At 58.3% G+C, this 55,783-nt stretch carries 53 protein-coding genes, 2 tRNA genes and 6 pseudogenes (1 of these 61 running past the window's edge); 34 read left to right on the top strand and 27 right to left on the bottom strand.

The window, feature by feature from the left end; genetic code table 11:
* Both BT199_RS01850 and lldD read right to left on the bottom strand, forming a co-directional pair.
* Positions 1–159 carry the start of a GGDEF domain-containing protein gene (locus BT199_RS01850; protein ID WP_014719251.1) on the bottom strand. The gene continues 768 nt to the left of window position 1, outside the view, so the window shows 159 of its 927 coding nt (coding positions 1–159); the start codon lies at positions 157–159; the stop codon falls past the left edge of the window.
* Positions 160–572: 413 nt separating this feature from the next.
* Positions 573–1,703, bottom strand: coding sequence for an FMN-dependent L-lactate dehydrogenase LldD (gene lldD / locus BT199_RS01855; RefSeq protein ID WP_014719250.1), 1,131 nt, complete (start codon positions 1,701–1,703; stop codon positions 573–575).
* Between the two features lie 100 nt (positions 1,704–1,803).
* Between lldD and BT199_RS01860 the strand changes: the two genes are divergently transcribed.
* The 3 genes and pseudogenes from BT199_RS01860 to BT199_RS27625 form a co-directional block, all read left to right on the top strand.
* Positions 1,804–2,727, top strand: a complete 924-nt coding sequence (locus BT199_RS01860) for a LysR family transcriptional regulator (protein ID WP_072433743.1) — start codon at positions 1,804–1,806, stop codon at positions 2,725–2,727.
* 33 nt (positions 2,728–2,760) lie between these two features.
* Positions 2,761–2,836, top strand: a tRNA-Asn gene (locus BT199_RS01865).
* Between the two features lie 89 nt (positions 2,837–2,925).
* A pseudogene (locus BT199_RS27625) lies at positions 2,926–3,084 on the top strand (transposase domain-containing protein); the annotation flags it as partial.
* Here BT199_RS27625 and BT199_RS01870 read toward each other — a convergent pair.
* Entirely contained in the window at positions 3,015–4,025 is a 1,011-nt protein-coding gene (locus BT199_RS01870) for a zinc-dependent alcohol dehydrogenase family protein (protein ID WP_072433744.1), read from the bottom strand. The pseudogene BT199_RS27625 and the gene BT199_RS01870 overlap by 70 nt on opposite strands.
* A 183-nt stretch (positions 4,026–4,208) precedes the next feature.
* On the opposite strand from BT199_RS01870, the gene BT199_RS01875 reads away from it, so the two are divergent.
* Positions 4,209–5,108, top strand: coding sequence for a LysR family transcriptional regulator (locus BT199_RS01875; RefSeq protein WP_072434105.1), 900 nt, complete (start codon positions 4,209–4,211; stop codon positions 5,106–5,108).
* A 193-nt stretch (positions 5,109–5,301) separates the two neighbouring features.
* Here the strand turns inward: BT199_RS01875 and BT199_RS01880 are convergent, their stop codons facing one another.
* Together BT199_RS01880 and BT199_RS01885 are read right to left on the bottom strand one after the other, a co-directional pair.
* Positions 5,302–5,976: a MarC family NAAT transporter gene (locus BT199_RS01880; protein WP_072433745.1), complete on the bottom strand. Its 675-nt coding sequence runs from the start codon at positions 5,974–5,976 to the stop codon at positions 5,302–5,304.
* A gap of 93 nt (positions 5,977–6,069) precedes the next feature.
* Positions 6,070–6,975: a LysR family transcriptional regulator gene (locus tag BT199_RS01885; protein ID WP_069868682.1), complete on the bottom strand. Its 906-nt coding sequence runs from the start codon at positions 6,973–6,975 to the stop codon at positions 6,070–6,072.
* A gap of 92 nt (positions 6,976–7,067) precedes the next feature.
* Here BT199_RS01885 and BT199_RS01890 point away from each other — a divergent pair, with 92 nt between their 5' ends.
* From BT199_RS01890 to BT199_RS01905, 4 genes are all read left to right on the top strand, one after another.
* Positions 7,068–9,404 carry a membrane-bound PQQ-dependent dehydrogenase, glucose/quinate/shikimate family gene (locus BT199_RS01890; RefSeq protein ID WP_034136059.1) on the top strand — a complete coding sequence of 779 codons (2,337 nt, stop codon included), beginning with the start codon at positions 7,068–7,070 and terminating at the stop codon, positions 9,402–9,404.
* Positions 9,405–9,443: 39 nt separating this feature from the next.
* Positions 9,444–11,081 (top strand): MFS transporter, encoded by a 1,638-nt coding sequence (locus tag BT199_RS01895; RefSeq protein ID WP_072433746.1) that lies wholly within the window; start codon positions 9,444–9,446, stop codon positions 11,079–11,081.
* The gene (locus tag BT199_RS01900) at positions 11,074–12,168 is read left to right on the top strand and encodes an HlyD family secretion protein (protein WP_038450971.1); all 1,095 of its coding nucleotides are present in this window, start codon (positions 11,074–11,076) and stop codon (positions 12,166–12,168) included. Before BT199_RS01895 ends, BT199_RS01900 begins: the two co-directional genes overlap by 8 nt.
* Positions 12,169–12,209: 41 nt before the next feature.
* Positions 12,210–12,286: transfer RNA gene (locus BT199_RS01905), tRNA-Asn, on the top strand.
* A 163-nt stretch (positions 12,287–12,449) separates the two neighbouring features.
* Here the strand turns inward: BT199_RS01905 and BT199_RS01910 are convergent.
* The 5 genes and pseudogenes from BT199_RS01910 to BT199_RS27160 form a co-directional block, all read right to left on the bottom strand.
* Positions 12,450–13,346: a ribonuclease H1 domain-containing protein gene (locus tag BT199_RS01910; RefSeq protein WP_032903718.1), complete on the bottom strand. Its 897-nt coding sequence runs from the start codon at positions 13,344–13,346 to the stop codon at positions 12,450–12,452.
* A gap of 236 nt (positions 13,347–13,582) precedes the next feature.
* Positions 13,583–13,933: pseudogene (locus BT199_RS01915) on the bottom strand (conjugative transfer ATPase); the annotation flags it as partial.
* A 93-nt stretch (positions 13,934–14,026) separates the two neighbouring features.
* Positions 14,027–14,596 (bottom strand): type 1 glutamine amidotransferase family protein, encoded by a 570-nt coding sequence (locus BT199_RS01920; RefSeq protein ID WP_032903716.1) that lies wholly within the window; start codon positions 14,594–14,596, stop codon positions 14,027–14,029.
* Positions 14,597–14,898: 302 nt separating this feature from the next.
* Positions 14,899–15,246, bottom strand: coding sequence for a hypothetical protein (locus tag BT199_RS01925; RefSeq protein WP_072433747.1), 348 nt, complete (start codon positions 15,244–15,246; stop codon positions 14,899–14,901).
* Complete coding sequence (locus BT199_RS27160) at positions 15,227–15,400, bottom strand: hypothetical protein (RefSeq protein WP_175556187.1); 174 nt, start codon at positions 15,398–15,400, stop codon at positions 15,227–15,229. The genes BT199_RS01925 and BT199_RS27160 overlap by 20 nt, the downstream gene beginning before the upstream one ends.
* 137 nt (positions 15,401–15,537) lie before the next feature.
* On the opposite strand from BT199_RS27160, the gene BT199_RS01930 reads away from it, so the two are divergent.
* Entirely contained in the window at positions 15,538–16,212 is a 675-nt protein-coding gene (locus BT199_RS01930) for a response regulator transcription factor (RefSeq protein WP_019817535.1), read from the top strand.
* Complete coding sequence (locus tag BT199_RS01935; protein ID WP_014719226.1) at positions 16,205–17,515, top strand: sensor histidine kinase; 1,311 nt, start codon at positions 16,205–16,207, stop codon at positions 17,513–17,515. The genes BT199_RS01930 and BT199_RS01935 overlap by 8 nt, the downstream gene beginning before the upstream one ends.
* A 125-nt stretch (positions 17,516–17,640) precedes the next feature.
* On the opposite strand, the gene BT199_RS01940 is transcribed toward BT199_RS01935, so the two are convergent.
* The 3 genes from BT199_RS01940 to BT199_RS01945 all read right to left on the bottom strand — a co-directional run bounded on the left by BT199_RS01940 (position 17,641) and on the right by BT199_RS01945 (position 20,457).
* Complete coding sequence (locus tag BT199_RS01940; protein ID WP_072433748.1) at positions 17,641–19,503, bottom strand: DUF3857 domain-containing transglutaminase family protein; 1,863 nt, start codon at positions 19,501–19,503, stop codon at positions 17,641–17,643.
* A gap of 287 nt (positions 19,504–19,790) precedes the next feature.
* Positions 19,791–19,973: a hypothetical protein gene (locus BT199_RS26665; RefSeq protein WP_139271590.1), complete on the bottom strand. Its 183-nt coding sequence runs from the start codon at positions 19,971–19,973 to the stop codon at positions 19,791–19,793.
* A gap of 43 nt (positions 19,974–20,016) precedes the next feature.
* Positions 20,017–20,457 (bottom strand): hotdog fold domain-containing protein, encoded by a 441-nt coding sequence (locus tag BT199_RS01945; RefSeq protein ID WP_072433749.1) that lies wholly within the window; start codon positions 20,455–20,457, stop codon positions 20,017–20,019.
* Between the two features lie 134 nt (positions 20,458–20,591).
* On the opposite strand from BT199_RS01945, the gene BT199_RS01950 reads away from it, so the two are divergent.
* The 5 genes from BT199_RS01950 to BT199_RS01970 all read left to right on the top strand — a co-directional run bounded on the left by BT199_RS01950 (position 20,592) and on the right by BT199_RS01970 (position 25,487).
* Positions 20,592–21,209: a TetR/AcrR family transcriptional regulator gene (locus BT199_RS01950; protein ID WP_014719222.1), complete on the top strand. Its 618-nt coding sequence runs from the start codon at positions 20,592–20,594 to the stop codon at positions 21,207–21,209.
* Between the two features lie 906 nt (positions 21,210–22,115).
* Positions 22,116–23,327: a YeeE/YedE family protein gene (locus tag BT199_RS01955; protein WP_019817537.1), complete on the top strand. Its 1,212-nt coding sequence runs from the start codon at positions 22,116–22,118 to the stop codon at positions 23,325–23,327.
* On the top strand, positions 23,317–23,853 hold the full coding sequence (locus tag BT199_RS01960) for a GNAT family N-acetyltransferase (RefSeq protein ID WP_072433750.1): 537 nt from the start codon (positions 23,317–23,319) through the stop codon (positions 23,851–23,853). The genes BT199_RS01955 and BT199_RS01960 overlap by 11 nt, the downstream gene beginning before the upstream one ends.
* A gap of 91 nt (positions 23,854–23,944) precedes the next feature.
* Positions 23,945–24,487 (top strand): cysteine hydrolase family protein, encoded by a 543-nt coding sequence (locus tag BT199_RS01965; RefSeq protein ID WP_019817539.1) that lies wholly within the window; start codon positions 23,945–23,947, stop codon positions 24,485–24,487.
* Between the two features lie 4 nt (positions 24,488–24,491).
* On the top strand, positions 24,492–25,487 hold the full coding sequence (locus BT199_RS01970) for a GlxA family transcriptional regulator (RefSeq protein ID WP_072433751.1): 996 nt from the start codon (positions 24,492–24,494) through the stop codon (positions 25,485–25,487).
* Here the strand turns inward: BT199_RS01970 and BT199_RS01975 are convergent.
* The 3 genes from BT199_RS01975 to BT199_RS01985 form a co-directional block, all read right to left on the bottom strand.
* Entirely contained in the window at positions 25,459–25,629 is a 171-nt protein-coding gene (locus BT199_RS01975; protein ID WP_014719217.1) for a DUF2986 domain-containing protein, read from the bottom strand. The genes BT199_RS01970 and BT199_RS01975 overlap by 29 nt on opposite strands.
* A gap of 43 nt (positions 25,630–25,672) precedes the next feature.
* A complete protein-coding gene (locus tag BT199_RS01980) occupies positions 25,673–26,698 on the bottom strand; it encodes an alpha/beta hydrolase family protein (RefSeq protein ID WP_072433752.1) in 1,026 nt (341 codons plus the stop codon).
* 94 nt (positions 26,699–26,792) lie between these two features.
* Positions 26,793–27,623, bottom strand: a complete 831-nt coding sequence (locus tag BT199_RS01985; RefSeq protein ID WP_019817542.1) for an alpha/beta fold hydrolase — start codon at positions 27,621–27,623, stop codon at positions 26,793–26,795.
* A gap of 177 nt (positions 27,624–27,800) precedes the next feature.
* On the opposite strand from BT199_RS01985, the gene BT199_RS01990 reads away from it, so the two are divergent.
* The gene (locus BT199_RS01990; RefSeq protein ID WP_014719214.1) at positions 27,801–28,259 is read left to right on the top strand and encodes a MerR family transcriptional regulator; all 459 of its coding nucleotides are present in this window, start codon (positions 27,801–27,803) and stop codon (positions 28,257–28,259) included.
* 14 nt (positions 28,260–28,273) lie between these two features.
* Here the strand turns inward: BT199_RS01990 and BT199_RS01995 are convergent, their stop codons facing one another.
* The 3 genes from BT199_RS01995 to BT199_RS02005 all read right to left on the bottom strand — a co-directional run bounded on the left by BT199_RS01995 (position 28,274) and on the right by BT199_RS02005 (position 30,587).
* The gene (locus BT199_RS01995; RefSeq protein WP_019817544.1) at positions 28,274–29,200 is read right to left on the bottom strand and encodes an acetoacetate decarboxylase family protein; all 927 of its coding nucleotides are present in this window, start codon (positions 29,198–29,200) and stop codon (positions 28,274–28,276) included.
* 119 nt (positions 29,201–29,319) lie between these two features.
* Positions 29,320–30,060 (bottom strand): type 1 glutamine amidotransferase domain-containing protein, encoded by a 741-nt coding sequence (locus BT199_RS02000; protein WP_019817545.1) that lies wholly within the window; start codon positions 30,058–30,060, stop codon positions 29,320–29,322.
* A 191-nt stretch (positions 30,061–30,251) separates the two neighbouring features.
* Complete coding sequence (locus BT199_RS02005; RefSeq protein ID WP_019817546.1) at positions 30,252–30,587, bottom strand: DUF6124 family protein; 336 nt, start codon at positions 30,585–30,587, stop codon at positions 30,252–30,254.
* A 627-nt stretch (positions 30,588–31,214) separates the two neighbouring features.
* Here BT199_RS02005 and BT199_RS02010 point away from each other — a divergent pair.
* The 4 genes and pseudogenes from BT199_RS02010 to BT199_RS02030 all read left to right on the top strand — a co-directional run.
* The gene (locus tag BT199_RS02010) at positions 31,215–31,517 is read left to right on the top strand and encodes a type II toxin-antitoxin system RelE/ParE family toxin (protein ID WP_054896297.1); all 303 of its coding nucleotides are present in this window, start codon (positions 31,215–31,217) and stop codon (positions 31,515–31,517) included.
* 1 nt (position 31,518) lies between these two features.
* Positions 31,519–31,893 carry an addiction module antidote protein gene (locus BT199_RS02015; RefSeq protein ID WP_054896296.1) on the top strand — a complete coding sequence of 125 codons (375 nt, stop codon included), beginning with the start codon at positions 31,519–31,521 and terminating at the stop codon, positions 31,891–31,893.
* Positions 31,894–32,212: 319 nt separating this feature from the next.
* Positions 32,213–32,848 (top strand): lytic polysaccharide monooxygenase auxiliary activity family 9 protein, encoded by a 636-nt coding sequence (locus BT199_RS02025; RefSeq protein ID WP_072433754.1) that lies wholly within the window; start codon positions 32,213–32,215, stop codon positions 32,846–32,848.
* A gap of 40 nt (positions 32,849–32,888) precedes the next feature.
* A pseudogene (locus tag BT199_RS02030) lies at positions 32,889–33,890 on the top strand (chitinase); the annotation flags it as partial.
* A 196-nt stretch (positions 33,891–34,086) separates the two neighbouring features.
* Here the strand turns inward: BT199_RS02030 and gudD are convergent.
* Both gudD and BT199_RS02040 read right to left on the bottom strand, forming a co-directional pair.
* The gene (gene gudD / locus BT199_RS02035) at positions 34,087–35,412 is read right to left on the bottom strand and encodes a glucarate dehydratase (protein WP_072433756.1); all 1,326 of its coding nucleotides are present in this window, start codon (positions 35,410–35,412) and stop codon (positions 34,087–34,089) included.
* A gap of 19 nt (positions 35,413–35,431) precedes the next feature.
* Positions 35,432–36,781: an MFS transporter gene (locus BT199_RS02040; RefSeq protein ID WP_019817553.1), complete on the bottom strand. Its 1,350-nt coding sequence runs from the start codon at positions 36,779–36,781 to the stop codon at positions 35,432–35,434.
* 336 nt (positions 36,782–37,117) lie between these two features.
* Between BT199_RS02040 and BT199_RS02045 the strand changes: the two genes are divergently transcribed.
* The 7 genes from BT199_RS02045 to BT199_RS02075 all read left to right on the top strand — a co-directional run bounded on the left by BT199_RS02045 (position 37,118) and on the right by BT199_RS02075 (position 44,858).
* Positions 37,118–37,831, top strand: a complete 714-nt coding sequence (locus tag BT199_RS02045) for a FadR/GntR family transcriptional regulator (protein ID WP_072433757.1) — start codon at positions 37,118–37,120, stop codon at positions 37,829–37,831.
* A 10-nt stretch (positions 37,832–37,841) separates the two neighbouring features.
* Positions 37,842–38,537, top strand: coding sequence for a tRNA (adenine(22)-N(1))-methyltransferase (locus BT199_RS02050; protein WP_072433758.1), 696 nt, complete (start codon positions 37,842–37,844; stop codon positions 38,535–38,537).
* Between the two features lie 217 nt (positions 38,538–38,754).
* Positions 38,755–39,381: a glutathione S-transferase family protein gene (locus tag BT199_RS02055; protein ID WP_072433759.1), complete on the top strand. Its 627-nt coding sequence runs from the start codon at positions 38,755–38,757 to the stop codon at positions 39,379–39,381.
* Positions 39,382–39,623: 242 nt separating this feature from the next.
* The gene (locus tag BT199_RS02060; protein WP_072433760.1) at positions 39,624–41,354 is read left to right on the top strand and encodes an OPT family oligopeptide transporter; all 1,731 of its coding nucleotides are present in this window, start codon (positions 39,624–39,626) and stop codon (positions 41,352–41,354) included.
* A 110-nt stretch (positions 41,355–41,464) separates the two neighbouring features.
* On the top strand, positions 41,465–42,205 hold the full coding sequence (locus BT199_RS02065; RefSeq protein ID WP_014719200.1) for a BPL-N domain-containing protein: 741 nt from the start codon (positions 41,465–41,467) through the stop codon (positions 42,203–42,205).
* Positions 42,206–42,343: 138 nt separating this feature from the next.
* Entirely contained in the window at positions 42,344–43,750 is a 1,407-nt protein-coding gene (locus BT199_RS02070) for an amino acid permease (RefSeq protein WP_014719199.1), read from the top strand.
* A 22-nt stretch (positions 43,751–43,772) separates the two neighbouring features.
* Positions 43,773–44,858 carry a choline metabolism transcriptional regulator GbdR gene (locus BT199_RS02075; RefSeq protein ID WP_032904108.1) on the top strand — a complete coding sequence of 362 codons (1,086 nt, stop codon included), beginning with the start codon at positions 43,773–43,775 and terminating at the stop codon, positions 44,856–44,858.
* A 72-nt stretch (positions 44,859–44,930) separates the two neighbouring features.
* On the opposite strand, the gene BT199_RS02080 is transcribed toward BT199_RS02075, so the two are convergent.
* A complete protein-coding gene (locus tag BT199_RS02080; RefSeq protein ID WP_072433761.1) occupies positions 44,931–45,311 on the bottom strand; it encodes a cupin domain-containing protein in 381 nt (126 codons plus the stop codon).
* 343 nt (positions 45,312–45,654) lie between these two features.
* Here BT199_RS02080 and BT199_RS02085 point away from each other — a divergent pair, with 343 nt between their 5' ends.
* Complete coding sequence (locus tag BT199_RS02085) at positions 45,655–48,384, top strand: Ice nucleation protein (RefSeq protein ID WP_072433762.1); 2,730 nt, start codon at positions 45,655–45,657, stop codon at positions 48,382–48,384.
* 280 nt (positions 48,385–48,664) lie between these two features.
* Positions 48,665–49,381, top strand: coding sequence for a class I SAM-dependent methyltransferase (locus BT199_RS02090; RefSeq protein ID WP_032904106.1), 717 nt, complete (start codon positions 48,665–48,667; stop codon positions 49,379–49,381).
* A 25-nt stretch (positions 49,382–49,406) separates the two neighbouring features.
* Here the strand turns inward: BT199_RS02090 and BT199_RS02095 are convergent, their stop codons facing one another.
* From BT199_RS02095 to BT199_RS02115, 3 genes are all read right to left on the bottom strand, one after another.
* Entirely contained in the window at positions 49,407–49,772 is a 366-nt protein-coding gene (locus tag BT199_RS02095; protein WP_072433763.1) for a hypothetical protein, read from the bottom strand.
* 810 nt (positions 49,773–50,582) lie between these two features.
* Positions 50,583–50,825 carry a hypothetical protein gene (locus BT199_RS02110; RefSeq protein WP_057700787.1) on the bottom strand — a complete coding sequence of 81 codons (243 nt, stop codon included), beginning with the start codon at positions 50,823–50,825 and terminating at the stop codon, positions 50,583–50,585.
* Between the two features lie 28 nt (positions 50,826–50,853).
* Entirely contained in the window at positions 50,854–51,393 is a 540-nt protein-coding gene (locus BT199_RS02115; protein ID WP_072433765.1) for a GNAT family N-acetyltransferase, read from the bottom strand.
* 160 nt (positions 51,394–51,553) lie between these two features.
* Here BT199_RS02115 and BT199_RS02120 point away from each other — a divergent pair, with 160 nt between their 5' ends.
* Positions 51,554–51,787 (top strand): hypothetical protein, encoded by a 234-nt coding sequence (locus BT199_RS02120; RefSeq protein WP_003192651.1) that lies wholly within the window; start codon positions 51,554–51,556, stop codon positions 51,785–51,787.
* A 6-nt stretch (positions 51,788–51,793) separates the two neighbouring features.
* Here the strand turns inward: BT199_RS02120 and BT199_RS02125 are convergent, their stop codons facing one another.
* Positions 51,794–52,288 (bottom strand): GNAT family N-acetyltransferase, encoded by a 495-nt coding sequence (locus BT199_RS02125; protein WP_072433766.1) that lies wholly within the window; start codon positions 52,286–52,288, stop codon positions 51,794–51,796.
* A gap of 119 nt (positions 52,289–52,407) precedes the next feature.
* On the opposite strand from BT199_RS02125, the gene BT199_RS02130 reads away from it, so the two are divergent.
* Entirely contained in the window at positions 52,408–52,923 is a 516-nt protein-coding gene (locus tag BT199_RS02130) for a GNAT family N-acetyltransferase (protein WP_072433767.1), read from the top strand.
* 120 nt (positions 52,924–53,043) lie between these two features.
* Here BT199_RS02130 and BT199_RS27340 read toward each other — a convergent pair.
* A pseudogene (locus BT199_RS27340) lies at positions 53,044–53,136 on the bottom strand (VOC family protein); the annotation flags it as partial.
* 307 nt (positions 53,137–53,443) lie between these two features.
* On the opposite strand from BT199_RS27340, the gene BT199_RS02140 reads away from it, so the two are divergent.
* From BT199_RS02140 to BT199_RS27635, 3 genes and pseudogenes are all read left to right on the top strand, one after another.
* Positions 53,444–54,328 (top strand): hypothetical protein, encoded by an 885-nt coding sequence (locus BT199_RS02140; RefSeq protein ID WP_072433768.1) that lies wholly within the window; start codon positions 53,444–53,446, stop codon positions 54,326–54,328.
* A 75-nt stretch (positions 54,329–54,403) separates the two neighbouring features.
* Positions 54,404–55,135, top strand: a pseudogene (locus tag BT199_RS27630) (PAS domain-containing protein); the annotation flags it as partial.
* A gap of 186 nt (positions 55,136–55,321) precedes the next feature.
* Positions 55,322–55,687, top strand: a pseudogene (locus tag BT199_RS27635) (methyl-accepting chemotaxis protein); the annotation flags it as partial.
* Positions 55,688–55,783 lie beyond the last annotated feature (96 nt).

Genomic DNA, 55,783 nt, shown 5'->3' on the forward strand with positions numbered 1-55,783 from the left:
CTCCGGCTCCAGGCTGGTCTGCAACTGCTGGTTCAGTTGCTGGCGAAGTTCGGCAAGGGTGGCGGGGCGACGTGGGCGTAAGGATGGCTGGCCAAATCCCAGGCGTTGCAATTTGGCACTGTCAAAGTCAATTGCGTTGGTCTGGGTGGGGGTTTTCATAAGCGGGTGGCCTCTAAGCACTGGGCTGTCTTACAGGCGGGATGAGAGTGGCGAGTGCCAAGCGTCTTACTGATCCTTCAGTTCCGTAAAACATTGGAAACAGTTTAAACCGCTTTTCTTTGGGTTATAACCCCGGGGCACTGCCGCACGTCTTGTCATCGCCGAACCTGCTTGAACAGTACTGGAGCGAGATTCATGCCAAGTGTATTTGGTTGGTAAAAATCCTTATAAATCAATTAACTAATTTTTAAGTAAGAAAAGTCTGTTAAAGCATGGCGCCAGTTATTTGGCTGATTGGGGCCGGCATTACTGCCGGCCCGGTTAACCTTACTATTTCGGTGGGGCGAGTTGTTTGTCGCAAATAAACAACGCTTCGGTTATCCGCACACAACGTACACCATCCCTCATCACTACTAGACCAAGGTGGTACGGTCGATCTGCGCGATGGAGGTGACCCCGGTCAGGGTCATGGCCACGCGCATTTCCTTGGCGAAGATGTCCAGCAGGTTCTCTACCCCATGCTGGCCCTCGGCGGCCAGCGCATAGGCGGTGGCACGCCCTAGCAGGCACGCCTTGGCACCCAGGGCTAGCATGCGCACCACGTCGAGCCCGGAGCGAATGCCCGAGTCCACCAGCACGGTCAGGTCATCGCCTACCGCTTCGGCAATCGGCGGCAACGCCTTGGCCGTGGAGAGCACCCCGTCGAGCTGGCGGCCGCCATGGTTGGAGACCACGATGCCGTCGGCCCCGAAACTCACCGCGTCCTTGGCGTCCTGCGGGTCGAGGATGCCCTTGATGATCATCGGGCCTTTCCAGAACTCGCGGATCCATTCCAGGTCTTTCCAACTGATCGACGGGTCGAAGTTGTTGGCCAGCCAGCCAATGTAGTCCTCCAGGTGGGTGGGTTTGCCCAGGTATTTGGAGATATTGCCCAAGTCGTGGGGGCGGCCCATCAAGCCCACATCGAAGGCCCATTGCGGCTTGGTCACTGCCTGCAACATGCGCCGCTGCGCCGCGTAGGGGCCGGACATGCCGGAGTGAGCGTCACGGTAGCGTGCGCCCGGTGTCGGCATGTCAACGGTGAACACCAGCGTTGTCACCCCGGCGGCCTGCGCCCGCTCCAGGGCGTTGCGCATGAAGCCGCGATCCTTGAGCACATACAGCTGGAACCAGATCGACTGCGGGCTTTGCGAGGCCACTTCCTCAATCGAACACACCGACACTGTCGACAGGCAAAAAGGGATGTTTTTGTTGGCCGCCGCCTTGGCTGCTTGCACTTCACCGCGTCGCGCATACATGCCGGTCAGCCCGACGGGGCTGAGGATGACCGGCATCGCCAGTTCCGTGCCGAACAAATGGGTGCTCAGGCTCAGGTTGTCGACATTGCGCAGGATGCGTTGGCGCAGGCTGATCTCGGCCAGGTCCGAACTGTTGGCGCGCAGCGTGTGCTCGGCGTAGGCGCCGCCGTCGATGTAATCGAACAGAAAGCGCGGCAACTTGCGCTTGGCCGCAGCGCGGTAGTCGGAAGCGGACGAGATGATCATCGACGGTGTCTCCACAGGGCAAAGTGCTACACCCTAAGCAAAGTTATGCCATGATGAAAACAACTTTTATCACTGCCATTCAGTCGTTACAGGAATACTGATGAACCTACGAACACTGCGTGCGTTTGTCGAAGTGGTGCGCCAGGGTGGGTTCTCCCAGGCGGCCGAAGTGGTTGCCCTGACCCAGTCCACCGTCAGCAAAGCGGTCAAGACCCTTGAGGACGAATTAGGCATGCCGCTGCTCAATCGCCTTGGCCACAAGAACGAACTCACCGCCGCCGGCGAAATTGCCTACCGCCGCGCCTTGGTAATGCTCGCCGAACGCACCGACCTGATGGCTGAAATCAACGACCTGCGCGGTCTCAAGCGCGGCGTGCTGCGCATCGGTCTGCCGCCGGTAGGGTGCGGCGTGCTGTTCGCGGCCATGTTTGCCACTTACCGCAGCCGCTACCCGGGCATCGACATCGAACTGACCGAATACGGCAGTAAAAGGCTGCGCGAATGCCTGGAAGCGGGGGAGGTTGACCTCGCCGCCTTGCTGCTACCGGTTGATGAAGGCTTCGACTACCAACCGGTGCGCAACGAGCCATTGATCGCCGTGTTGCCCATGGGCCACCCATTGGCCCGGCGCAAGCGCATCGACTTCACCGACCTGGCCGACTCGCCGTTCATCCTGTTCGAAGCCGGCTTTGCCCTCAACGCCAAGATCCTCAGCGCCTGCGAACGTAAAGGCGTGACACCCAAAGTCACCGCTCGCAGTGGGCAAATAGACTTTATCGTCGACCTGGTCACCGCCGGGCTGGGCGTCGCCTTCCTGCCCCGGATGCTGGCGCACAAACACCAACACCCCGGCATCGCCTTGATCCCCCTGGACGAGCCCCACACCGATTGGCACATCGCCCTGGCCTGGCGCGCCAGCGCCCACCTGCCACCGGCAGCGCGGGCCTGGTTGGAACTGGCCAGGGAACCGTCGTATTCAAGCGAACAGGGGGGGAATTTGCGGAAAATTTCTGAGGGCGCTTGACTTCTTCTTTTTAATCAGTAACATACGGCGCATTCCGCGATAGCTCAGTTGGTAGAGCAAATGACTGTTAATCATTGGGTCCCTGGTTCGAGTCCAGGTCGTGGAGCCAGATAGAGAAAAGCCTGCAGAGATGCAGGCTTTTTTTTGCCTTGAATTTGACCCGGCAATCCAGACGCTTAGCGCGCTTCGTATGGCGCCATCAGCGGGCATGATCCGCATGCTTATTTGAAGGCCGTGCTCACGCGCCTGCCGTTGCAGCGGGCGAGTGAGATTGAAGCGGCTTGGTCCTACGCGATTTTGATTACTACCTTACCAAAGGCGCCTCTGGCCAGATGTTCGTACGCTTCGCGTGCTTGATCAAATGGATACACGTGGTCGATTACCGGGCGAATCTTGTGCTCGTTCAAGAATTCGTTCATTCGGTCAAATGACGAGCGTGGAGCAACGGCTATGCCGCGAATCGTTGTTTGCCGGAAAATCATAGGCATCAGGTTCAAGGCGGAGGTCTGGCCTGTCAGAAAGCCGATCTGTGCAATACGTCCACCTGCCTTTGTCGCAGCAATCGATTGGTTGATGCCGTCCCCGCCCGCCACATCCAGCAGCAGATCCACTCCCTTGCCGTCAGTGAGCTTCAGAACTTCCTCTGCCCACTCAGGGGTGGTGCGATAATTCACACCCGCAACCGCGCCCAGTTTTTTTACAGCTTCCAGATTGCCATCACGGCTGGAGGTGACGATAACCTTGGCTCCCAAAGCGGTAGCAATTTGTGCTGCAAAAACAGAAACACCTCCAGAACCCTGAACCAAAACGGTTTGGCCGGCCTCTATCTGGCCATAGTCGACGAGCGCATACCACGCCGTCAGAGCAGCAATTGGAAGGGTCGCTGCTTCCTCATCAGACATATTGTCGGGGGCACGTACTGCGCTGTCTTCATGGATGATCATGTATTGCGCCAGACCACCAGGCAATGGCGAGCCGAAGCAGTAGTTGGGTTCATCTGGCCCAGGCATGCCGTCCAACCAACGGGAGTAGAGGTGTGAGTTGACCCGATCTCCGATAGCAAAGCGGCTGACACCTTCACCTACTGCCACGACAGTTCCCGCCGCATCGCTGACGGGGATCAGCGGCTTGGGCACCCTGTGAGGTTCATAGATGCCGTCAACGATGGCCTTGTCCCGGAAATTGAGTGATACAGCGCCTACTTTAACCAGCAGCTCACCCGCTCGGGGCACGGGGGTTTCCGTTTCGCCCTGCACGAGATTATCCAAGCCGAAATCTTTTAGAAGCCACGCTTTCATTTTCTGTCTCCAACAATTTTGAATGTGCAGGGGAGCAAAGCTCCTCCTTTACGCTGAGGACATTGTTAAGGTTTCGCGGCCCTGGATAAATGTGCAGAAAGCAACAGGATTGTTATCCTGATAAGCAACAATCATCCAGTTAACTCGCTTCCCGAGAAGAGACTTATGGAGCTTCTACAGTCGATGCAAGTATTCGCCAAGCTAGCGGAGTTGGGGAGCTTCACCAAAGTCGCTGAGGCAATGCAGGCCGGGCGACCGCACGTCACACGCACCATTCAGGATCTGGAAGCCTCGCTGGGTGTCCGTCTGTTCCAGCGCACTACGCGTAAAGTAAAACTGACTGCTGAGGGAGAGCGGTTTTACGAACGGGTCAAAGAGATTTTGGCAACCATCGCAGAAACCACTTCCATGTTTGACCGTAGTGGATCGACGTTGCGAGGGCGGCTTCGAATTGACATCCCGACTGCATTTTCCCAGCACAGCTTCATGGAAAACCTTAAGAGGTTTACCGAGGCATTTCCCGAAATAGAGCTTGTGCTAGGCGTGTCCGACCGTACGGTAGATCTCGTAGCCGAGGGCATCGACTGTGTATTGCGAATGGGTGAACTTCCGGATTCAAGCATGGTGGCTAGAGAAATTGGCACCGCCACCATGGTGACCTGTGCGTCTGCAGGTTATCTCCAAGCCTGCGGTGCACCCATAACCCTACAAGATCTAGTAGACCACCAATGTGTCAGCTTCCTTTCCGGTCAAAATAACAGACCGCTGCCTTGGCACTTCTCGGTAGACGGCGAAGATCGTCCACATACGCCTCGGCGTGGAATCACCGTGAATGAGTCGAATGCCTACGTTCAATGCGGTGTTGCAGGCTTCGGCATTGTTCAAGCGCCTGGAATCGCCGTTGAGACATTCCTCGCAAGCGGAGAACTGATCGAAGTGCTCAAGGCATTTCGTCCAAAGCCTCGCCTGGTTTCCGTGCTTTATCCAAGCAGAACGCATCTTGCGCCTCAGGTCGAGGCATTTGTGGATTGGCTGAAGGAACATTTTCCGGTGCTACACCCCAGCTGGTTCACAGCGCACTAACCATTGTTTTGTAGTGGGACTAGTCGTAACTGGCCAATGTTGATTTTGTCCAAGTCTGGCCTCCTAGCTTCCTGAGGGCGGCAAGGCGTCAGTTCTCCATAGGCGTAGGAACACCCATTCACCTGGTGCTAGCGAATGTGGCCGCGGAAGTATCAACGGCCTTTAATAATTCACTATTATAAAAAGCTATGATTCAGTGCATAGGTGTATACGCTAACTCAAAACCACCATTGATAACGAACTGAACGCCCATACAAACCAGTAGAAAACCAACGACGCGGGAAATTGCATCGATTCCTGACTCACCAAGCACTTTCATGATTCGCCCCGAACATCGTAAAGCTATCCAGAAAATAAGCGCAGTAATGATGAATACGGTTGCGGCTGCAAGGTGAATGACGAGTGGCAGGGTCTGGTAGGTCGACTGCAGGGTAGAGGCGGAGCTGATAAGCAACGCTATCGTGCCGGGGCCTGCTGCACCAGGAAGAGCTAAAGGTACAAATGACAGATCGCGGAAATGTGGGGTTGATTTCTCTTTCTCTGAAAGGAAATCTTTCTGAACCTCTGTTTCGTCAGGTGTCGTTGCTGGAAAAAGCATGGCGAAACCGATGTAGGTAACGATCAGGCCTCCGGCTATTCTCAAGCCGGGGACAGATATTCCGAATACCTGCATTACCAGGCTGCCTCCGTAGAAGCTGACAAACATAATCAGAGCTACATATAAGCTTGCCTTCAGGATTTGCCGGTTACGCTCTACTGTAGGCAGCTTTCCTCCAAGGCCTAGTAAAAGGGAGATGCTAGTTAGAGGATTGGCCATAGGAAGCAGGGCCAATAGTCCAATAAGAACATGATGAAAGTAATTGCCCATAGTGTTTTTACTCGGTTATGCAACGAATAGGAGGCTATAAGATTATTAAGGTCGTACGTCATCTGCCCTAACGAACCGATATCAAGTCAGGACTCAATCGGGGAAGTATTTTTTTGCCTCTTCCGTGGTATAGCGCAGAAAGATCTGCACCGCCTGCGGAATCAAGCGCCGTGACAGTAAAAAAGCATACAGCGACATGTTCTGGAGGGTATAGCCAGGTAAAACACGTACCAGTTTTCCGCTCTCTACGGCCTCATTGGCGCTGGGCAAATTGAACTGCGCGATGCCAAGTCCGCGCAGAGTAAGATCCATGCGCGCATCGTTCGGTGTGGCAAGCAGGATGGCTTGCACCGGCATCAGGTGTTTATGTCCTTGGGGGTCGATCAGCTCCCACTCGGGTTCTCCCTGACGTCCAAGGCAGGGCCATTGCAGGAGATCGTCCGGTACACGGGGAGGTTTCCTGCCGGCCAGTAACAGGGGAGAAGCGAATAACCCTTGTGGCATTGAACAGATTGGCCGAGCAACCAGCGACTTGTTAATCACTTCGGCGCGGCGATGACTGAAGTAGACATCCACTGGCTCTTCAATGGGGTTTGGCACGCGTGTGCTGGCCTCCACTTCAAAATGAATTTCGTGCTGTTCTTCCAGCATTCGAGCGATAGCCGGGTTGATAAACCAGTGCACAACCTCGGGCGATCCGACGACCCGGATACGTCCTCTAATTTTTCCATCATCCGACTTGATCGCGCTTTCAACCTCCTGAAGGCCTTCGAACAAGGGCGCGATTTCGCTATAGAGCCGCTCGCCCGGGTCCGTCAATCGCATAGAGGGCATCCGATTGAACAAGCGCAGACCCAGATGCTCCTCCAGCCGGGTCACGGCGCGACTGATGCTTGAAGTGTTCTGCCCAAGCCGTTCAGCCGCACGGCTGAAGTTCAATGTTTGCGCGGCAACGAGGAAGGTGTGGTATTCGCTCCACATGGCGTTGCTTTTATGCAATGTATAGTTGCTCCATATGGCATGGCTAAAATTAATAGGCTAACACTATCATCACCAAGTCTGAGAGCCATTTAGCGTATAGGAGTTCAACTGTGACCTCGATAAATCGTATTTTTGCCAGCCTAGTTGCCTTGATGGGGCTGGGGCTATTGTTAGGTGGAGCTTACCTCTTAACCCTTGGCGGATCGTTTTATTACGTGCTGGCCGGATGGGCTTATCTGAGCGCTGGCGTCATGCTTTGGCGTAGGCAAGTTTGTGGAGTATGGCTGCTGGTAGCGGTTGCCGTGCTGAGTGTTCCATGGGCGCTCTGGGAGTCAGGCACGTTCTATTGGGCGCTGTTTCCACGCCTGCTCGTACCGGCAGCGTTGGCGAGCATCGGCTTGCTCCTGTTATCCACTTGGTCGCCTGCGGACTCCCGGCGTCGGATACGCGGCCTGGGTGTACTAGCGCTATTAGGGACGGCTGTGTTCTTTGGGTTTGCCTTTACTCCACATGGTGTCGTCTCTCCTGTCTCGGGCACACCTTTTACTGCAGCAGCCACAAACACCACGCCTTCAAATTGGTCCGCATATGGCCGAACCACTGCGGGTACGCGCTACGCGCCCTTTACGCAGATCAACCGTGACAACGTTCAGGACCTGAAAGTGGCCTGGACGTATCGTACCGGCGCGAAGATCCAGTTGGACAAGGGCGCCGTGGATTCGAACACCCCATTGCAAATTGAAGATACGTTGTTCACTTGCACACCCGATGATCGCATTGCTGCCATCGATGCAGATACGGGGGTAGAACGTTGGAAATTCGATACCCATAGTGCATCTCCTATCTGGAACCGTTGCCGCGGCCTGGGTTACTACAAGCTCAAGGAGGCGCCGGCTGATGGCGTCTGTGCGGAACGAATCGTCAATTCCACCATCGATGCGCGCCTGATAGAACTAGATGCCAAGACCGGCAAGCAGTGCCCAGGTTTTGGCAGCGACGGCGTCGTCGACCTGAAGCAGGGCATGGGCGACGTTAAGCCTGGGTTCTACTTTCAGACTTCCGCGCCGCTGGTGGCGCGCGACTACATTATTATCAGTGGCTGGGTAGTTGATAACTACAGTCGCGGTGAGCCGTCAGGCGTGATCCGCGCCTTTGATGCCCGCACCGGCGCACTGGCATGGGCGTGGGACCTGGGCAACCCGGACATAACCGGTTTGCCACCGGCGGGGCAGACCTACACGCCCGGCACGCCCAACATGTGGACCGCCGCTGCCTATGACGACCAGTTGGGTCTTATCTATGCGCCGCTGGGAAATGCCACGCCGGACTTTTTCGGCATGGAGCGACCACCACACTCGGATGAATACAACTCTTCCCTTGTCGCCCTCGATATCATGACGGGCCGCCCGAAATGGAAATTCCAGACCGTCCATCACGACATCTGGGACTACGACTTGCCTTCTCAACCCGCGCTGGTCGATTTGCCTGACGGCCAAGGCGGAACCATCCCCGGGGTATTGCAAACCACCAAGCGTGGCCAGCTTTTCCTGCTAAATCGCGCCACCGGAGAGCCGATTGCGGACGTCGTCGAAAAGCCCGTGCCTACGGCCGGTGCGGTACCTGAAGAAAAGCTTTCGCCTACACAGCCTTATTCGGTAGGGATGCCGACTATCGGTGCCGAACACCTCACCGAGAAGAAGATGTGGGGGGCAACCATGTTCGACCAACTCATGTGCCGCATCATGTTCAAGCAACTGCGCTACGAGGGCGACTTCACGCCGATCGGTCTGACCAAGGCGCTGGATCAGCCCGGCAATATCGGAGGATTCAACTGGGGTAGCGTCTCCTACGACCCCGTTAATCATCTGGCTTATATGAACGATATCCGGGTGCCGAACATCTTTTGGCTGATGCCTCGTGATGAATTCAATACTTGGACAAAAACCCACCAGATCGAGGTGAGCGGACATGGGCCGTCACCGCAGTTGAAAACACCTTACGGTCAAGCCATTTATATCTGGATGTCATCCCTAGGGGTTCCGTGCAACCAGCCACCCTATGGGACCGTCACGGCGGTCGATCTGAATACGCACAAGGTGGCCTGGCAAGTGCCGGCTGGCACCACAGAGCAATTGGGGCCACTGGGTATCGCATCACACCTGCCCATGCCCATGGGCATGCCAACTTATGCAGGAACGATGACCACGGCAGGCGGCCTCGTATTCTTTGCCGGTTATCAGGACTACTACATCCGGGCATACGACGGGCAAAGTGGCAAACTCGTCTGGGAACATGAATTACCGGTCGGCGCCAGCGCCACGCCGATCTCCTACGTCTCGCCGACGACGGGCAAACAGTACGTTGTCATTTCCGTAGGCGGGGCAGCGCATTCTCCCGACACCGGTGACTATGTAATGGCCTTCAGCCTTCCGACATCCCAACCGTGAAGCGTCTGCAGCGACAGCAAAAGAAGGCGTTACCTGTACATGGCCAGCGCTGAATACGTGTTCAAAGCTGACGAGAAACCGGCGATGGCGGGCAGTCCTTATAAGCCCAGGCTGTCGCCGGCCAGGCGTGGCATATATTTTGTCGTAGGCTTATTCCTCGGGACCTGCACGACGCTGTGCAACGGCCTGGTGGCGAGCAATCTAGGCGTAATCTCTGGCTCTATTGGCGAGTACACGGCTCAGGTCTCGTGGTTGGTGGCAGTTTTTTTGGCGATCAATGCCAGCGCCAACCTGACCTTGGTCAAGGCCCGGATGCAGTTCGGAATCCCTTTGGTCACGGCAAGCATTGTCGGTACCTACATCGCTGCCTGTGTGCTGCAGTTACTGTGGCCCACTTTGACAGCTGCGGTCATTGCCACGGCGATCAACGGCTTGATGTGCGCGACGTTGATCGCCTTGAGTACCTATTATCTGATGCAGGCCATAGCCCCATCGGCCCAGCCGATGGCCCTGATTATCAGCGTAGGGCTTACCCAGATAGGATCGCCGGTGGCGCGCATGATTCCCGTGGAATTTCTCGCCTCGGAACATTGGCTGGGGCTGCACTTGTTGAATCTAGGCATTGGTATAGCGGTGTTGGGTGTGACGTTGGCGGTGCCTTTGCCACGCAGTGATAGGGCCAGCGTGTTTGCTGCCTCGGACGCAGTCGTGATTGTATTGCTGGTTTCATCCTTCCTGCTGTTTGCCGGTGTGCTTGGCCTCGGCCGGAGCTATTGGTGGACCGACGCGCCCTTTCTCGGCTGGATGCTGGTGGCGGCTATCTCGTTGCTGGTGACGGTGGTGTTCATTGAACGACGTCGGCGTCAGCCGCTGTTGCAATTGGAATGGCTGGGCAGTTTCGACTTGATGCGTTTTGTTGCGATTGCGCTGCTGGTTCGGCTATCGCTGGCCGAGCAGACTTTCGGCTCGGTAGGTTTGCTATCAATGGGCGGGCTCAATAACGATCAGTTGCGTGTCCTGTTTGCGTGCGTACTGGTGTCGATGCTGATGGGGATCGTCGTCGCTTGCCTGACGTTGTCGCCCAAACGTATCCCCTGGCAGGTCATGGTCGCGGCGTTGTTTATCGCAACGGGAGCGTATCTGGACTCGCAATCCACCAGCCTCACGCGTGCGCCGCAACTGTACCTGAGCCAGTGTTTGATTGGGTTCGGTGCGACGCTGTTCATCGGGCCTGCCTTGATCTTTGGCTTTCTCAAACTGTTCGCGAAGGGACCTCAGTACATGATCACGCTCGTGGTCCTGTACGGGGCGAGCCAGAGTATCGGCAGCCTGGCAGGGTCGGCTGTAATGGGCAGCTACGAGTTCATCAGAACCCAGTCCCATATCGCTAGCCTGGCGGACAGTGCGCCGATCACCAATCCCCTTGTCGTAGCGCGCCTCGGCATTGGCGAGGCGTTGCTTTCGAGTCATATAGCCGACCCGGAACAGCGCCAGAAACAGAGCAGCAAGCTGCTAGGACAAGCGTTGCAGCAACAGGCTAGCGTACTGGCATTCAATGACGTCTTTCGCATCGTGTCAGTGCTGGCTTTTGGCACCGCGATGTATGTGTTTTATCTGCAGATGTCGGCTTTTTTCCTCTCGCGCATCCGTCGCGAGCCTGAGAACGTAAATGACTGATTCCATGACTGTTCCATCGGATGTTGAACACACTGCTTTTCATTGGTCGCCCCCGCCCCGGGGCCGTTTGCAAGGCATCATCATGGTGCTGGCTGCGATTGGCGTTATTACGATCGTCCTGTACATCTGGAAGTTGCCGCCTTTTGACGCAGGTCTGCAACAGACAGATAACGCCTATGTGAGGGGGCGAACCACGGTGATTGCCCCTCAGGTCAGCGGCTATATCGTCCAGGTGGCCGGGCAAGATTTCGCGCAGGTCAAGCGAGGCGAGGTCCTTGTGCGTATTGACGATGAGGTCTATCAGGCGCAGGTAGATGAGGCGACGGCCAATCTTGGCGTCGCCAATGCCGACCTCTCCAACAACCAGCAGGCGCACGCTGCTCGCATGGCGGGCATCGAGAGTCATGTTGCAGCTATGGCCGGTGCGCAGGCGCGCTTATTGCGTGCCCGCGCTGACATGCAGCGCGCAAACGCGTTGGTCATGGATGGCGCCATTTCTACGCGCGAGCGCGACCAGGCACGAGCCGATTTCAGTCAAGCCCAGGCCGAGGTACAGCAGGCGGGTGCGCAAGAGTCGATTGCTCGGGAGGAGTTGCGTACCGTGGATGTCGGCCGTGAAGGTCTGGAAGCCCAGGTGCGGGTGGCACAGGCAAAACTGCGTGCGGCTCAGATTGATCTTAATCACACGGTCATCCAGGCGCCGGAGGATGGCGTGCTCGGAGAAGTGGGCGTGCGGTTGGGCCAATTCGTGACCCACGGCACACAATTGATGTCGGTAGTGCCCGCTGATCACTGGATAGTCGCGAACTACAAGGAGGCGCAGACTAAGGCTATTGCGCCCGGCCAGATCGCGACGCTCAGGATTGATGCGTTAGGAGGGGCGACGCTAACGGGGCATGTCGAGCGGCTCTCACCAGCGACGGGCTCGGAATTCGCGGTGCTCAAGCCGGACAATGCAACGGGCAATTTCGTCAAGGTACCGCAGCGTATCGGGGTGCGCATATCTGTTGATCCGGACCAGCCTTTCGAGTCCTCGCTGCGCCCGGGCATGTCGGTTGAGGTCGATGTCGATACGCGTCATCGGTGAGGAGGCGGGTAGGGGGCTATCAGCATTCAGTTGCCGTTGAGCCCTCTGGAGCGTATGGGCAGGTAGCAAATGACTGTTAATCATTGGGTCCCTGGTTCGAGTCCAGGTCGTGGAGCCAGATAGAGAAAAGCCTGCAGAAATGCAGGCTTTTTTACAAAGTGTTTCAACTGCCTCTCCTTTTGAACTAAATTAGTCGCTCTGTTGCAGTGCTACTGCGCAAGCCAGATGAGCTCCCGTGAACCAAGAAGGTAGCGCGTCACATGGGTATTAGTGGCACGCTTTTAATCTCCACGGATTCGGTCTATCGCTGCCGTATAGTCGAAATCGACAGTGATGCCATCGATGACCGCATGCAGTCGTCGATGCGGATGACCAGGTACAACCCAGAACTCGCTCGCAGGACCGCTCTGCTTTGTTGTACCCCATATCAAGCTGAGTTTTTCGATCGCTACAGGGTGCGCGACTCGGCCGAATGGTTCTCCCGAAAGGTAGCGGCGTAACTTGGTCTTGAGCTCAAATCGAGAGGGATAGTGATGGCGGCCTAGGTTAATAGGACCGTCTCCTATTATTTTATCCATGGGTGTCTGGGGCGCGCTATGGAGCTCCTGGATCTCACGGTGTTCTCTTAAGCGATTCCAGACGGTGTACCCCCTCTCGACATAATGTTTGATCCACTTAGTCTCGGCTTCTAGCGCCGCCATTTTAGAGTCACAAAACTCAATAGCCTTGAATGCAGGTACTTGGCCCTTTGCCAGAATTTGCGCGATTTTCGCTGCGGCTCGTTTTGTTTTTTCATGTGCGGTTCTTAGGTGGGCTTGCTGACGACGAGCAAAATTTCCGGTCTCGCCAACATAAAATGGCTCCTCAGTCTCAGGGTCCACGATTGCGTAAACGATGATTCGTTTCGGACTGGTGCCGTCTAGCGCTTTTTGAAAGGGTACGTCGCTCGATGCAGCTCCTAAGATTTCAGAGTTAAAGTGGTAGATGGGAGAGTGGCAGGAGTGTGGATTGCGTGTGTTCTGCCGGTACCATTCTTCTGCGAGCTCAAGTGATCTGAAGGCTCGATGATCAGCGCCCGGAAAGTGATCGATAGCAAGGCGGGCACCGCCTTCCCACTTGTTGAAAATGCCCGTCTGGCGGCCATGCACCACTGCGTAAAAACGAGGTTTTTTTGCCATGAGGAGCAACCTTCTTCAGTCTTCTTCCCTGTTTTACGTATAGCTATTCGTCCATCCATTGCCCTTGGACGAAATAGATGCTGTCCGGTAAAGGCGGATCAGCACGATCGACGATACGATGGCGAGCCTTGCCCCTGCAATTGATACTTCCCATGAGCCGGAATTATGAGATTTGGCTGGACGATAATGTTTAATGCCTCGCTCCTGAAGTTCTAGGTCTGCTACTGAACTCCACCTTAAAAGAGCATGCCGCGCCTGTGGTGAATGGCTCTAGCCACTGCCATAGCGGCGTCCAGCTCGCTCATTCCATGCACATTCATCAGTCTGAATCGCTAAGCTTTCTCTTCTGGCCCAGTCATCGCCATCGCCAGGTAAAGGCTCGGCGGTACCGCCCGAAACAGCACCTCCGTGGACTTCGACAGAATAACCCCCTCCGTGAGTTTCCCTGACTCCTTACGAGCTGAAAGCATCAGCGCTTTTTGAGCATCATTGAGTTCGCGGAACCGGGCGATTTTGTTGACCTCGTCAGGCGGCATGTCCAGACATATCCACCACTCAATCATGTTCAGCAACGGTTCTGCCGCTTTGAGTATTGGAGGGGCGGTTCAACGGTGACGCGCGCTACGGCCCGGTAACTGGCCGCAGCGCCGAGGTGAGGGGGAGAGATAGAGGGAAAGGGTTCAGCCGTGAATATGTTCAGCCGCATGCATGGCCAGGTAGGCATCCAGCTTCTTGTCGTTCAAACCCAAGGTGTCGAGAATTTGCGCCATGAAACTGACCGGCGCGCTGCCAGGAGCCGTGACCACACCCTGGTCGGCAACGGCGTACGGTACGTCCTGGTAATAATCTGCTCCGCGATAATGCACCTGCTTGAGGTTGTCAGCGGAATTGGAGGTGTGCTGCAAGTGATCCAGCACTCCAGCCTTGGCGAGTACGCGGGTACCGTCACAGATTCCCGCCACGACGATGTTCCTGGCGTGAGCCTCACGGACCAGCGCCTCGATGGCGGGGGCGTTGTCTGTTCTCCAGATCGGGCCTCCCGGCACAATCAGCAAGTCGACATCGTCCAGCCGAATGGCCTCGATGGCCAGGTCGGGAATGATGGTCATGCCTCCGGATGATGTTACTTGCTTGCCACCGGGAGCGGCAAAACAAGTCTCGAAGCCATAGTAGGCGCGGCCCGTGGAATTGATCAGCGCGGGCTCCCAGTCAGAAAAATTCTCGGTGAGAATAGTAACGGCACGTACCATTTGAGTGTCCTTCTCAAGTTTCCATGATAATCAGCAGCAACCTGCCCAGTAGGGTTGTCCTGGTGGGCATTGCCGTCGAGTGTACTCGCCAGCGGGGGTGATGGGTGGTGTGGTGGAGGATTGGCAGTATGTGTTTCAACTAACAATGACAGTGATCAACGCGGCGGTATATTCAGGCGTTAAAGGTTGAGAGGGTGTTCTGGTGCGCTGCACAGCTCGCCGTTGCGCAGCAAGTCTGCCTCCAGCGCAGCGGCTTTAGAGCGGCCCAGCGCCTGCACTGGGTAAGCATAAAGGCCGTGCATCTAAAACGTGCGCGGTGATTGAACTGCAGGCAGGAGGTAGTCGAACCGTTGCGCAAGGTTCCAGGCTGATAGCCGCTGCAGCTCATCGACATCGATCGACTCATCTTCCTGCGCGGGGTAGCACTCGTCACCACTGCGCCTGTCATCGGGATAGACCATAAAACCACCACGGCCGTCAGGGCAGTCGGGCAGATACACCGAGGACAGGTCGCGTTGCTCATCGAGGTGCGCATTCAAGCGCGCGATATAGATACCCATCGAAACCGCCACACCAATAACCAGCACCACGCAGGCGACCAACTGGCTGGCATAGTTGGCGCCCAGCTCATCACGACGCACGGGCGACATGACACGACCCTGTCTGCTCAACATTCTGGCCAACCAGAAACCAGCCATTGCCTCCCATGCGTACCAGCTGAGTTTGCTGTGGAAGGATGCCCACCATCAGCGCGAGGAAAATCACGGCTAACAGCACCCCTTTGATCATCGAATACAGGTTCATGACGGTGACGAGCTCTGGATAAGAAGAGCCTTAGCCTAAGCAGCACCAGGTTAACGCCAGGTAAACATCGGGGGATAAAGCCCGACTTCCGCTATTCTTCACACCGCTGCGCACTGCCTGCCCGAGGGGTTTTTTCCGTGCATATTCATCTGCTGCTGGTCGAGGACAATCTGGACCTGGCTACCACCGTCATCGAGTACCTGGAGATCAGCGGCATCGTCTGCGATCACGTCAGTAATGGTCAGACCGGACTTAACCTGGCCCTCAATCAGCATTACGACGTTATTCTCCTGGATATCATGCTGCCGCGACTGGATGGCCAGCAGGTATGCGATCGGTTGCGCCAGCAAGGCATCCAGACGCCGATCCTGATGCTGACCTCGCTGGACGCGTTATCCGACAAGCTCGCCAGTTTTGCCGCTGGCGCCGACGACTACCTGGTCAAGCCGTTCGAACTGGCCGAACTGGTCGCCAGGATTCGTGCCCTGAGCCTGCGTCGCAGCGGCCAGACCAGTCGGCTGCAAGTGGACGACCTGGTGATGGAACTGACCACGCGTAAAGTCAGCCGGGCAGGGCAGGAGCTGCATTTGTCGCCCATCTGTTGGACCTTGTTGGAAAACCTGATGCGCGCAAGTCCTCAACCGGTCTCTCGGGAGCGCCTGGAGGCGAAGATCTGGGGCGATGAGCCGCCCGACAGTAATTCGCTCAAAGTACATATGCATCGGCTGCGCAAGACGGTAGACAAACCCTTTGGCCGGCCGTTGATTCATACCCTGGCGGGTGTCGGCATTCAGGTAAAACCCCATGCGTAACGGCCTGAGTCTGAAGTGGGTAATCAGCGGCAGTTTCCTGTGTCTGATTGCGGTGGTGCTGGTGATCTACAGCAAGCTGCTGCCTGAATTCACCGTGCGCGGCCTGTTCTACACGGCCAGCGCGATGATGGAGGAGGAAGCTCAGTATTTTCTCCGGCACTACAAACAGGACCCGACCACGCCGACGCCGCACAATTACTTCTACACCAGCGTCATCGGCAAGGAGGCGTTGCCGCAGGACGTGCGCGAGTTGCTCACGACATCGCCGAGCCTGTCCTTCGGCGCGGTGAATATCTTTGGCGATCTCTATTCCGATGACGACGACGAGCCCTTCCAGATCATCCTCGAACAACCCCTGGGTGACGGCAAAATCCTCTACATGTACGACATCGATCACGATAAGGAAGCAGGGGGAGAGGTCGAGACGCCGTTGTCTGACGCCTATTTCGATCAGGTCATAGAGAGTGTCAAGTTCATCAGCCTGGCGGTCTTCGTGCCGGCGCTGATCATCATCGCCTTGCTGGTCTGGTGGCTGGTTCGGCCGCTGGGGCGCCTGGTGCAATGGTCCGGCACACTCAAAGACCCTGAGGCACTGACCGGCACACGGCCGGGTTTCAGTTTCAAGGAGTTCAACATGCTGGCTGATGCCCTGGCCAAAAGTGTTGAGCAGGTGCAGGCCGCCAGCCAGCGCGAAGGCCGCCTGTTGCGCTACACCAGCCATGAACTGCGCACGCCCCTGGCGGTGCTCAAGGCCACTATCGAATTGTTGGCCCTGCAATCGGGCGGTGTGCTGCCACCCTCATTGCAGCGCATAGAACGCTCGGTGTTGAATATGCAACTGATCGCCGAGACATTGCTGTGGATGAGTCGCGAGCGTCCAGAGCCGCTGCCGGAAGAAGACGTTGACCTGAGCGAGCTGGTGGGCGACCTGATTGAAAAACACCGCTACCTGATCGGTCACCGGGATATTGAGCTGAGCATCGACATCCACAACGAACCTTGCCGACTGCCCCCTACGGCGTGTCGTATCGTGATCGGCAACTTCCTGCGCAATGCGCTGCAATACGCGGAAGAGGGCACGGTGGATATCAGTTTCAAATACCCCCGGCTGGTGATTGCCAATTACATCAACGAGGCCAAGCCGCGGCAGGAATCCGACGACTATGGATATGGTCTTGGGTTGCAGTTGATGCGGCAATTGTGCGCAAAGCTGGGCTGGCAGATTGAGGTGATCCGTGAGCAACAGAGGTTTACGGTCATTCTTGATTTTACGAGCGGGCGGGCTGTCGAGTCAGAACGTTAAGGCTGATAGCGCCTCACAGAAGCGCCAACCGGGTTAGGAACGGTTTTATAGCTGCGCCTCAGCATGCAGTCCCCGCTTCCCGGGCGCCAGTGCATAACCACTGACACGCAAGAAGGGCTAAGGCGTTACAACGTCTGCACAATCACCTGGCTTTTCAAATCGTTGACCATGCCTTCAATCGCCGGCTGCATGGCCGCAAAATCCTCCGGCGTGCAGAGAATCTCTGGCTTGCTAAACACATATTGGCGCGTGATCAGCACCGTATTGGCCTTCTTCACATAGGTCGAGCGGTAGTCGAAGCCCGCCTGTTTCACCGACACCGCCTTGGGCACCGCGAGGATCTTCACCTTGGCGGGGAACTCCAGGCGCGCTACTTCTGATATCTCACTCGAAAGGCAGGAGAAGTTCTGAGTGCGTTCCTTTTCAGCCATCAAGGAAAACACGCTCTGGCCAATACCGCCGGCCAGGCTGGATAGGGTAGGCACCCCAGTGGGGCCCGGCAGGTTCACCAGGTTGCTGGTGTGGCCATTGATCGCGAACTTGAAGGTATTGGCAGTACTGTCCAAAGCGTCAGTTTCGATCACGCCGCTACCGGATTGCCCAAACATGCTCAGGACCTGTTGCACCAACTGATTACGGTCGGCTGGCTGCATGGCCTTGAGCATGAAGCGGTTAAGCTCCGCGCCCCAACCGTCGATGGTGGAGTCATTGGTAAAGTCTGCAGCGCCTTTGGTGTTGACCTTGAACACCATGGTTGTGTCCACTTTGCCAGGCTGGCGGGACGGTGTCTGCTTACGCTCACCGGTCTGTGTCAGTAATACCGGTTTGCCGAGTTCGGGCAGAGGCAGGTAGCCAGCGGCGATGGGTGTCGCGGTGGAGTCCAGGTACAGATCGAGGCTGGGTACATAAGTGATTACATGGTTGAGCACGCCCAGGGTCGGCACCTGGGGCAGTACGTAGGCGTTGCCGGCGTTGATCAGTGCGGGCGAGCTTTCAATGGCGACGGCTTTGAGCAGCGCTTCAAGCAGGGCTACATGGTCTTTGCAGTCGCCATAACGGTTATCCAGCACCGCCTGCGCTGAATGCGGCACCACGCCACCGGCACCGACGTACACGGCCACATAGCGAATGTTCTTGCGTACCCAGTCACTCAGCACCAAGGCCTTGCTGCGTGGGTTGTCGAGGTTGGCGGTGAGTTCCTTGGCCAGTTGGGTCATGGCCGGGGTCACTTCTACCTGTGCGCGTGCGGCGTAGGCCTGGGCAAACTGTTTGTAGTCGGTGAACGTCGATACGGCCAGCAGTTGCCCGTAGTCGGTGTAGGCAACGGAGCCATCTTCCACGCGATTTTTCTTGGTTTGTTCCACGTCCCAGCGGTACACCGTTCGCCCGTTGGCGTTGACTGGCGTGGACGCTTTGAAACCCCATGAGTCGGCGTACAGCTTCATTTCGGCGGGCATGTCGTAGCTCAGGCGCACCTGCTCATTCTGGTAGAAATCCGGCGAGAAAAGGTCTTCGAACTGCCCCGCAAACAACGGCGTATTACGATGGCGCTGGTACCGCAGAACCATGCGATCGCCCACTTGCAGCTCCGGGAAGATCACCACTTTGACCCGCGAGTCCTGAAACATCGGCGCCTGGGCAGACTCCAGTTCCTGCTGCTCCTTGATCCGGTCTGGTGTTACCACGACTTTGCGGCCATCGGATTTGAGAGTGTAGGCCTCGACAATATCCAGAGTTTCCAGGGTGCGATTGTAGGTCACAGAGCGCTGGGCGTTGGAGGTGATCGCGCGCTCTTCATTGATCCGCATAACCCGTTCGACATCCAGCACAAAGCTACCGTCGGGGTTCACGACGTAGGACTGGATGTTTTTTTCGTGGGTCAGGGAAAGGTCGGTGTAATCGGCACGGGCTGGCGTCGTCAACAGCGCGCAGACCGTGACTGCCAGCACACCGAACAGGCGTAACGAAGAGAGCGGGAGGCTTTGCATAGAGATCCTTCTGAGCTAGGGGGCGCCATTTCACCGGCCGTGTGTTCCTGAATAAGCCGATGGATAGGACTCGCAAGTGCTTCGCCTACTCAATTGGCTGACGTTCAGGGGTTATGAAGATTTTTTAGGTTTCTCTCGCACGCTATGTGTGCCGAGACTTCCCATTGAGTAAGACGTTTTCGAAGGATTTTATTTAGCGCTGGTTAATCAGAAAGTTAAAAGCTTTGATCCGTGTCTCTTGGGAGAAGAGGTATTTTTTTGACGGCCGATGATCTTTTCCCGTCCTCTTATTTGATATGCCGATAAGGCGTTGGCCATTGATACCTTCGCCCTGGAAAAGACTGGTTCAGCTCGCCGTTGGCGGTATTGCCGATGCGCAATTGATGCCGCACGTCGCCGGCGATACCACCACCGCAATCCGCACCGCTTCGCAGTGCATCGTCGACCGCACCAGGCGTCCAGTCACGCATTGCAGATGCCGCATAGCTGATACTGCCTGGGCCGGCCGAATACCTAAGCGAGCTTCACATTCATGGTGATGTGAGCGGTGAAGACCTTGACGCCACCCGCATCGAAAATCTCGACCGGCACGATCTTGTCCCCCGCAGTCTGCCAATCGATAGCACTGCCATCGGCAACAGCGCGGATATCGGTTTTCGCCTTGGCCAGGTATTCCACGGTCATACCCTTGGGAATCCAGCGTGCGCCTGCGGGAATCGACGCGTCGGTCATCATGCCGCCGGCCAGTTCGGCGGCGTTGCACAGCGCGATGGCATGCACCGAGGCCAGGTGGTTGGTGATTTCCTTGCGAAACGGCACGGTGACCACCGCACGGTTGGGTTTGAGCTCCGCGATCTCGGGAGTGATGGTGCTGAAGTAGGGCGCCATTTGGCACGCCAGGTTGCTGAATGCGGCGGGGCCTACGCTATTGAACATGCTCAGGGCTTGGCTCATCGGAATATCCTCAAGGGGTAGTTACAGAATAATATTCTGTAGCGGAACAATATTCTGTAAATTCCATGACTGTCAACCTGAGCTTTCTCTGCTGGGCGCTCAGCCTATAAACTGTTTCGATTTGGCGTTCTCCCATGCACTCCATCGATCTCATTGAGCGCACCTTCCCCGGCAGGCGCAGCGACCTCAAACGCACCATCCTGCGTGAGGCGCTGGCCTGTTTTAACGAGGCAGGCATCGAGGCGACCAACATCGAGACCATTCGTGCGCGCTGCGACACCAGTGTGGGGGCTATCTATCACCACTTCGGCAACAAGGAAGGGCTGGTCGCCGCGCTGTTCTTCGCTGCGCTGGAAGACCAGGCCGCCCTGCGTGACCACTACCTGCAAGCGGCGGATACGGCCCATGCCGGTGTGGTCGGCCTGGTGTACAGCTACGTTGAGTGGGTCACCGCCCAGCCGGACTGGGCGCGGTTTGTTTTCCAGAGCCGTTTCGCCGTGTCCAGCGGGCCGTTCAAGGACGAGTTGATTGCCCGCAACAAGCAGCGCAACCAGCAGTTGAAGGAGTGGATGGGCGGGGAAGGGCGCAAGGAGCACTTCAGTCATTTGCCCGCAGAACTTATCCCTTCGCTGATCATTGGCGCGGCCGAAAGCTACTCGCGTGCGTGGCTGTCGGCGAAGGTCAAAAAAAGCCCCTTTGAGTACCGCGAACTGCTGGCTGAAGCCGCGTGGAAGTCGATCAGCCTGGGTTAGTCAGTCCTCCATTCCCTGTGGGAGCTGTCGAGCTTCAGCGAGGCTGCGAAAGCGGTGGTTCAGGCGCTGAAGAGGTTGCCTGTGCCGCCGCCATCGCAGCCTCGCTGGGGCTCGACAGCTCCCGCATTTGGGCGGTGTTGCTGTCGAGAGTTGTGTTTGGCGCGATGGCCCTGCAAAGCGTGATTCCACATACACCGCCGATCCCCTGTGGGAGCTGTCGAGCTTCAGCGAGGCTGCGAAAGCGCTGGCTCAGGCGATGAAGAGGTTGCCTGTGCCGCCGCCTTCGCAGCCTCGCTGGGGCTCGACAGCTCCCGCATTTGGGCGGTGTTGCTGTCGAGAGTTGTGTTTGGCGCAATGGCCCTGCAAACCGATATTCCACATACACCGCCGATCTCCTGTGGGAGCTGTCGAGCTTTAGCGAGGCTGCGAAAGCGGTGGTTCAGGCGCTGAAGATTTTGCCTGTGCCGCCGCCATCGCAGCCTCGCTGGGGCTCGACAGCTCCCACATTTGGGCGGTGTTGCTGTCGAGAGTTGTGTTTGGCGCGATGGCCCTGCAAACCGATATTCCACATACACCGCCGATCTCCTGTGGGAGCTGTCGAGCTTCAGCGAGGCTGCGAAAGCGGTGGTTCAGGCGCTGAAGATTTTGCCTGTGCCGCCGCCATCGCAGCCTCGCTGGGGCTCGACAGCTCCCACATTTGGGCGGTGTTGCTGTCGAGAGTTGTGTTTGGCGCGATGGCCCTGCAAACCGATATTCCACATACACCGCCGATCTCCTGTGGGAGCTGTCGAGCTTCAGCGAGGCTGCGAAAGCGGTAGTTCAAACGATGATCCTTTCGGTAATGCCCCACCTGATCAAATTCCTTCTGAGGCTATACTTGCCTCCTTCCAACCAATCGAGAACCCCATGAGCACCTCTCTTTCCCTGACGCCTGCGCGCAAGCCGCTCGCGCCACTGATTGCCTTTATCATCCTGGTGGCGGGCGCGCTGTTCCTGCAAAACATGGTAGGCGCACGCCAGGTGTTGCTGCTGGTGGTCGGCGCCGCGCTGGGCCTGACGCTGTATCACGCAGCCTTCGGTTTTACCTCGGCCTGGCGCGTGTTTATCAATGATCGGCGCGGCGCCGGCTTGCGTGCGCAAATGGTGATGCTGGCTGTGGCGGTGCTGTTGTTTTTCCCGGCGTTGGGCGCGGGCACTTTGTTCGGTCAGCCGGTCGTGGGGCTGGTGGCGCCGGCCGGTGTGTCGGTGGTGTTCGGGGCGTTCATCTTCGGGATCGGCATGCAGCTGGGTGGTGGTTGTGCGTCGGGTACTTTGTTCACCGTGGGCGGCGGTAATGCCCGGATGTTGGTGACGCTGCTGTTCTTTATCTGCGGCTCGTTGATCGCCACCCACCATGTCGACTGGTGGTTTGCACTGCCATCGTTCCCGGCGGTTTCCATTGTCAAAAGTTTCGGTGTGCTGCCGGCGCTGGTCTTGAGCCTGGCGGTGTTCGCGCTGATTGCAGTGGTGACAGTGCGCCTGGAAAAGCGCCGTCACGGCCAGCTTGAACAAGGCGTGCAAAGCGAGCACCAAGGGCTACGCCGCTTCCTGCGCGGACCCTGGCCGCTGGTGTGGGGCGCGATTGGCCTGGCGCTGCTCAACTACGCCACCCTCGCCCTGGCCGGACGGCCGTGGGGCATCACCTCGGCGTTCGCGCTGTGGGGCGCCAAGGTGGCGAGCGGGCTGGGCGTGGATGTCGCCAGTTGGGCATTCTGGCAGATGCCGGGCAATGCCAAGGCCCTGGCTGCACCGGTGTGGGAAGACATCACCAGCGTCATGGACATCGGCATTGTCCTCGGCGCGTTGCTGGCCGCAGGCCTGGCCGGGCGTTTCGCGCCCAGCCTGAACATCCCGCTGCGCTCGTTGATCGCGGCGGTGATCGGCGGCCTGATGCTCGGCTATGGGTCGCGCCTGGCCTATGGCTGCAACATCGGCGCGTACTTCAGTGGCATCGCCTCGGGCAGCCTGCATGGCTGGGTGTGGCTGGTGGCGGCCTTTATCGGCAACGGCGTGGGCGTACGTTTACGGCCCTTCTTCTTTGCGGGTGAACGGCCCCAGGTGGCATTGAGTGGCTGCTGAGCAGTCCACGCACATTATTCGCCTGGCGCGCGCGCAAGATGCCGGTTTGTTGCCCGCCATCGAGCAGTGCGCAGCCCAGGCATTTGGCGCAATCGAAGGGCTGGCTTGGCTGGCGGATGCGGCGTCGATCAGCATCGAACGCCATCGGCAATGGATCGCGCTATCGACCTGTTGGGTGGTGGTTGATGACCACGATCACCCTCAAGGCTTCCTCAGCGCAGAACGCTTTGGTGACGACCTGCATATCCATGAAGTGTCGGTTGCCCAGCCGCTGCAAGGCCAGGGCTGGGGGCGCCGATTGGTGGAAACGGCGATAGAGCATGCCCGCGCCCAACACCTGCGTGCGGTGACGCTGACCACCTTCAAGCATGTACCCTGGAATGCTCCGTTCTACCGGCGCCTGGGCTTTGCGCCTCACGTTGATTCGCGTCTGGAAACGATCCTGGCGGATGAGTACGCCCATGGCTTCGAACCCGGCAGCCGTTGTGCCATGGCGTGCCCGGTGACATGTCCGAATCCGTCCTGAAGTAGTCTGCCTTGCGTCTGTCGCGCACTGTGGGTGGTCCTTACCATGGCGTGCATCGTTTACCCACTGATGCAAGCCACAAGGACCGTCCATGACCCATAAAGCCCTGATCGTGATCGACGCCCAACATTCCTTCCGCCATTCAACCTACTGGTCCGAAAACGACCTGCCCGACTATCTGGAAAAACAGCAGGCCCTCATCGATGGTTGTGTTCAGCGCGGCATCCCGGTGGTACAAGTCTTCCATGTTGAAGACCAGGGGCATTTCTCCATGCAATCGGGCAACGTCAGGGCATTGAGCGAGCTGTCGATCAATCCACAGTTGGTGATCCACAAGCGTTACCACAGCGCCTTCGCCGGTACGCCCCTGGCCGCTCGCCTCACGGAGATGGACGTCACCACGCTGATCATCAGTGGCATCCGGACCGAGCAATGCTGCGAGACCACCACGCGGCAGGCGTCGGACAGCGGCTTCAAGGTGGACTTTGTCAGTGAAGCGACATTGACGTTCCCCATGACCCACCTGCGTAGCGGCCGGGAGTACACCTCTGCGCAAATCCGCGAACGCACGGAGCTGGTGCTGGAAGAGCGTTTTGCGCGCATCGTCACGGTCGAACAGGCCTTGGAAGGATGAACCTGTGAGCGTACCGGTGCTGTTCGTGCTGTTGCCCAATGTGCTGATGCTCGACCTGGCGGGGCCTGCTGAAGTGTTGCGCCTGGCCGCGCAAGCCGAGGACCCGGCGGCGGTGGATTTCGACCTGCAGTACGTCAGCCCGGTGGAGTCGCTGCACAGCTCCATCGGCTTGCCACTGACCGGGCTGGCGCCCCTGCCGCAGACTCTGGCGCCCGGCACGCTGGTGGTGCTGGTGGGCTCCACGATGAACGTATCAAAGGCTCACCAAAAGGCTTTCGAGTCGGCCAGCCAGCAGCTCACCCTGTGGTTGCAAAACGTGTTCGCGCCCTCGGCCGAACGCCTGGTGTGCGTGTGTGCCGGCGCGTTGAGCGCCGCCAGGGCCGGGCTGCTCGATGGGCGCCAATGCACCACGCACCATTCGCTGTGCGCCACCTTGCAAGCCCTCGCACCCAAGGCCCGGGTCCTGGAAAACCGGCTGTACGTCACCGACGGCCCGGTCAGTTGCAGCGCCGGTATCACGGCGGGTATCGACCTGATGCTGCACCTGGTTGCCGAACTGGCCGGGCCACGCTTGGCCTGCGCCGTGGCGCGGGACATGGTGGTGTACCTGCGCCGCAGCGGCAGCGACCCGCAGCTATCGCCTTGGGTGACCGGGCGCAATCACCTGCACCCAGCGCTCCACCGTGTGCAGGACGCCATCGCCGCCGCCCCCTGCGAGGCCTGGACACTCACCCGCATGGCAAGCCTGGCCTGCACCAGCAGCCGACACCTGGCGCGCCTGTTCCAGGAACATGTGCAGATCAGCCCACTGGATTACCTGCATCGCCTGCGCCTGGCGGTGGCGCGGGAACTGCTGGCCGAGTCGGCCCTGGACATTGAAGCCATCGCCGAGCGCGCAGGCTTTGGCTCGGCGCGGCATCTGCGGCGTATCTGGGGCAAATACGAAGCGGCAACCCCTTCAGCCATGCGCCTTACTCAGCAGGCGTCTCGCCAGCCGTAACCGGCTCTTGGCCGGCCTCGGTCGCCAGCTTCAAGCGGTCCGCCTTGCTGATGTATTTGTCTTTGCTTTTTGGCGCCAGCTTGGCGCTGGCCTTTTTCGCTTTGGCTTTGAAGAGCTGCTGAAGTTTTTTCTGGCGGTTCATGTTCCGTTGCCTGAAGGGGAAAGGCGCGGATGATACTACCGGTTCAGCGCGCCAGGAACTCGCTGATCAGTGTGATCACCTGCTGCTGGATCACGGGCCGTGGCCGCGCGCCTTTGCCGTCCTGGCAAATGATGCTGTCGCCGGGCACATCAGCGTCAAGCAACGCTGCCGCGCCCGGTTTGCACTGAGACATAAAACTGAAGTGGTTGGCGTCCTGGATCTCCACGTACTGAGTCGACGTTTTTGGCAGCCGCTTGGCCATGTCAGCCGATTCCATTTGCGCCGGCAAATCCGCTGACGGCACACCGGCAGCGATTACCAACGCCGGCACCGGCAATGCCGCTAGGCTCGCATCGGTAAAGCCGCGCGACAGGCCCAAGTCCAGAGACACCACAGCGGTCACGCGCTTGTCGCTCAAGTCCGCGGCCACTTGAGCCTTCCCGCTCGGCGTACCTTCAGGGTTCATCTCACGGTAAGCCTTGCACGCCACCAACGTCGGATGGGCGTCGCAGTCCCGGGCAAACAACGCCGGGTCAAAACGCGCCCCCGCGCTCTCCATGACCGTCCAGCCCCCCAGGGAATGGCCTATCACCGCGATCCGGCCGCTGTCCACCGCGCCAAATGGCGTGGGCTGTACCAGCAGCGCATCAATGGCCCGGCTCAAATCCTTGGGCCGTTGCCACAACTGCGCGGCGGCTTGCGCGCTGCGATCCTGGCTGGTGGTGCCAGGGTGATTCACTGCCGCCACGATATACCCCTGCCGGGCCAGCGCACTGGCCAGCCACGCCTGCTTGCCCCAGTTGCCACCATAGCCGTGGGAGAGCACCACCACCGGATGTTTGCCGGGTGTCGGTGCGGCATCAGGCACCGCAAGCACACCGATGAACACCAGGTTGTCAGCGATCAGCTTGGGTTGGGCGGTGCTGGTGGAGGGGTACCACACGGCCATTTCCAGTGGGCGAATGTTGTGAGTGTCAGGGATGGTGGTGGTTTGGAAACCGATGGGGTCGTTGGCGAGTGCAGGCCCAGTCAGGCTGATCAGGAGCAGGGCGGCGAGGGGGGCTTTCATTGTTTTTATCGTCCTTGAAATGAAGGACGCAGCATGACCTGAAACGAGCGGTTCAGGTAGAGGGGAGGCGGTCACCCGCCCCCCCAATAATCAATCAGCTCCTTATAAACGCCAGCAAATCCGCATTAATCGTATCGGCATGGGTAGTAGGCATGCCATGCGGGAAGCCCGGGTAGATTTTCAGCGTGCTGTTTTTCAACAATTTGGCGGACAGCACCCCGGCATTTTCATGGGGGACGATCTGATCATCGTCGCCATGCATGACCAATACGGGAATCTGGATGCTCTTCAGGTCTTCGGTGAAATCGGTCTGGGAAAACGCCACGATCCCGTCATAGTGCGCCTTGGCACAGCCCATCATGCCTTGCCGCCACCAGTTCAGGATGATGCCCTCGGACGGCTTGGCGCCTGGGCGGTTATAGCCGTAGAAAGGTCCGGCGGGAACGTCCTGATAGAACTGTGCGCGGTTGGCTTTCAGTTGCGCCTGCAAGTCGTCGAACACTGACTTGGGCAGGCCGCCAGGATTGCTCGGGGTCTGGACCATCAACGGTGGCACGGCGCTGATGATGGCGGCCTTCGAGACGCGGTCTTCGCCGTGGCGGGCGATGTAATGAACCACTTCACCGCCGCCGGTGGAGTGACCGACATGCACCGCGGTTTGTACGCCCAGATGCTCGACCACGGCCGCGACGTCGTCGGCATAGTGGTCCATATCGTGCCCGTCCCAAACCTGGCTGGAACGCCCGTGGCCACGTCGGTCGTGGGCAACGACCCGGTAGCCTTCGCCCAGGAAAAACAGCATTTGCGCGTCCCAATCATCTGCGCTCAGTGGCCAGCCATGATGAAAGAAAATGACCTGGGCATCGCGTGGGCCCCAGTCCTTGTAGAAAATTTCAACACCGTCTCGCGTGGTGACGTAGCCCATGTTCGCCTCTCCCAAATGAAATGATGGCCTGATCGAATCGCGATCATGGCGCTGGATTGACCCACTGCAGCCCATTCGTGTCTGGCAAGCGTGCCGTCTACGAATCGCCGCCTTGGCCGCCCAATGACTTTAGGTTTAAAGTCAACTTTAAGGTCAATGGTTTTTTGTGGGTGGTACATGAGAATAGGCGAGTTGGCAAAAATCAGCGGGTTGGCGGCCTCACGCATCCGTTTCTACGAAGCGAGCGGCCTGATCCAATCGGTTGAGCGTAAATCCAACGGCTATCGGGACTATGCACCCGGCACCGAGGCGGTGTTGGAGATCATCAAGGGTGCCCAGGCAGCCGGTTTCTCTCTGGAAGAAATCCGGCAGTTAATGCCCAGAAGTGCCGGTGGTTGGCAGCATGACGAGCTGCTCAGCGGGCTCAAGCACAAGGTCGAGGAAATCGAGGTGCTGCAACAACGGCTGGCCCAGAACAAGGCTCAGTTGCTGAACGTCATCAAGGGCATCGAAGGCAAGCCCGAGGGCATGGCCTGTGCGGAGAATGCGCAGATGCTGATTAACCGTCTGCGCGAGGAAGGGGGCGCTCCAGCCTCATCCACAAGAAAAAGCGCCCGCCGGGCCCCGAGGGCCTGACCGGCGCACAAGGGTCAGCGTTCGCCAATCAGGTTGGCGAGCGGCTCTGGCGCATAGAGTGCGCTCTGGAACTCGGGTACGTATTCGTACTTCAGCATTTTCCCCAGCTTGAGGTCGCGCAGGTAATTGGACAGGCTGCCATCGCCCAGCGTGAGGGTGGCTGAGTCTGCGTCACGGCTGGAGCCATGGCTGAGCTGGCGGGAAACCGCGTACCCGTAGGCCAGTTGGCCGTGGTGATCGAGATTGGTGAAACTGCTGGTGACCAGGTCCGCATCATGGGACAGTTTCTCAAGCTTTTTGGCCTTGAACGACACGTCCAGCTTGCCGGTCTGGCTGTCGGTAATGTCATACACCACCGAGTGCCCATCCTCTTTGCGATCAATGCCAGTCAGCCATTTCGGCAGGTTGTAACCGACCACGCCGCGCACCCGCGCCAGCTCGGTATTCACCGGCAGCTTGAGCACATAGCCCCAAAAATCCTGCGACATCGACTGGCCCACCAGCGTGAAGGGGCCCAGGTTGGCTTTGCCAGGTTTGTTAGTGATGATCGACACGGCGACTTCGTTATAGGCGTCGTTATCGCAATGCTCATAGGTGTACGCAGTAAACGCGATCAGTCCGCGACCCGGCCAGACTTGCAAGGGTTGCACGGCGGCCAGTACCTGCGGTGGCATCAACGCCCGAAGCTTATCGATGTCAGCCGTATAGACCGCTGTTACCCGACTGTTCTGATAGTAAAAATTGGGCGAGTAGGATTCAAAACCGATGTCGACCTTGTGCTTTTGCAACCCTTTGAACCAGCTTAAATCAACCTCTGGTAATTCTGCTGCAACCACCGACAACGGCGGGTTGGAGCGAAAGCGGTCGTACAAGCCGCCCTTGACGACGGGCACCTGCTGGCCGGCGATATCGATGTGGGTTGTGTCGTTGGGGCTGGGCATCTCGGGCGTTCCCGCCAACGCAAGGTTGGCAAAAGGGGTGAGCAGCAATCCGGTTAAAACGGCGCTTGGAATGTTCAATCGGTCTTCTCCAGGGAGGGGCTACGGGTGGGGCCTAGGCTCTATCGTTCGTGGGACAGCTCGGTTATCACGGCGAGTGCGACGGCCCTGGGCGATTGCGGGTTCTGGCCCGTGATCAGGCGGCCATCGGTGATGACAAATGAGGTGAACGGCACCCAGCCCTTGCGGTAACGCGCCCCTTGGCTCAGCAGCCGGTCTTCAAGCAAGAACGGCACCTCACGCTTCATGCCCGACAGCAGTTCTTCGCGGTTGGAGAAGCCGGTGATGTTTTTACCCTTGATGATCGCGTTGCCCTGTTCATCCTTCAGGTCCAGCAGGCCCGCCACACCGTGGCACACGGCCGAGACGATGCCGCCCTGGTTGTAAATGGTTTGGGCGACACGTTGCAGGTCGAGGTTGCCGGGGAAGTCCCACATGACACCGTGGCCGCCGGTGAAGTAGATCGCGCGAAATTGCGACGGATCGACATTGGCGATGGGCAGCGTGTTTTGCAGCCGGGCGCGAAAGGCTGGGGACTGCAACTGCTCACGCGCCGGCTTGTCCATGTACAGCCAACCGAGGCTGCGCTCGTCCAGGGGCACAGCGCCACCTTTGGGGCTGGCAAACACCGTCGTATAGCCAGCGGCTTCCACAACCTCGGTGAAATGCGTCAGCTCAGTCAGCCAGAGGCCCGTGGTATCGGCCCTTGAGGGGTAGCTGGCGTGGTTGGTCATGATCACCAGGATCTGGCGATTGTTCGCAGCGGCCGTGGAAGGGCCGGGTTCAGCCTGTGCAAATGTCATAAGCGCGCCACCTATCGCTACCAACGCAAAAGAAATAAGGGTTTTGAGCATGATCCAGGGTCCAGTAATCCTGCCGGCTGGTGCATGCTCACCTTAAACCTCGCTTTAAGGTCAACCCCTGCTTTGGCAAAAAAAAACCGAGTCGTCTTGGGGCGTGACGGCTCGGCTTCTTTTTTGGGCGTGTTGAACGTTTAGCCAGCTGCTACAGCCGCCTCGCGCTCCATCAACTTATCGACCAACAGCATTCCCAGCTCACTTAACTGATGAATTGCCAACGCGACGTCGCGCTGTTTACCGGTCAGTTCATCTGACAGGTCGAGCAGCAGGGCGGTTACTGAGGAAAAGGTTTCATAGCTATTGGCGACGAGCATTTCGTTGCTGGCATCGTCGGCAACGCTGAACAGCGGTGTCGAGGGTGGAGGAGGGGGCTCGGCGTTGGGGTTGAGGGCGTGATCGATCGCACGACGGGCTGCCTGATCAAGCTTCAGGTTTGGATCGTTTGGAGGGTTGGGCGTGACTTTGTACATATGCGTAATTCCTGAATGGGGCCGACACCGTTTCGCTACTAAACGAAAGGGTGGCAGCTGTACGCAGGTTAGTAGACCGGGGAATTACACAAAGCCGGCGCGCCCGAAGGCGCCCTACGCACAGCCACCATCAGGCACAGACAGGAACGTCTGATAGATGAAGCTCATGCACTAAGTGTAATTGACCCTCGGGCTACTAAACCCGATCACTGAGTTGTCAGCGACCGAGCCACCTTAGAGACGCCCATCCAAGCGCACAAGCCGGCGGATTCTGACGCAACTGTAGGCAATGGAGCAAGGTGGTGCAGCTTGCTGTAGGACGGGTCTACATCAACGCCGGCCCACTCACTCACTCCCTGTAGGAGCGAGCTTGCTCGCGAAAAACCATAGGCGCCGCGTTCATTCTGGATGAACACATTATCTTTACGTTCTTCGCGAGCAAGCTCGCTCCTACAGAGAGGATGCCTCAGTCGCGACGCAACGTTTCGGTCTTGAGGACACAAGCGCTAATAGTATTGCTCGGCTGCCTGCGCGGCGGCTGGACTAGGATTTTTTCTGGCGGTGCACACCGACATTAAAAATTCACTGGCATCTACAGGGAGTAGCCAGTAGGCTACATTTGAATCTGTGACCAATACGATCGGCAGGACGCCCGAGTTCGATACATGGCTCGACGGTATGAAGGATGTGTGGGGTAAGACGGCTGTACTGATCCGCCTGGATCGAGCCGAAGAAAACAATTTTGGCGATTGCCAGCCTGTAGGCGATGGCATGAGTGAAATGCGTGTGTTTGTCGGGCCCGGCTACAGGATTTACTTTGTGCGCACGGGCATCACCGCTTACCTGATGCTGTGGGGAGGCGATAAAACCGACCAGAAACGAGGAATCAAGCGGGCAAAAGAGATTCTCGATGCCCTGAGAGGTCAATGACATGAGTAAGTCGACATTCAAACCAGAGGACATGCCGATCCTCGAGCTGGATACATCAGGCACCAGCGCCTATGAGGCTTCACGTTTCCTTGATAGCCCGCAAACCATCAGTGCCTATCTTGCGCAAAGCATGGCGTGCCATGACCCGCAAGTCCTTATGAAGGCGCTGGCCGAGGTTGCCAAGGCCCAGGGAGTGAACAAGGTTGCCGAAGCGGCGGGGGTGAATCGGGAGAGTCTGTATAAAACCCTGAAAGGCGGCTCAAAGACGCGTTATGAGACGGTCCAGAAGCTGATGCTGGCATTGGGGGTGGAACTGACGGTGCGACCGATTACCGCGACTACCGCTAAAAAAACGGCTGTCATCGGCAAAACCTGATGGACCAAACAGAGGACGGTTTTGATGAAAATAGATACGTCCCTTTTTTTCGACAGAGCGCCCATCCCTTACGAAGGGGATAAAGCCATTTACGAGAGAAGCGTGTTGATATGCGCCTGGTCTTGTAGGAAATCGACCTCTAGTAGCGTAAGGCTTTCTCTATAATACTGGTTGTATATCCAGTATTTGCGGGTCTGCGCGCTCACGAAACGAAAATGAGTGAAAAATGGGCCTGTGGCAAAAAAAAGCAACTCCGTTAGGTTGAGGTCCTCTCCTTCAAGAAAGGGAGAGTTCTTAATCAAGTGAATGGAGTCACAACATGAACAAACCACAAACCCAGACACCTCTTCGCCATGGTCGTGTCACATCCCCTTCCAGCCGTGGCGCAGTTGCCGTGGATCTTGGCCTGCTGGAAACCTGGCAGGTCAACGAAATGGAAGGCGGCAAGAACTTCCCGGCACTGACGGCCGGTCCGTTCCCGGCGCCTTATCAAACCGACAGTGACAGCGTCACCCCACCCGCCGACGGCGTCATCCTCAGCGGTGGCAAGACCGATGCCCGTGACTGCATCAACTTCACCCACGAGGAAATGGCCAAGAAACTTGGCCGCGCCTTCACCTGGCCGTTGCTCAATGTCGAGCCGGGTCAGACCTTCAAGGTCACCTGGGCATACACCGCGCCGCACACCACCCGTGGCTATCGCTGGCTGATCACCAAGGATGGCTGGGATCCGCAACAGCGCATCACCCGCGCGCAACTGGAAACCCAGCCGTTCGCTGAAGACTTCTATACCCAGGTGCCGTACTACAGCCATGCAGGCGAACTGAAGGCCAAGGTCAATCATGAAGTGAAACTGCCGGCCAACAAGAAGGGCCAGCATGTGATTGTGTTGATGTGGATCGTCGCCAACACCGGCAACGCCTTCTATCAAGCCTTCGATGTGGACTTCAAATAAGCCCGCACCGTTAAACCCACACGTTCTGAAGGATTAGAACATGTCAAAGATTGACTTTACCTCACTGCAATCGCCGCTCAACGATGCCGCTTCGCTGATGCCGAGCATTGCCGGCAAAAAGATCCTCATGGGCTTCTGGCACAACTGGCCTGCCGGCCCGAGCGATGGCTACCAGCGTGGCCAGTTCGCCAATATCAGCCTGGTGGATGTGCCAAAGGATTACAACGTGGTGGCCGTGGCCTTCATGAAGGGCAACGGTATCCCAACCTTCAAACCGTACAAGCTGTCCGACGCCGAGTTCCGTCGCCAGGTGGGCGTGCTGAACAGCCAGGGCAGGGCGGTGCTGATTTCCCTTGGCGGCGCCGATGCACACATCGAACTGCATAAAGGCAACGAACAGCCGCTGGCCAGCGAAATTATCCGCCTGGTGGAAACCTATGGCTTTGATGGCCTGGATATTGATCTTGAACAGAGCGCGATTGATTTCGCCGACAACAAGACTGTCCTGCCCGCCGCCTTGAAACTGGTCAAGGACCACTACGCGGCTCAAGGCAAACACTTCATCATCAGCATGGCGCCGGAGTTTCCGTACCTCACCACCGCCGGCAAATACGTCGGTTACATCCAGGCGCTGGAAGGCTATTACGACTTCATCGCCCCGCAGTATTACAACCAGGGTGGCGACGGCATCTGGGTGCAGGAGGTCAACAGCGGCAACGGCGCCTGGATTGCCCAGAACAACGACGCGCTGAAGGAGGACTTTCTGTTTTACCTCACCGAAAGTCTGGTGAGCGGAACGCGCGGGTTTACCAAGATCCCGGCAGACAAGTTCGTCATTGGCCTGCCTGCGAACGTCGATGCGGCTGCCACCGGTTATGTGATCAACCCAACAGCCGTGACCAATACATTCAAGCGTTTGCACGACAAAGGATTGTCGATCAAGGGCCTGATGACCTGGTCGGTGAATTGGGACAACGGGATCAGCAAAGACCATGTGCCCTACAACTGGGAATTCAGCCGCCGTTATGGGCCGATGATCAATGGCACTGCTCTCTCTGGCCTGGAGCAGGATGAGGCGGATCTGGAGGTCGCCGATCGGCAGTAGCGCAAAGGGGCCTCTGGCAGACGTGCCAGAGGTCAAACCGCTAAGCTTCTGATCTGACTAAAATCCGATGCCTGTTTGGGCATCGGATTTTTTGCGTCACGCTCACATTGCGTTGAGCGTTCCTCAAACCGAGTTACCGCACCAAACAAGGCCGCTTGTTATCAAAGCCCCAACCCGGGATCAGAAACTGCATCGCCACACTGTCATCCCGGGCTCCAAGGCCCATGCCTTTGTACAGCTCATGGGCCTGGGCTACGGCGTCCATATCAATATCCACACCCAGGCCAGGCTTGGCCGGCACCTTCACATAGCCCCCTTCAATCTTCAACGGCTCCCGCGTCAGGCGCTGGCCGTCCTGCCAGATCCAGTGGGTATCGATGGCGGTGATCTCGCCGGGGGCGGCCGCCGCCACCTGGGTAAACATCGCGAGGGAAATATCGAAGTGGTTATTGGAGTGCGAGCCCCAGGTCAGGCCCCACTCGTTGCACATCTGCGCGACGCGCACCGAGCCCTGCATGGTCCAGAAGTGCGGGTCGGCGAGGGGGATGTCCACTGATTGCAACTGGATGGCATGGCCCATTTCACGCCAGTCGGTGGCGATCATGTTGGTGGCGGTTTTCAGGCCCGTGGCGCGGCGGAATTCGGCCATGACTTCGCGGCCCGAGTAGCCGTTTTCTGCGCCGCAGGGGTCTTCGGCGTAGGCCAGCACATGATGCTGGTCGCGGCACAGGCGGATGGCTTCTTTTAAGGACCATGCGCCGTTGGGATCAAGGGTGATGCGCGCATCGGGAAAACGCTCGGCCAGCGCAGTGACGGCTTCGATTTCCGCGTCGCCACTCAATACGCCGCCCTTGAGCTTGAAATCGTTGAAACCGTATTTGGCCTTGGCCGCTTCGGCCAGGCGCACTACCGCGTCGGCGGTCAGGGCTGTTTCATGGCGCAGGCGGAACCAGTCGTCATCGGCGTCGGCCTCGTTGCGGTAGGCCAGGTCGGTGGCGTTGCGATCCCCCACATAGAACAGGTAGCCGAGCATCTTCACTGCGTCGCGTTGCTGGCCTTCGCCTAGCAAGGCGGCCACCGGCACTTCGAGGAACTGGCCCAGCAGGTCGAGCAGTGCGGCCTCCATGGCGGTGACGGCGTGGATGGTGATGCGCAGGTCGAAGGTTTGCAGGCCGCGGCCCGCGCTGTCTCGAGACGCAAAGGTGCTGCGCATCTGGTTGAGAACGCGCTGGTACTGGCCAATCGGCTGGCCGATCACCAGGCCGCGGGCATCTTCAAGGGTTTCGCGTATGCGCTCGCCGCCGGGTACTTCGCCCACGCCGGTGTTGCCGCTGCTGTCCTTGAGAATGACGATATTGCGCGTGAAGTAAGGCCCGTGGGCGCCGCTGAGGTTGAGCAACATGCTGTCGTGGCCGGCGACGGGGATGACTTGGAAGTGGGTGACTACAGGGGTATTCATGGCGTGTTCCTGGCTGAGTTCAAAGAGGTTTGCTGATGGCGGCACCGTCGGGCACGGCCAACACGGCAGAGGGAGAGGTCTTGGCAAAGAACACCAGGATGGCCGCGAGCACCGAGGTGCAGGCCAGGCCATACAGCCCGCCCTGGATCGAGCCGGTGGTTTGTTCGAGAAAGCCGAAGGTAGTCGGCGCCACAAAACCGCCCAGGTTGCCAATGGAGTTGATCAGCGCGATCACCGCGGCGGCGATGCGCACATCCAGGTAGCCCTGGGGGATCGGCCAGAACAGCGACGACGCGGACTTGAACCCTATGGCGGCAAAACAGATCGCCACGAAAGCGAAGATCGGCCCGCCGGTGGTGGACATGAACATGCCGGCCGCCGCGATCAGCAGGGCCGCCGCGACCCAGGCTTGCTGGAACTTGAACTTGCCCGACAGCGACGCGAAGGCGTACATGGCAATGATAGAGATCAGCCAGGGGATCGAGTTGAAGAAACCCACCTGCACATCACTTAGGTCGCCCATTTTCTTGATGATGCTGGGCAGCCAGAAGGTGGCGGCGTAGATCGTCAATTGAATGCAGAAGTACAGAGCGCAGAACAGCAGGATCTGGCGGTCTTTGAGCAGCTTGCCGAGGGTGGGTTTCACCGTGGTCAGGGCTTCGCGATCACGTTGCTCCTGATCGATGGCGCCCACCAGCGCATCCTGCTCTTCGCGGCTCAACCACTTGGCGTCGTGGGGTTTGGAGTCGAGCCAGAACCACACGAAGAAGCCCAGCGCCACCGAGGCCAGGCCCTCGATGCCGAACATCCATTGCCAGCCATGCAAACCAAAGCCTTCGATCTGCAACAACGCGCCCGACAACGGCCCGGAGATCAACGACGCCACCGCCGAGCCACTGAGGAAGATCGCGATGGCCTTGCCACGCTCCACGCCGGGCAACCAGCGCGTGAAGTAATAGATCACGCCCGGGAAGAATCCTGCTTCCGCCACACCCAGCAGGAAACGCAGGATGTAGAAGTGGGTTTCGTTCTGGATAAACGCCATCAGCGTGGCGACGATGCCCCAGGTGAACATGATGCGGGTCAGCCAGATACGCGCGCCGACTTTTTGCAGCAGCATGTTGGACGGCACTTCGAACAGCGCATAGCCAATGAAGAACAGCCCGGCGCCGAAGCCGTAGGCCGCTGCGCCGATCCCCAGGTCATGCTCCATGTGCGTGCGCACGAAGCCGATATTGACCCGGTCGATGTAGTTGAGGATGAACATGACCACGAACAGTGGGAGCACATGACCCTTCACTTTGCTCACGGCGCGGGCGAGCGCTGAATCACTTTCGGGTACGGCAGATGCTGGGCTTGAATGCTTCACGAATGAAAACTCCCCCTGATTATTTTTATGCGGGTTTGGTGTTTTGTTGACAGACATCATACAAGTTGTTTTTTGAAGGCCGCAATCCTGTGAGGTCTGTTTTTGTTCTTATAAGCCGGTATTGAGATTGGCTATTTTGGTTATTTGCCAGATTTTATTGGGTTTTGCCCCGCTGGTGACGGCTCGGGGTGTGCGCTTCTCTCAAAGCGAAGACAGGGTCAGGTGAGGTGGCATGAGTGTGTTGTCATACAAGTTGGGTGTTTTTCGCCACCACCCGTCGCCCCGTGCGCTCAGGGTGATAAGCTCCCCCCAGCCCAACCCCGTGGACCCGTCTCGATGCCGATTAAAAGCACACCGCCTGTGCGTAAACGTTCCGCCAACCTGGCACAGGGTGTGGTCGAGGCACTGACCCAGCGCATCCAGTTGGGACAACTCAAGCCGGGTGAAAAACTGCCGTCCGAATCCACCATCGTGCTTGAGCATGGGGTGAGCCGTACCGTGGTGCGTGAAGCCTTGTCCAAGCTGCAGGCGTCGGGGCTGGTGGAGACGCGTCACGGCATCGGCACCTTTGTGCTGGAGCAGCACACGCAGCCGGGCCTGCGCCTACATGTGGACACGGTCGCCAGCGTGCGCAACATGCTCGAATTGCGCCAGGGCCTGGAAGTGCAAGCGGTGGCGTTGGCCGCGCTGCGCAGGAGCGAGGCACAACTGGCCCACATGCGCCAGGCGCTGGACGACTACCAAGCCTCCCTGGCCAACAACGACAGCTGTGTGGAGGAGGACAAGCGCTTTCACCAACTGATCGCCGAGGCCACCGGTAATACGTTTTTCACCGACATCATGCAGCACCTGGGCACGGCGATGATTCCGCGCACCCAGGTGAATGCCGTCGAGCGCGGCGGCGCGGACTTTGCCCAACTGGGGCAGTTGGCGAGCCTGGAACACGAGGCCATCTACAACGCTATCAAGCGCCAGGACCCGGACGCCGCACGGGCGGCCATGGTGCTGCACTTGACCAACAGCCGGGATCGATTTTCCGGGCACTCTTAAGGAATCACCGTTGAACGAACACACCTTGTCCCAGCGCCTGGAGCGCGTGGCCGCGCACATACCGGCGGGTGCCTGCCTGGCCGATATCGGCTCGGACCACGCCTACCTGCCGGTGGCCCTGATACACCGCGGCGCTATTGCGGCGGCCGTGGCGGGGGAAGTGGCCGCGACACCGTTTCAGGCGGCCAACCGTACCGTGGCCGACAACGGCCTGACGCAGCACATCACCGTGCGCCTGGCCGATGGTTTGGCGGCGATTCAAGCCGGCGATGACATTACCGCCATCAGCCTGTGCGGCATGGGCGGCGAGACGATCCGCGACATTCTCGACAGTGGCAAGGCGCACCTCAATGGCCGGGAACGCCTGATCCTGCAACCCAACGGCGGCGAGCACCCCCTGCGCCAATGGTTGATGGACAACGGCTACCGGATCCTGCACGAGGAGCTGCTGCTGGAAAACCGCTTCTACTACGAAATCATCGTTGCCGAACGCGCCGAGGCGGTCACCTATACCGCCGAGCAACTGTACTTCGGCCCGCTGCAAATGCAGGCCCGCAGCCCGGCGTTTGTGGCGAAATGGCAACGGATGTTGCGCCAGAAGCGCAAGACATTGGCCAGCCTCGAACAGGCGCGGCAGGCGGTGCCCGAGCAGAAAGTGCAGGAGATCGTGCAGCAGGTGAAGTGGATCGATCAGTTGCTCGCCTGAGCGCCACCGGTCCAGTGTGGGAGATGTGGAGCCTTAGCGAGGCTTCGAGCGGTGTATCAGGCAACATCCATGTCGTGAATGCCGCAGCCTTCGAAGCCTCGCTAAAGCTCGACATCTCCCACATTCGATCGTGCAGGCCGGTGCTGCCTGGCGACATTCGCGGCACTTCACCGCTACGCTGTAGTCTTCTCTTAAATCCCCCCAAGGTGTTGCCTCGATGATCACTGTTCACCACCTCAACAATTCCCGCTCACAACGTATCCTGTGGGCGCTTGAAGAATTGGGCCTGCCCTACGACATCAAACGCTACCAGCGCGACGCCAAGACCAACCTGGCGCCGCCTGAACTCAAGGCCATTCACCCCCTGGGCAAATCCCCGGTGATCGAAGACGGCTCGCGTGTGCTGATCGAGTCCGCCGCGATCATCGACTACCTCATCCGTCGCCACGGCAACGGCCAACTGCAACCCGAGCCGGCCACCGATGCCTACGACAGCTATGTGCAATGGCTGCATTTTGCCGAAGGCTCGGCCATGCTGCCGCTGATGCTCAACCTCTACGTCGGACGCCTGGGTGAAGCGGGTGCGCCGCTGCATCCGCGGATTGAATCGGAGCTGGCCAACTACCTGGGCTACCTGAATGATGTGCTGGGCCACACGCCGTACCTGGTGGGCGACGCACTCAGCGGCGCGGATATCCAGATGAGCTTTATCGGCGAAGTCGCCCAGGCCCAGGGCAAATTGCAGGCCTACCCGAACCTCGCGGCGTGGCTGCAAAAGCTCCAGGCGCGGCCGGCTTATCGCAAGGCGGTGGAGCGGGGCGGGGAATACGCGTTCGCCAAATAGCCAGAAGCCATGTTGGAGGAGGCTTGCCCTAATGCCAGTCAGTTAAGCGCAGATCTCCTGTGGGAGCGGGCTTGCTCGCGAAAGCGGTGGGTCAGTCAGCCTCGATGTTTGCTGGGCCGACGCCTTCGCGAGCAAGCCCGCTCCCACATTTACAGCCTTAGACCCAGGTTCAACAGGTGAACCTTCGAATCTCCCTGCGCTCACTTGAAACGTGGCACTGGCTTTTCTCGAAAGGAATCTGCATGCACTCCACCTCGTCAATCGCGCCCGTAGAGCGCGAACTGAGCCTGCGGGCAGTCATCACCGGGATCGTGCTGGGTATCCTGCTGACCCCTTCCAATGTGTACGCAGGCTTGAAGATCGGCTGGTCGTTCAATATGTCGATCATCGCCCTGTTGATCGGCTACGGAATCTGGCAAGGCCTGGCCAAGCGTTCCGGCGAGCACCTGCCGTGGACCCTGCACGAAAGCAATATCAACCAGACCGTGGCCTCGGCTGCGGCATCGATCATCTCCGGTGGGCTGGTGGCGCCCATCCCGGCCTATACCTTGCTCACAGGCAACCAACTGGCCGCGCTGCCGATGATCGCCTGGGTGTTTTCGGTGAGCTTCCTGGGGATCTGGATCGCGTGGTACCTGCGGCCTTCATTGCTCAATGACAAGGCGCTGAAGTTTCCCGAAGGCATGGCCACCCTGGAAACCCTGCTGCACATCTACAACCATGGCCGCGAAGCTGCCACGCGCTTGAAAGTGCTGCTCGGCGCGGCGCTGTTGTCGGGGCTGGTCAAGTGGGTGGATACCTTTATATGGGCCTTCCCGCGCTGGTCACCGAACGCCCAGTTGGAGCGCCTGACCTTCACCGCCGACCCCTCTCTGCTGTTGCTGGGGTTCGGCGGCATCATCGGCATTCGCGTAGGCCTGACCCTGTTGCTCGGCGCCTTGCTGGCATGGGGCGGGCTGGGGCCGTGGCTGTTGGCCGATGGCTTGGTGAGCCTGCCCGCCGACAGCAGCGGCCCGCAATTTGCCGCGCTGGTGGAATGGCTGCTGTGGCCCGGCGTGAGCCTGATGGTGTGTTCCACCCTGGCGTCCCTGGCGATTCGCCTGTGGGCGTTGCATCGCTCAACCCGAGCGGCTGGCGGCACGCCCTGGGCGGTTCCCAAGCCTGGGCCTGCCGTGGGGTTCGCGCTGGCGATAGTGTTGGTGGTGAGCCTGCAAGCGCTGTTGTTCGGTATCAACCTTGGGATGGCGCTGCTGACCATTCCCCTGGCGATCTGCCTGGCCGCCGTGGCGGCGCGGGTGGTGGGGGCAACCGGTATTCCGCCGATTGGCGCCATCGGACAACTGTCCCAGCTGAGTTTTGGCATCGTTGCGCCGGGCCAGATGCCGATCAACCTGATGAGCGCCAACACCGCTGGGGGGGCGGCGGGGCAGTGCACGGACCTGATGAATGACTTCAAGGTGGGCAAGGCGATTGGCGCGACGCCGCACAAACAGGTTATCGCCCAGATTCTCGGGATTTTTGTCGGCAGCGTCGTCGGCGTATTCGCGTACCTGGCGTTGATCCCCGACCCGCAAACCATGCTGCTCACCGAACAATGGCCAGCCCCGGCCGTCGCCACCTGGAAAGCCGTGGCCCAAACCCTGACCCACGGGCTGGATTCGCTGTCACCCAGTATCCGCTGGGCCATTGCTGTTGCAAGCCTGTGCGGCGTACTGCTGGGCATACTCGACAGCACATTACCCACCCATCGCGCCCGCTATCTGCCCAGTACGGCAGCCTTGGGACTGGCGTTTGTCTTGCCTGCGTCGGTGTCGCTGATGATGGCCCTTGGCGCGATCATGACCTGGGCCGTGAGCTGTCGCTGGCCAAGTGTGACGCAGCGCTTTGCGATCACGGCAGCGGCGGGGCTGATCGCCGGTGAGAGCATTACCGGCGTAGGCGCGTCGTTGTGGCAGATGCTGGGAAGTGAATAAATGGCCGACCTGGATTTACAACTCTTCACGAATTCAAAAGGCTCACCGTTATAGGCTTGGCGCTGCCACGTCTGGATCAAACCCATTCAACTGACCGTTGAGCCTATCCCATGAAACTGCCTGCCCTCGCTGCCACGTTTCTCGCCGTTGCGACGCTGCACCCTTTACCCGTACACGGCGCAGGCCCCATTACCCATGTCGCCATCTACCGAGGCCCGGCAGGCTGCCCGGACTGCTCGGAAAACGTGAAAACCGCCTTGCAGCGTCTCAACCCGAATTACCAGATCGACTTCGTGGGTGCCGACGAACCCATCGACATCACCCCACACACCCTGGCCCGCTACGACCTTTATGTACAACCCGGCGGCGGCCAGGACATCCCCGGCGCCCTCGACAGTCTCGGTGATGAGCGTGCCGAGGCTATCCGCGACTATGTTGCCAAGGGTGGCCGTTACCTGGGCCTGTGCATGGGCGCCTACCTGGCGGACGACAACAATCTCGGGCTGATCCCCCAGGCGCTGGACACCGAAGCCGGCCGCCCCGGTTTTGAAGTGACCGGTATCGACGACGCTGCTGTGCGGGTGACGTGGGACGGCCAGGCTGATCATGTGTTCTATCAGGACGGCCCGTACTTTCCCAAGGCCAGTGCCGCCGCGCCCTACAGGACCCTCGCCACTTACCGCAATGGCGATGTGGCAGCGGCGCGCTATGCCTACCAGAAAGGCGTTGTGGTGCTGAGCGGGCCGCATCCGGAAGCCGGCCAGGAGTGGTTCGAGAATGCCGGTATCCCACTGGACAAGATGCCGCGTGGGGAGCTGTTTGGCTCGCTCATACGCAGCGTTCAAGAGTAAGGCGTGACGCTCGGTAAACCCGTGCACCGCCATGACCAATGTCGATATCAGACTCGATGATGGCGTAACCAGGCTACTTGTACCGGGCCCCGCGCACTTAAGGTGAGGGTCATTGGCCGCCTGAGCACAACAAAAACAATGATTAGCCTGACTCCCAACGATTCTAACGGTCAGCTGGCGCAAGGCTTCAAGCCCCGCCACGTGACTATGTTGTCCATCGCCGGCATCATCGGCGCGGGGCTGTTTGTCGGCTCCGGACATGCCATCGCCGCAGCGGGGCCAGCGGTGTTGCTGGCTTACCTGTTTTCCGGCCTGCTGGTGGTGCTGGTCATGCGCATGCTGGGGGAGATGGCGGTGGCACGCCCGGACACCGGCTCGTTTTCCACCTACGCCGACCAGGCCATCGGCCCTTGGGCGGGGTTCACCATCGGCTGGTTGTATTGGTGGTTCTGGGTGCTGGTCATTCCCATCGAAGCCTTGGCCGCCGGGCACGTGCTCAATCAGTGGTTCCCTCAGGTTGATGCGTGGCTGTTTGCGTTGATCTCAATCGTGTTGCTGGTGATCACCAATCTGTTCAGCGTGGCCAAATACGGCGAATTCGAATTCTGGTTCGCCATGGCCAAGGTGATCGCCATCGTCGGCTTTATCGGCCTGGGCTTCAGCGTACTCATGGGCTGGATCCCGGATCGCGAAGCCAGCGGCTTGAGCCGCTTGATGGAAGAGCATGGCGGGTTTGCTCCCAACGGCCTGTCGGCGGTGGTAGGCGCGTTCATTACCATCATGTTCAGTTTCATCGGCACCGAAGCGGTGACCATCGCTGCAGCAGAATCGAGCAACCCGGCGCAGAACATCGCCAAGGCTACCCGCTCGGTGATCTGGCGCATTGGCGTGTTCTACCTGTTGTCGATCTCCGTCGTGATTTCCGTGGTGCCCTGGAACGATCCGCTACTGGCGTCCGTGGGTTCCTATCAGCGTGCACTGGAAATTATGAACATCCCCAACGCCAAGTTCATGGTCGATGTGGTGGTGTTGATCGCGGTAGCCAGTTGCATGAACTCCTCAATCTACATTTCCTCGCGCATGTTGTTTTCCCTGGGCAAACGCGGCGATGCGCCACCGGCACTTAAAATCACCTCAAAGGCGGGCGTGCCCAGGGCTGCGGTGATCGCCAGCACCATCATCGGTGCGGGCGTTACGTTGCTGAGCTACTTCATGCCGGCCGGTCTGTTCCAGTTCCTGCTCGCCAGCTCCGGCGCCATCGCGTTGTTGGTGTACCTGGTGATCGCTATCTCGCAACTGCGTATGCGTCGCTTGCTGCTTCGGCAAAACGTCGAGCTGACCTTTCGCATGTGGCTATTTCCCTGGCTGACTTACCTGGTGATCGTGTTCATCTGCCTGGCCCTGGGGGTGATGATGGTGACGCCCGAGCACCGCACCGAAGTGTCCTCGACCATTGGCCTGGCGTTGGTGATTTCCTTTATCGGCCTGGTCACATCGCGCCAGCACAACCGGGCACCCAAGCCGGTGGCGCTGGAACAGTCCTGATCACGCCTGCGGGGTAGCGGTGATGGAAACCGAGGCACCTGTTTGCCAGACCATCGGCTTTTTGCTGCTGGACCAATTCACGCTGATATCGCTGTCGTGTGCGGTCGAGCCGCTGCGCATGGCCAACCAATTGGCGGGCGAAGAACTCTACCGTTGGCAAACCCTGAGCCTGGACGGCCAGCCGGTGTGGGCCAGCGATGGCGTGTCGGTGACCCCGGATGCGTGCGCCCAGGACCAGCGCGGCTTCGATGCAGTCATTGTGTGCGGCGGCGTGGGCATTCAACAGGCTATCAGCCCTGCGCTCATCGCCTGGTTGCGCAGCCAGGCGCGCTTGTACTGCAAACGTCTCGGCGCGGTGTGCACCGGCAGTTGGGCACTGGCCCAGGCGGGGTTGCTCGATGGCTTCCAGTGCAGCGTGCATTGGGAGCTGATGGCGTCGATGCAGGAGGCGTTTACCCGCGTCAAGGTCAGCTCCAGCGTGTTCACCCTCGATGGCAACCGCTTTACCAGCTCTGGCGGCACTGCCCCGCTGGACATGATGCTGCACCTGATCGGCCGCGATCACGGGCACACGCTGTCGGCGGCGATTTCCCAGATGTTCGTGTACGAGCGCATTCGCAACGAGCGCGACCACCAACGCGTGCCGCTCAAGCACCTGCTCGGCACGCAACAGCCCAAGCTGCAAGAAGTGGTCGCCCTGATGGAAGCCAACCTGGAAGAACCCATCGACCTCGACGAACTGGCCGCCTACGTGCACGTGTCCCGCCGCCAGTTGGAGCGCATGTTCCAGAAGCACCTGTACTGCACGCCATCGCGCTATTACCTCAAACTGCGCCTGACCCGTGCCCGCCAGTTGTTGATGCAGACACCCATTTCGATTGTCGAACTGGCGGTGATTTGCGGCTTTGTGTCTACGCCGCATTTTTCCAAGTGCTACCGGGATTTCTTCGGCGTGGCGCCCAGCGATGAGCGCTCGGACATGCGCCTGCATCCGCCGCCTGCGTTACGGCCAGAGGGGCAATCCCTGGCCCCGCAACAGCCCAGAAATACACTGGAGCAGGCGCGCGACGAGCCGACGTTTGCTACGGTGCAGATTCAAAGGCGATAGGGCTTGGGGCTTGCCCGAATGCCAGTAGGAGCGAGCAAGCACGCTCCTACAGAGGGCAATAAGCCTCAGCGCTCAAATCCACTGGTCATTCAACGCGGTACGCTCACCGCCTTCATGCCCGGTATTCAAAATGCCCCTTGGCTCGATCATCATCAGCCTGGCTTCACCTTCGGCGGCGGTCCTGTGCTCAATGCCACGCGGCACCACATACAACTCACCCGGCTTCACATACACCGGGCCATCCGGCAGGTCGATACGCAACGTGCCTTCAAGCACCAGGAACGCTTCATCGGTTTCGGGGTGCGAATGCCAAATGAATTCACCCTCGATACGCACCACCTTAAACTGGTAGTCGTTCATTTCGGCGACCACTCTTGGGCTCCATTGCTGATCGATGAGCGAGGCTTTGTGCGTGAGGTTTACAGGCTGGGTGGGATGTGGGCGTTGAGTCATGTTGGATCCTCTTTTCGAAGGCCTTAGCGTATCCAGATGCTGATCCGAGGGCTTGTACGATCCTGCACAAGTGATGTGGATCAATATTTATAACGGTTTAATGTTTACGGCGACTTATTCATGTCGTAATTGAAGTCATGCCGAAATCGTTGAAGTCTTCGCACAAAAAAATAAGGGTTGTAATAGTTGGGCAGCGCTCTGAAAGCCCTGGCGTTTTTCTGCATTTTCCGAAATGGCGTGAAGTCGTCCGAGAGATGAAAAAATTATTGCTGGACATTAGATGTTACTTTCAGTGAGCAAGGAGCAATGATTCTCCGATAATTAACCTTATGAAGGTATTGTTATGAACACTGATAAAGTTCTAGTGTTACGCACGTGTGCCAATAATATGTCCGATCACTGCGGCCTGATTTGGCCGGTCTCCGGTGTTGTGGAGTGCAAGTATTGGAAACCCACCCGAAAAGTCGAGAATGGCTTGTCTGGACTGCTCTGGGGCAAGGGCGCGAGTACCCATCTGAATATGCAGCCCGATGCCCGTTGGGTGGTGTGTGAAGTGCTTGCTCAAGAAGTTGTTGTTCTGGATGCGAGTGAAGGCGTTAAGTTTCCTCGTGCTGAAGTTGTACATGTCGGCACTCGAAGTAGCGCAGCGCGTTATATCGTTGAGCATATTGCTGATTATCCCTTGTCTGCGGTGGACTTTGTTGAGGTGGACGCCTCTACACAGATACCTGTAGAGGTGAACGCGACGGTTGCAGTGTCGTTGCCAGTGACTGAAAGTGTGTTTGATATTGCCAGGCCCGTTGAGAGTGTTTCGTCATCAACCACATTAGAGACTGCCACGTACGGCAGTACATTGACTGGCGCAAACCAGAGCCAACTTATTGCCGGCTACGGTAGTACTGAAACTGCTGGCGACCAAAGCACCCTGATTGCCGGCTATGGCAGCACCGGGACATCAGGCTCTGATAGCTTGATCATCGCCGGCTACGGCAGCACCCAAACCGCCGGAGAAGAAAGCTCGCTGACGGCGGGCTATGGCAGTACCCAAACGGCCCAGGAGGGCAGCGACCTCACCGCGGGCTATGGCAGCACCGGCACGGCAGGTTCGGAAAGTTCACTGATCGCCGGCTACGGCAGCACCCAAACCGCCGGAGAAGAAAGCTCGCTGACGGCGGGCTATGGCAGTACCCAAACGGCCCAGGAGGGCAGCGACCTCACCGCGGGCTATGGCAGCACCGGCACGGCAGGTTCGGAAAGTTCACTGATCGCCGGCTACGGCAGCACCCAAACCGCTGGAGAAGAAAGCTCGCTGACGGCGGGCTACGGCAGTACTCAAACGGCACAAAAAGGCAGCGACCTCATCGCCGGCTATGGCAGTACCGGCACGGCAGGTTCCGACAGCTCGTTGATCGCCGGTTACGGCAGCACCCAAACCGCCCAACAAGGCAGCACGCTTACGGCTGGCTACGGCAGTACGGGCACCGCGGGCGCAAAAAGCTCGCTGATCGCGGGCTACGGGAGTACCCAAACCGCAGGCTATAAAAGTGTCCTTACCGCAGGGTATGGCAGCACCCAGACAGCCCAGGAAAACAGCGACCTGATGGCCGGTTATGGCAGCACCGGCACGGCGGGGTATGCCAGCACCCTGATCGCCGGCTACGGCAGTACGCAGACCGCTGGGCATAGCAGCACCCTCACCGCAGGCTATGGAAGTACGCAAACCGCCCAGGAAGGCAGCTCGCTCACCGCCGGTTACGGCAGCACAGGAACCGCCGGCCCCGACAGTTCACTGATCGCCGGTTACGGCAGCACGCAGACAGCCGGGCATGAAAGTACCCTCACGGCAGGCTATGGCAGCACCCAGACTGCCCAGGAAAACAGCTCGCTCACGACCGGCTACGGCAGCACCTCTACGGCGGGCTTCCACAGCTCATTGATCGCGGGCTACGGCAGCACCCAGACCACCGGTTATGAAAGCACGCTGACCTCGGGTTACGGCAGTACCCAAACCGCGGAGTACAACAGTTCCCTTACAACCGGCTACGGCAGCACCCAAACCACAGGCTATAAAAGTACGCTGGTAGCGGGTTATGGCAGTACTCAGACGGCCGGTTATGAAAGCACACTGACGGCGGGTTATGGCAGCACACTCACCGCACTGGACAGCAGTTCGCTCACCGCCGGTTATGGCAGTACCCAGACCACCGGATTTTCCAGCTCGTTGATTGCCGGCTACGGCAGCACGCAGACCGCGGGCTACGAAAGCACGTTGACCGCCGGTTATGGCAGTACTCAAACCGCCGAGCGCGACAGTACCCTCACCGCCGGATACGGCAGCACCGGCACCGCAGGCCAAGACAGTTCGTTGATCGCCGGCTACGGCAGCACGCTCACCAGCGGCATTCGCAGCTTCCTGACGGCCGGTTATGGCAGCACCTTGATCAGCGGGCTGCGCAGCGTGCTCACCGCCGGTTATGGCAGCAGCCTCACCTCCGGCATGCACAGCACCCTCACGGCTGGATACGGCAGCAACCAAGTGGCGAGCCACCGCAGCTCATTGATTGCGGGGCATGGCAGCACGCAAACTGCCGGGCATAAAAGCATGTTGATCGCCGGCAAAAGCAGTTCACAAACCGCCGGCTACCGCAGCACCCTTATTTGCGGTGCCGACAGTACCCAAATGGCCGGTGAACGCAGCAAGCTTATCGCTGGCGCCGACAGCATCCAGACCGCCGGCGATCGCAGCAAACTCCTGGCCGGCAGCAACAGCTACCTTACCGCCGGAGACCGCAGCAAACTCACCGCTGGCAATGACTGCGTGCTGATGGCGGGCGACCGCAGCCGGTTGACGGCCGGTAAAAACAGCATCTTGACTGCGGGGGCCCACAGCCGGCTCGTTGCCAGCCTCGGCTCGACCTTAACGGCGGGAGAGCATTCCACGCTGATATTTCGTTGCTGGGACGGCAAGCGCTACACCAACGTCGTAGCGACGACAGGAAAGGACGGGGTAGAGGCTGACACGCCGTACCAGGTGGATGAAGATCGCAACGTAGTGAACAAAGCCCAAGAGTGATTGGCAGATTGCAGGTGTGTGATAAGTAGTTTTTAACAAACGGCCAGCTCCTTCGCCTCGTGGAATAGATGCCGTGGGTCTGCGCAACGCAGTATCCAGGGTGAGGGAGCTTGCACCTTAGACGCTCCAGCCCGCTATTCCTGGCTGAGCATTCTAGGGGGAGCCAAGTCATGGGGAGGTCCCGGTGCGCATTCCCTATGGGAATGCAGCACATAAAATTAATGCATTTTTCTTACTGCCACGGTTAACGTAATTTGCGTCAAGGCCACGGAGAACCGCCTTGAACTCATCCTCATCCAATCCTGCTGACAAATTCGATACCTCAAGAGCCAACGAGTACGCACGACAAAGCCGTATCGCGTTGGCGGGCTATGACGCGTGCCAGGATCTGGCAGCCTGCATGCTCGCGGCAAGCCTTGGTGATGCCCCTTCGGCCAAGGTACTTGTGGTCGGCGCCGGCGGTACGGCGCAGGAGATCATCGCCATGGCCAGCCTTGAACCGGAATGGCGCTTCATGGCGGTTGATCCCTCCCAGCCGATGCTCGACGCGGCAAGGCAGCAGTTGGAAGCCAACCACTTGCTTGATAGAACCACCCTGCATCTCGGGACGCTTGAAGACCTGGCAGCAGACGCATCATACGACGCCGCCACCTTGATCGGTGTGCTCCACCATCTGGAGGGTGACGACGCCAAGGCCCGAATGCTGCGATCGATTCGGGCGCACCTGAAACCGGGGGCACCGCTGATCGTCGCGGGCAATCACTATGCGTATGCCAGCCAGCCGTTGCTGCTGGCGGCATGGGGCCAACGGTGGCGTCAGCATGGCGCCACCCCGGACGAAGTGAAGGCCAAGCTCGGCAAAATCCTTCAAGGCGCCGACCCGCCACATTCCGAGGCCGCAGTGCAGAAGCTGTTGCACGACGCTGGCTTCGGCGACGCGACCCGTTTCTTCAGCAGCCTGTTCTGGGGGGCTTGGCTGACGTGTAAGGTGCAATAGCGAAGTCAGCAACCCGTGGCACGATTCAGATCGCCCGGAGAGTAGCCAGCCGCCGACGCCAATCGCCGCCATGCCGAAGGTGGCATTCCTCTTCGGAATCGAAACTGACGCAGCGGGCGATGTTCGGGACGTGCACGTCAGCGTCATTCAGCGCGGCGGTAGTCAGCTCGCGCATACGTACGTCCGCCCCGGTCGCGAGGGCGTGAGCCTTGCTCGCGACGCTGTCGAACACCCAGATCACCCGCAGGCTTTGGGGGAAGGCGCGGTAGTCGACGGTGTGGGTCAACCAGTCGAAGCCCGGGATTTCGGCCTTTGCGATCTCGCAGGCGTCGGTCAGGGCTGCGATGAGGCGGCGTTCGATACGGGCGTGGTCGCGTGAGGCCGGGGGCATAAAGGAAGTCCGTGAATCCTGGGAGTGGGTTGGGGCGCTGATCAGAGCATAGCTATCTACACAACTTCGGCACGACGCTAAATCTGTGGCAAGGCAGCTTGCTCCCGTGACGGCCTGACAGCCGGCGCATATCCATCTGACGCTCCGAAATCCAAATGTGGGAGCTGGCTTGTCGGGTCGCCGCATCGCTGCGAAGACGGCCTGCCAGCCGACGCCAATCTACCTGACCCCCCACGATCCAACTGTGGGAGCTGGCTTGCCTGCGATGACGGCCTGCCAGCCCACGCCAATCTACCTGACACTCAGCGATCCAACTGTGGGAGCTGGCTTGCCTGCGATGGCGGCCTGCCAGCCGACGCCAATCTACCTGACACCCCGCAATCAAACTGTGGGAGCGGGCTTGCTCGCGAAGGCGGCCTTATAGGCGACACAGCTGTACCGAGTACATATCCATTCCTGCGGTAACGGCCACTTAGGGTTCCGCCCTGACGGCGGCTCACTTTCGAAAAGCGCGAAAGTAAGCAAAGCGCTCTTGCCCCACCACTCGGCATCTCGCTTAGGCTCGGTGTGCCCGAACACAGTCTTGAATCCGTGGGCCGCCGCCCCGCGCCATCCATGGCGCGGGGCGGCTAACCCGGCGTCCTGCCGGGTTACCCACGAATTCAAGCCTGCGTTCGGCCAGCGTGGTTTAACGGGGCGCCTGAGATCAAAAGCAGATCAAGATCAAGATCAACAGCGGCTCGCTTCGCATCGTGGTTACCGTTGAGCGCTACAGAGTTGTGTAGATACCTATGCTGATCAGAGCGGGCGCTATTGAAGCGAAGGACGCAACCGTTGCCACTCATTCCAGCAATCCTCGGCAACGATATCCGGGTAACCCCGTTCTTGTTCCATCGCCAACGCGGTGGAGAAGGTTACCGCAATGCAAGTGGCCTGGTCGCGGATATTGCACACTTCGACTTCGCTGAGAGGTGCGCCTTTTTTCGATTCGGCGGCGGTCAGCACGGCGGCCAGGGCGGGTACGAAAACCAGGCAGAGGGGCTCGGTAGACATCAGCTTTTTCCTGAGTGGGGTGGGGCGCTTATTGTTCAGGGTTGATCAACGATCTCAACGTATGGTCCTCCCAAACGCCAGCGATTTTTAGATAGGCTCGCGCATGTCCCTCCTTCTCAAACCCCAGCGACTCCAGAAGGCGTTCACTCCGCACATTGCGGGGCAAATGATTGGCCATGATCCGGTGAAGACCCAACTGCTCAAAACAGTGTCGGTTAGTGACCTGAAGCGTTTTATTCATCAAGCCGCGACCTTGGGCAGATTCCGCCAACGAAAAGCCGAGATGACAGGCCTGAAAAACGCCCCTCACAATGTTCGTGTAGTTACACCGCGCTAGAACCTCTCCGCTTTCGGCAAGCAAGAGGAAACACAGAGCGTTGTCAGCCTGCATATTGTTGACCTGCTGCTCGACCCTGGCCTTGGCGTTGCCCGTGGTGAAGTATTCCTCGTCCCTGAGCGGCTCCCAGGGTTGCAGATGCTTGCGATTGACGCGTTCGTAACGGCTGATCCGCTCGAAATCGTCACATGCCAATGGCCGAAGGCAGTAGCCCTCAACGCAATACTCCATAAGCCCCTCCAGATTTACCAATGGCCCCATCTCACTGCGTAGCCGCAAAGAATAGCGCCGCTGCGCGTAAAGCGACCCCTTTCATGGCAAACAGGTCTACCATGCCAGCCCCGGCAGTGGTTTCACTCGCTCCCGAACTCCATTTTTCAAGGTAGCGATAATGTCCATCGACCAGATCTCCCTCCCCAAAGGCGTCGGCCCCCACGCCGCCAAGCTGCTTGACGCCATTACTGGCGCCTCCACCCATGAAGAACTCAACCGTGCTGGCGGTAAAGCCGAGGGTTTTGTGCTGGGGCTGGAGGCCACCAAGGCGATCAAAAGCCAAATCGCAGAGTCGCTGTATGTGGCGTATGACGACGCGGCGAGCAATCGGGCTGGTGAACTGAAGGGCTAGTACCAGTCAGCCCATGGTTCCGGAATGAGCGCCAATCGCCGGAATAGGCTGACGAACATAATAATTGTCGAATTCACTGCTTTCGATGAACTGGAAGCCATGGCGGGTATAAAAGCGATTCGAAGCGCTTTCTTTGAGAGCCCCTACTTTGATAGGAAGCGCAGCCGCATCCGCCTCTTTGAAAATCTGAGAGAGAACAGCAGACCCTACCCCTGACCCTTGCGCGCTCGGCCTGACATACAAGTGGTCGAGCAAGAGTTCATGGTGGTGACGTTTCACCACTACGAAACCCACCCGCTCTCCAGCTGCCTCGATATAGCGTGTGTCGCGAGCTTCAAAGCCGCCAACAAACCGCTCCCGCGCACGGGCTGGATCAAATCGCCCAACACGCTCCAGGCTTTCGCGCATGGCCTCGATTCGAATGGCTACAAGATTATCCAAGTCGCGTTGTTGAACCGGGACCAAACTGATGGGGGAATTTTGATTGGGTGCGACGGGCATATTGGGTGCTCTAGCTACCATCCTGGGGGCTCAGTATAGAGAGCCTGATACTGATGAAGCGACCCGCATGGTATGTTCAGGGCATACATGGAGTAACGGCCCCCAGGAAGGAAATTGCAATGCCAGTGGACACCCACGCGATCCGCATTCTCTCGCAACGCCTGAGCATCGAGCCCTTCTGCGAGCAGGACGCTGTTGAGTCGTTCTCTTGTATCTCACCGTCTCTGACTCGCTACATGTCCTGGGAACCGCCTGCCTCACTGGAAGAGTACGCGCAAGTCTGGGGGCAGTGGCTGCCTGCGATAGCGGATGGCAGCGACATCGTGTTCACAGTCAGGGAGCGGGTAGGTGCTCGTTTTACCGGCTTGGTCGGGCTGCACCATACCGGCAGTGAAACACCGGAGTTGGGGATCTGGATCCGTGAAGATAAACATGGGTTGGGCTTTGGGGGGGAAGCGGTGCGGGCGGTTGTTCAATGGGCTAGCCAGTGGGTGGCAGCAAAGCACTTCATTTACCCTGTTGCGATGCAGAACCGTGCGAGTCGACGTATTGCTGAAGCTCTGGGGGGAGTCGTCATCGAAAGGCGGACGGCGGAAAAATATGATTCGGTTGTGTATCAGATACCGGGGGGTTAGCTCTGGGCATCGGGTTTGCGATTGCTGGCCTGCACGAACGGCAGAAATCGGCCATTAGCGGACGTTGAACTACGTCCGCTGAACCCCAAACCTGAATATCGGCTTGGCTCAGATTCAAATTCAGATTGAGCAAATCCGCCTCTCACCCAACCGCTCTACCAACCTGATGAGATAACCGTCGGGATCCTGGACGATGAATTCGCGCTGGCCCACTCCAAGATGGGTTAGATGCACCAACTATAGTTCGGTGCCACGAGGGGATCGTGGCGAGCATCATGATGCAAGGGCGGGAATTATAGTGACGCGTTGATGGCTGCTATTGGTCGAAGAGATTCTTGCACGCAGCTCACCTTTAGGCCGGTGGGCATCGATCAGACACGCTCGGGTGAGCTGCGATCGAAGCGCGTCAGGTCATAAAACATTTTTGGGGTGAACCTGCCAGCGGTTCGAATACGCATATACTGTGCGTATTGCGAATGGTAGCAGTTTGATATTGCCGGCTAAAGGTTGTGTAACTTCGATGAACAAGACTGATCTGCTTGAGTATTTGAAAGAGACCAGTTCGGAAATGACCCGAGCCAATATAGATGAAGCTGTTCTGCTGCATTTCGATTTGGTCATGGAAAGCTATCGAGAAAAGCCTTCGTTTTATAAAAATTTGTTGAAATATGACCGATTCATGGTTGCCCTGTCTTTATTGAGCTTCAGCTACAAAGACGAGAAAGTTCCTTTATCCAGAGTAAAGGCATTCTGCTACGAACGTGGCTATATGTCTCGAAATAGCCTGGATTCTTATTGTTCATTTTTGTCCCTTGCCGGATATCTGGATGTTCGGTTACATGTGCAGGACGGGCGTCAACGTAGTTTCCGACCTACGGAAAAAGCGCTAACCAATACCGTGCAGCTAATCAAATCTTATTTGCTGCCTTCGCAGATGATCTCTCCATACGACAGTGGGTTATCGGTTGTGGGGAAGAATGTTGATCTATTGCGCGTATTTTTTCGAGGGTTTGCCAAGATACTTGAAGGGGACTTCCTGCTCGACAAGCTGTTGCCTGAAGCGAAATGGATTCTCAATCGGGACGGCGGTCATCTGCCGATGCTCGCACTCTATGCCGATGCCCTGCGCACCGGCTCGTTAGAGACCGGCTACAACGTATCCTCTTACGTGGAGCTTTCATCGCGTCTGGGCGTGTCCAAAACACACATGCAGCGCATGATCAAAGAAGGCCAGTTACAGGGCTATTTCAAATGCGACAAACGTTTGGTGGGGTTGAGTCCGGCCTTTCTCGAATTGATGCGGCGGGCCATGTCAATCTACTTTGCAATTGCCCGTGTCAGCATGGAGTTGGGAGTTGATGAGAGCGAAGTAGGAAACGAGCCTGGCGGTATTCGCTGTGTGTGAGCGTTAGCGCGAGTTCGCTTGTTATTTTGGGGAGCGATTTCATCACTAAGCAATGTCCTTTTTGTTGTAATTTTTATGCCGGAGTTCAGCGTGTTTAATCGCCAGTTGAAGAATGCTCTTTTTACCTGCCAAGAGCAATTGTGCCTGGCGCTCGGGACAGTCGCCGACGTCGAAGCGGTGTTTCTTTCAGTTCGTGTCGATGGAGCTGGCCGGATTATCTCGGCCAACCAGCGGTTTGCGCAAACGCTGGGATACTCGCTGGAACAGCTTTCAAAAATGGTAATGAGTAACATCAACGCGCAACCGCAGAATGATTTTGCACCCAACCTGTGCGCCATCGAACGGCAACGCTATCGTGCCTCCGACGGCCGTGCTGTGACACTCAATATAGGCTGGATCGCTGCAGCGAACCGGACGTTTCAAGGCTACGGCATGGTTGCACCTGCGCTGGCGCGGGACGAACAGGAGATTATCGAAATGTTCAGCGCACTGAACCGCTCGATGGCGATGATCCAGTTCAGTCTCGCGGGTGAGGTCGTCCACGCCAACGAATCGTTCGTCCAGGCGATGGGTTACAGCCTTGCGGAGATACAGGGCAAGCATCACCGTCTGTTCTGCCTGGCGGAGGACGTGGCGTCGGCGCATTACGACGAATTCTGGAGGAGTCTGAACAAGGGCGTGTTTAACGCTGGTCGCTTTCGCCGGGTAGATAAAAGCGGAAAAGTGGTTTGGCTGGAGGCCACTTACAATCCCATCAGAGACGCTTCCGGTCGGGTTTATAAAATTGCCAAATTCGCCAGCGTAGTGACCGAGCAAGTTGAAAAAGCCGACGGAATCAAACAAGCAGCGACCATGGCTTACGACGTGTCGCTAGATACCGATGTGAAAGCTAACCGAGGGATGGAACTGGTCGCCGACTCCGTGCTCGGCACACAGAATATTTCCCAACAGATGGCCTTGGTGACCGACAGCATGACCGCGCTTGAATCGCAGTCGCAGTTGATCGCTTCCATCGTCGACACGATCGGCGCCATTGCCACCCAGACCAATCTCTTGGCGCTTAACGCCGCTATCGAAGCTGCACGCGCTGGAGTGCATGGACGAGGATTCGCTGTCGTGGCGGATGAAGTGCGCAAGCTCGCCGGCCGTACCAGTGCGGCCACCCAGGAGATTAACGGTGTGGTCAGGCAAAATCGAGAATTGGCCGGCGAAGCCGCGTTGCATGTCCAGTGCAGCAGAGACCAAGCCAACGTTTTATTGGAACTGTCCGAACAGGCAGGTATGGCGATGGCAGCTATCCAGTCAGGCGCAAAGCAAGTAGTGAAAGCCATTGGTAGAGTCACCAGCGATCTGTATTGAACGCTTTATCTGCGTCGCGGTAACGCCTCCTCCTTTGGTGAAAGCAATATGGAAGTTTTTGCGTACGGTTTTTCCGATTGATAACAGGAATTTGGA

Origin of the sequence: Pseudomonas sp. NFR02 (assembly GCF_900119375.1) — a bacterium.
Lineage (GTDB): Bacteria > Pseudomonadota > Gammaproteobacteria > Pseudomonadales > Pseudomonadaceae > Aquipseudomonas > Aquipseudomonas paracarnis.

What these genes read in the sequence shown, in the direction of transcription:
- BT199_RS01940 (WP_072433748.1), bottom strand. Translation starts at nt 19,503, where the DNA reads ATGCAAAGCCTCCCGCTCTCTTCGTTACGCCTGTTCGGTGTGCTGGCA.
- BT199_RS02025 (WP_072433754.1), top strand. Translation starts at nt 32,213, where the DNA reads ATGAACAAACCACAAACCCAGACACCTCTTCGCCATGGTCGTGTCACA.
- BT199_RS02095 (WP_072433763.1), bottom strand. Translation starts at nt 49,772, where the DNA reads ATGCCCCCGGCCTCACGCGACCACGCCCGTATCGAACGCCGCCTCATC.
- BT199_RS02080 (WP_072433761.1), bottom strand. Translation starts at nt 45,311, where the DNA reads ATGACTCAACGCCCACATCCCACCCAGCCTGTAAACCTCACGCACAAA.
- BT199_RS01870 (WP_072433744.1), bottom strand. Translation starts at nt 4,025, where the DNA reads ATGAAAGCGTGGCTTCTAAAAGATTTCGGCTTGGATAATCTCGTGCAG.
- BT199_RS02065 (WP_014719200.1), top strand. Translation starts at nt 41,465, where the DNA reads ATGAAACTGCCTGCCCTCGCTGCCACGTTTCTCGCCGTTGCGACGCTG.
- BT199_RS01910 (WP_032903718.1), bottom strand. Translation starts at nt 13,346, where the DNA reads ATGGCAAAAAAACCTCGTTTTTACGCAGTGGTGCATGGCCGCCAGACG.
- BT199_RS01895 (WP_072433746.1), top strand. Translation starts at nt 9,444, where the DNA reads ATGGCCAGCGCTGAATACGTGTTCAAAGCTGACGAGAAACCGGCGATG.
- BT199_RS02045 (WP_072433757.1), top strand. Translation starts at nt 37,118, where the DNA reads ATGCCGATTAAAAGCACACCGCCTGTGCGTAAACGTTCCGCCAACCTG.
- BT199_RS01875 (WP_072434105.1), top strand. Translation starts at nt 4,209, where the DNA reads ATGCAAGTATTCGCCAAGCTAGCGGAGTTGGGGAGCTTCACCAAAGTC.
- BT199_RS02130 (WP_072433767.1), top strand. Translation starts at nt 52,408, where the DNA reads ATGCCAGTGGACACCCACGCGATCCGCATTCTCTCGCAACGCCTGAGC.
- BT199_RS01880 (WP_072433745.1), bottom strand. Translation starts at nt 5,976, where the DNA reads ATGGGCAATTACTTTCATCATGTTCTTATTGGACTATTGGCCCTGCTT.
- BT199_RS01900 (WP_038450971.1), top strand. Translation starts at nt 11,074, where the DNA reads ATGACTGATTCCATGACTGTTCCATCGGATGTTGAACACACTGCTTTT.
- BT199_RS01985 (WP_019817542.1), bottom strand. Translation starts at nt 27,623, where the DNA reads ATGGGCTACGTCACCACGCGAGACGGTGTTGAAATTTTCTACAAGGAC.
- BT199_RS01980 (WP_072433752.1), bottom strand. Translation starts at nt 26,698, where the DNA reads ATGAAAGCCCCCCTCGCCGCCCTGCTCCTGATCAGCCTGACTGGGCCT.
- BT199_RS01920 (WP_032903716.1), bottom strand. Translation starts at nt 14,596, where the DNA reads ATGGTACGTGCCGTTACTATTCTCACCGAGAATTTTTCTGACTGGGAG.
- BT199_RS01990 (WP_014719214.1), top strand. Translation starts at nt 27,801, where the DNA reads ATGAGAATAGGCGAGTTGGCAAAAATCAGCGGGTTGGCGGCCTCACGC.
- BT199_RS01995 (WP_019817544.1), bottom strand. Translation starts at nt 29,200, where the DNA reads ATGCCCAGCCCCAACGACACAACCCACATCGATATCGCCGGCCAGCAG.
- BT199_RS01955 (WP_019817537.1), top strand. Translation starts at nt 22,116, where the DNA reads ATGAGCACCTCTCTTTCCCTGACGCCTGCGCGCAAGCCGCTCGCGCCA.
- BT199_RS26665 (WP_139271590.1), bottom strand. Translation starts at nt 19,973, where the DNA reads ATGCGTGACTGGACGCCTGGTGCGGTCGACGATGCACTGCGAAGCGGT.
- BT199_RS02085 (WP_072433762.1), top strand. Translation starts at nt 45,655, where the DNA reads ATGAACACTGATAAAGTTCTAGTGTTACGCACGTGTGCCAATAATATG.
- BT199_RS01860 (WP_072433743.1), top strand. Translation starts at nt 1,804, where the DNA reads ATGAACCTACGAACACTGCGTGCGTTTGTCGAAGTGGTGCGCCAGGGT.
- BT199_RS02070 (WP_014719199.1), top strand. Translation starts at nt 42,344, where the DNA reads ATGATTAGCCTGACTCCCAACGATTCTAACGGTCAGCTGGCGCAAGGC.
- lldD (WP_014719250.1), bottom strand. Translation starts at nt 1,703, where the DNA reads ATGATCATCTCGTCCGCTTCCGACTACCGCGCTGCGGCCAAGCGCAAG.
- BT199_RS01935 (WP_014719226.1), top strand. Translation starts at nt 16,205, where the DNA reads ATGCGTAACGGCCTGAGTCTGAAGTGGGTAATCAGCGGCAGTTTCCTG.
- BT199_RS02015 (WP_054896296.1), top strand. Translation starts at nt 31,519, where the DNA reads ATGAGTAAGTCGACATTCAAACCAGAGGACATGCCGATCCTCGAGCTG.
- BT199_RS01975 (WP_014719217.1), bottom strand. Translation starts at nt 25,629, where the DNA reads ATGAACCGCCAGAAAAAACTTCAGCAGCTCTTCAAAGCCAAAGCGAAA.
- BT199_RS02075 (WP_032904108.1), top strand. Translation starts at nt 43,773, where the DNA reads ATGGAAACCGAGGCACCTGTTTGCCAGACCATCGGCTTTTTGCTGCTG.
- BT199_RS01945 (WP_072433749.1), bottom strand. Translation starts at nt 20,457, where the DNA reads ATGAGCCAAGCCCTGAGCATGTTCAATAGCGTAGGCCCCGCCGCATTC.
- BT199_RS02140 (WP_072433768.1), top strand. Translation starts at nt 53,444, where the DNA reads ATGAACAAGACTGATCTGCTTGAGTATTTGAAAGAGACCAGTTCGGAA.
- BT199_RS01925 (WP_072433747.1), bottom strand. Translation starts at nt 15,246, where the DNA reads ATGTCGCCCGTGCGTCGTGATGAGCTGGGCGCCAACTATGCCAGCCAG.
- BT199_RS02060 (WP_072433760.1), top strand. Translation starts at nt 39,624, where the DNA reads ATGCACTCCACCTCGTCAATCGCGCCCGTAGAGCGCGAACTGAGCCTG.
- BT199_RS27160 (WP_175556187.1), bottom strand. Translation starts at nt 15,400, where the DNA reads ATGAACCTGTATTCGATGATCAAAGGGGTGCTGTTAGCCGTGATTTTC.
- BT199_RS01965 (WP_019817539.1), top strand. Translation starts at nt 23,945, where the DNA reads ATGACCCATAAAGCCCTGATCGTGATCGACGCCCAACATTCCTTCCGC.
- BT199_RS02055 (WP_072433759.1), top strand. Translation starts at nt 38,755, where the DNA reads ATGATCACTGTTCACCACCTCAACAATTCCCGCTCACAACGTATCCTG.
- BT199_RS02125 (WP_072433766.1), bottom strand. Translation starts at nt 52,288, where the DNA reads ATGCCCGTCGCACCCAATCAAAATTCCCCCATCAGTTTGGTCCCGGTT.
- BT199_RS02110 (WP_057700787.1), bottom strand. Translation starts at nt 50,825, where the DNA reads ATGTCTACCGAGCCCCTCTGCCTGGTTTTCGTACCCGCCCTGGCCGCC.
- BT199_RS02115 (WP_072433765.1), bottom strand. Translation starts at nt 51,393, where the DNA reads ATGGAGTATTGCGTTGAGGGCTACTGCCTTCGGCCATTGGCATGTGAC.
- BT199_RS02005 (WP_019817546.1), bottom strand. Translation starts at nt 30,587, where the DNA reads ATGTACAAAGTCACGCCCAACCCTCCAAACGATCCAAACCTGAAGCTT.
- BT199_RS02120 (WP_003192651.1), top strand. Translation starts at nt 51,554, where the DNA reads ATGTCCATCGACCAGATCTCCCTCCCCAAAGGCGTCGGCCCCCACGCC.
- BT199_RS01950 (WP_014719222.1), top strand. Translation starts at nt 20,592, where the DNA reads ATGCACTCCATCGATCTCATTGAGCGCACCTTCCCCGGCAGGCGCAGC.
- gudD (WP_072433756.1), bottom strand. Translation starts at nt 35,412, where the DNA reads ATGAATACCCCTGTAGTCACCCACTTCCAAGTCATCCCCGTCGCCGGC.
- BT199_RS02000 (WP_019817545.1), bottom strand. Translation starts at nt 30,060, where the DNA reads ATGACATTTGCACAGGCTGAACCCGGCCCTTCCACGGCCGCTGCGAAC.